The sequence below is a fragment of the Streptomyces sp. GbtcB7 genome (assembly GCF_019091445.1).
GTDB classification, from domain to species: Bacteria; Actinomycetota; Actinomycetes; order Streptomycetales; family Streptomycetaceae; genus Streptomyces; species Streptomyces mirabilis.
Genome location: NZ_JAGXJM010000033.1, coordinates 1 through 56,802, shown reverse-complemented (window position 1 = coordinate 56,802; position 56,802 = coordinate 1). Strand labels below are relative to the sequence as shown.

The window sequence follows — 56,802 nt, the reverse complement described above, 5'->3', positions numbered from 1 at the left end:
GGTGAATCGCTCGTGGTGAGCCATGACATCGAGGAAGTCGTAGACCTGCTCGGGCGTCTGCGGTACGTCGATCGACACGGTGACAGACTTCATGTACCACACGGTACACAGGGCATGTACCAATTGGTACACTCGTGACGTGGTGAATACGAACGGCCCACATCCTGGGGGCGAGGCAGTGCCCGGCACGGACGGGGACCGGCGCGCTCAATTGGTGAACGCGGCCGTCGACTACGTCGCGGCACACGGCATCACAGACCTGAGCCTGCGCGGCCTGGGCGCCGCGATCGGCGTCAGTCACCGCATGCTGATCCACTATTTCGGCTCCAAGGAACACCTGCTCGTCGAGATCGTCCGGACGTCGGAGCGGCGCCAGCGTGATCTGCTGTCCCGGCTCCGCCTGGAACCCGGTCTCTCACCCGCCGATGCTGCGCGGCTCCTCTGGCAGCAGCTGACGGACCCTCGACTGGCCGGTCAGGAGCGGCTCTTCTTCGAAATCTACGGGCACGCGCTGCGGGGCCGCCCCGAGGCTGCCCCGCTCCTCGAAGGGCTCGTGAACGACTGGCTGGAGCCGCTCGTGGCCGCCGAGGTCGCCGCAGGGGCGGACCCTGCCATGGCCCGGAACCGCGCCAGGCTGGGACTCGCCACCGTCCGCGGTCTGCTGCTCGACCTGCTCGCCACCGGTGACCGCGCCGGCGTCAACGCGGCCATGGAGGACTTCCTCCAGCTGTACTACGGCTCGAAGTGACGGAGTCGCCGATGAAGCCGAGCGGCCGGGCCGGACGGCGACCACTGTTCGAACAAGGGTCGCCGAGGTAGACGTACGCCCTGACCTGCTTCGCAGGCTTTTCGAGACGCCTTCGAAGTGTCTGGAGAACCATCGGGTTTCATCTCGTAGTTCCAGTCCGCGCCGGTGGGCAGTTCTGGTACGGACTGGGCGGCGGAGAGGGGCCAGTCCACCCGGCCGGCCTGCGGCGAAGCCGGCGGTGGTGCGCGTCGCTGTGCTCAGACCTGCTGGGGTGCCGGGTGGGCTGGTCACTAATCCTCAACCGGGCGGGGCGGTGAGCCGGCCAGCGGCGAGGAGTCTTCGTATCGGACCTCGTAAACGCGCTCGGCGAACTTCCAGCCGTTGCCGGTGCGCTGGTAACGGTCATGGTAGATGGCGTAGTTCAGCCCTCCGCGGCCGTCGCGGCCACGCCCGACCTCTGACATATACGCGCGGCCTGACGCGGTGTCGCCGTCAAGCTGGATCACGCCCGGGTGCGTATTCTGCACAAGAAAGTCCACAACATCCGGCACCCGCCTGCCCCAGGCGCGGATCGGCTCCTGCCCTTCGAGTTCAACGGGGATGTTGGGCATACGCCATACGCCGTCCGGTGTGAACAGCAAAGCGATACGGTCGTAGTCGCGCATCATCACCGCGTCGGTGAACTCACCGCGCAGCGCCTCGATCTCGACGCGATCCGCGATGGCCTGAAAGTCACTCATCGATTTCCTCCTCATCGCCTTGAAATCGGTGCACGAACGACACCGGTCCGCCCTGAGACGGAAGCCTCCACGTCGGCGGTACAGCCGGTGCCGCCAAGCGTCTCCTGGTCTCCTGCTCGCTGGATGGTGTGTTCGTCTCAGCAGTACGACGACACGGTCCTCCGGAATGTGACACGGCCCCGCTCAGAGGGCACCGCAATGAGGATCTGCCGGCACGAACGAGTGGTGTCTCATTCTCAGACCGGTGTCATTTCCTCACCGGCCGATGGCTCCGAACACCAGGTCTCGCGACGAGGGTTCGGGCCGGCACGACACACGTCGGCTGGTCCAGAGCCAAGGCTTCGGCGACCTCGCTCGGCATGCGCCTGTTCGTATGATGCACGGGCTCAGGGGAGTTCGGGCAGTTGGAGTTCCATCAGTGGGGCGTACTGCTGGCCGGCGTAGCAGTCGCCGTCGTGCTGGTCGCCTTGTACAGAGGGGCGTGGCAGGGAGACTTTGACCGCGAGGGCGCCGGGGTGGTTGACCACCAGGATCTCGTTCTCGCTGGTGTTGAACAGTCCGGCGAACAGGGCCCGGTTGAGGATTCCGGCGTTGGTGAGTGCCTCGTAGGTGTGTTGGTCGTGGCACATGAAGTCGAAGGTGAGGGTGAAGGGTCCGGCGTTCTTGGAGCGGACGAGGGAGCAGTAGTCGAGCAGCGTGGCCATGGTCAGACCTCTTCGGTGGCGGTGCGGAACAGTTCGGTGGGAGTGACGCCGGTGGCGACGTGGTTGAGGGTGAAGCGGTAGAGCGGGCCGCGGTCCATTTCGGGCGGCGAATAGGGGTAGGCGAGGGTGGAGACCAGGCCGTCGTACTCGGGAATGGGCAGGTGCGAGGAGGCGTGGGCGACGAACGTGGAGATCGCGTGGGCGGTGCCCTGATCGGGCGCGGTGATGGTGATCAGCACGCCGAGTTCCTGGGGCTGCAGGGGGGTGGGTTCGGTGCCGGTCAGGACCGTCCCGGTGCCGTAGAGGCGGTAGTTGATGTCGGTGGTGTCCGGGTCGACCCGGCCGTCGAACACGTCGAGGATCTTGGCGTCGAAGTACTTCTTGGCCATGGGCAGGAGCTCGGGGAGGCGCTCGATGACGACCTTGTCGCGGACGCCGCCGACGATGACGGTCTGGTAGCCGACGAGTTCGGCGCCTTCGAGCTTGTTGGTGTAGCCGTCGGCCTCGATGTAGCGGGAGCCGCGGACGCGTACGGTCCGTTCGTCGACGGCCTCGTAGGTGGCGTGGGTGGTGTCGAGGGTGCCGGAGGGCTCGGTGATGTGGAACGGGTCGGCGTTCTCGTACAGCGTGTGGGCGGCGACTGAACGAGGGGTGAGGCGGCTGCCGTCGGCGAGCGTGGTGACGTCGAAGTGGTCGTCGCGCAAGGTCACCAGGAGTCCGTTGGCATCGGGCGGGATCGCGCAGGCGGCGCCGCATTCGATGGTCTTGGCCATGTGCCAGGTGAGGCCGGGGTCGGCGCCGTTCAGGTGGGGCAGGGCGGCGAACAGCGCGGTGTCGCTGGCCCGTCCGGCCAGGATGACGTCGTAGCCGTCGCGCAGGAGCTCTTGGATGGGCTCGACGCCCATCATGGCGACGGTGTGGCTGCGTTCGAACAACTTCCGTTCGATGACAGGGGCGTTGGCGAGCGGCCGGATGCGGCCCTGGTCGTACAGGTGCTGGAGGCGCTCTGCCGGTTGGTCGCTGTAGATGAGGCCGAGTTTGAAGTGCAGGTTGTCCTCGGCGGCGATAGTTCGAGCCAGGCCGGCGACCCAGTCGACGCCATCGTCGCGTCCGCTGGTGCCGCATGAGCCGATGATCAGCGGCACTTGGAGGGTGTCGCGGGCTTGGAGGAGCAGGCGCAGGTCGCGCGTGACGGCCTGGGCGGAGAGCTTGGGGGTCCCGGAGCCGAGCGCCGCGGGGCCGGAGTCGGTGGAGCCGGCATCGCAGGCGATCACGTGCGGGCCGGCGGCTACACCGCGCTCGAGGGCGGCTGTGTCGAAGCCGGCACCGAGGGCTCCGGTCGGGGCGAGGATACGCATGTCCATAAGGGCGACTTTCTTCTGTGCGGGCGAGGGTCAGGAAGCAGTTGCGAGCGGCCGCTCGGCGCGGCGGGCCACGAGGGTGAAGACGGCGAAGGTGACCGCGCCGAACACGGCCGCGTTGAGGAACATGTAGCGCCAGCCGGTGAGGTCGACGGTGGCGCCGAGCAGGGCGGGGCCGAGCGCCATGCCGGAGGCTGCGGCCACCGTGTACAGACCGGTGTAGGCGCCCAGGACACGGTTGTTGGGCGCCAGGCTCCATAGGGCGACCAGGCCGTTGACGGAGAAGACGGCGTAGCCGATCGAGGCGATGGCCACGGAGGCGGCGGTGAACGCCGGCGTGGGTTCGGCGAAGCCGACGAGCAGGCCCGCGACGAACAGGGCGATGCCGTAGCGGATCATGCGGAGCTCGCCGAGCCGGTGCGAGAGGTAGGCCAGCGGGACGACGCAGATGAGGAAGGCGATCGCGCCCGGCAGGGCGATGCCGCCCGCCGCGCCCCGGGTCAGGCCGAGGACCTCGGTGCCGTACGGGGTGGTCAGCGAGCGCAGTGCAGCCCACATGCCGGCGAAGCAGAAAATGCCGACCATGAGCAGCAGCCGGACCCGGCTCGGTTCCCGTACGAGGTCCTTGAGGACCGCCCACGGCGAGGAGAACGGGTCAGCCTGGTCGGTGTTGGTGTCCTCGCGGCGTAGCGCTGCGGGGTGGCGGCGGCCCAGGAAGCGGTAGGACAGAGTCACCATGACGATCATCAGGAACGGCGGGATGGCGAAGGCGGCCTTGAGGCTGTGATCCACCACCAGCAGGCTGATGAGGGCCGAGACGATGATGGTGAGACTGACGCCGGCCTTGATGAACCCCTGGGCCTTGCCGCGCTGTTGGGGTGCGACGTAGTCGGAGACCAGGGTTTCGGTGACGCCCTTGAAGGAGTTGGCGGTCAGGCCGAACGCGAAGATGCAGAGCATGAGCATCGGCAGGCTGGTGGCCCACGGGATCAACGCGAAGGGCACGGCCGCCACGCACGCCCCGGCTACCACGATGGGCCAGCGTCCGGTGCGACGCAGGGCCAGCCGGTCGGAGATCAGGCCCATCCAGGGCTGGATGATGACGCCGAGTCCGGTGTCCAGGCCCATGATCAGGCCGATGACAGTGGCGGAGGACACGAAGTGACGCAGCTGGGCGGGGACTTGGGCGTCGTAGAAGTTCCACACCGACTCCTGGGCGAAGATCGCGAGGGCGACCCACAGGACGGCGCTTCCGCTCATGCGCTCCGGCCGTTTGGCCGCGGGGGCGGTCTCGAGCGCGGTCGGTGCAGCCGCCGAGGCGGGGGGCTGGGGTGGTTCGTCGTGCAACATGGCGGCTCCTATGCCATATGCTATAGCAAAATAGTGGTGTGTCTGTGCGTCGGCGACCTCCCGAGGGGCCGACGGGCAGACAGCTGAAGGAAGGGGGTCAGGTGCTGGACAGCTGGACGAGCGCGGCGCGGTGGTGGGCGGTGGCAAGCTGTTCGGCGCGGTCCTCGTCGCGCTCCAGAAGGGCGTCCAGCAGCTCGCGGTGCTCGCGGTAGCGGCTGCGGAAGCTCTCGGCCCGGCCGGGGGCCAACTTCATGGTCAGGTCGAGGCGTTCCTCATCGCTGAAGGCGCGAGCCTGGGTCAGCAGACCCTCCAGCACCGGATTGGCCACGCACGCCTCGACTTGGTGGTGGAATTCGCGCAGCAGCCGGAACACGGCGGTGACCTGGTCGGCCACCGGAGCGTCGATCCCCTGGTCGGCCAGTGTCTGCTCGATCCCGGCGACCAGGTGGTCGGCGTCGTCCAGCAGGCCGACGAGCTCGGTCAGCTGGGCGGCCGTGGCGTTGCGGGCCGCGAGCCTCGCCATCAGGGCGGACAGGCGGACCTCGGCCTCCACGATCTCGCCACGGGCGGCGGCGGAGTGGTCGGCGATCCGCAGCGAGCGCGGGCCGACCCGCTCGACGACCTTCTCGTGGACCAGCTGGCGGAGCGCCTCCCGGATCGGGGTGGGGCTCACTCCCAGACGAGCCGCGAGGTCCCGCTCGGTGATCTTCTCGCCAGGACGCAAGGCGCCCCCGCGGATCGCGTCACGCAGCCGCCGGTAAGCCTGGTCGGCCAGCGAGGTCGTCTCCATGGGGCCGAGGGTGTCCTTGGTCATGCCGCCCAGACTGACTCCTGCTATAGCAAACAGTCAATGGGTTCATTGCTGATTCCTTTTCGGGAGGTTGCCGCGACGCGTCCCTGGCCACCACGCGCTCCACGTGGTCACCGGGGCGGCAGGGCGGGGAGCGTGACGGTGACGGCGGTCCCTGAGCCGGTGTGCGAGGTGATGCGCACGGTGCCGTGGTGCGCGTGGACGACCGCCTGGCCGATGGCCAGGCCGAGTCCGGAGCCGCCGCGGGCCCGGCTGCGGCTGGCCTCGGCCCGCCAGAACCGGTCGAACACGCGGGAGAGGTCTTGCTGTGTGATCCTGGGCCCCTGGTCGGCCACCCGGATGACGGCCTCGCCGCCGGACGACTCGAGGGAGACGTCGATCGGGGTGCCGGCCGGAGTGTGCTGGACGGCGTTGCCGACGAGGTTGTTGAGGACCTGCTGGAGCCGTGGAGCGTCTCCGCGTACGTGGACGGGCGCGTCGGCGTACAGGTGGATGGTGCGGTCCGGGGCGACGACACGGGCGTCCTCGACCACATCGGTGGCCAGCGCCGCAGGTCGACGCGCTGTGCTTCCAGGGGGCGTCCGGCGTCCAGGCGGGCGAGCGGGGAGAGTTCCTCGACGAGCAGGCGCATGCGGCCGACCTCGCCGTCGACCCGTTCTCTGAATCTTCGCAGGGAATCGGGGCCTTGAGGCCGGGCGGGAATGCGATCCTCGGTCCTGAGGTGCGAAGCGCCGGAGTTCTCTGCGCCTTTGTGGTGACGGTCAGGCTGGCCGCTTCTGGCTGTCGATGTAGTCCTTGACGATGCTCAGCGGTGCGCCGCCGCAGGAGCCCGCGAAGTAGGACGGGGACCAGAACACGGGCCCGTGCCGATCCGGTTGATCCGGCCGCTGTACTCCGCGCGCAGGTAACGGGAGCTGAGCGCCTGCGGTCGATTCGACAAGTCAGACGCTCCCGTAACAGGGCATTCCGACCAACTGCCCGCCGGTGTCGCTCGCACAACGGTTCTAGCGTGGCATCAGCCGGGTCCACCCAGTACGATCTTCCACACTCGGGTCGCCACCTGGAGGTTGAGCCGGTCCTCGACGTTCGCGAGGTCGTTGCCGCTGATGTCGCGGATGCGCTGAAGCCGATAGCGCAGCGTGCTGCGGTGGATCGCGAGGGATTCGGCGGTCTCGTCGTAGTTGCCGCCGCAGTCGAAGTACCGGGACAGGGTCTCCACCATGGCCGTGTGGTGCTGGGAGTCGTAGTTGATGAGCTGCCCGAGCCACTCGTGGACGAACGTCTCTAGTTCCCGGTAATCGTTGCCGGGTCCCAGGATGCGGTAGAGGCCAAGCTCGTCGAAGAACGTCGTGCCGTAGCGCTCGCGGGAGTGGCGGCGCACTTCCAGGGCGCGCTGCGCCTCCTGGTAGCGGTGGGGGATGTCGGCCAGGGAGTCGCAAGGGGCGCTCACTCCGATCGTCCCGGACCGTGTCCCGGTCTCCCGGGCGAGCGCCTCGTACAGTGCGCGGGCGTGCGGCCTGGCGTCGGCGACCAGGACCACGTGGTCGGAACGTTGGGTCAGCAGCGAGCGCATGCCCACGGCAGAGGCCGCCCGGCCCACGGTCTGCGCGAAGGAATCGCCCGCAGTCCGGTTCGACCACTGCACCACGACGATGTAGTGGCTGCGGTGCAGGTCATGTCCGACTGCCTCGGACCGGGCGTAGGCGCTTGCCTCGTCCGTCCCTGCCAGGAGGTCGTCGACCAGCTCGCGGTGCAGCCTCAGCTCCACTTCGGCCAGACTACGCAGGTGCGCCAGCTCCAGGGCGAGCGACGTGGCGGCGTGTTCCAGCGCGAGCACGGTGTGCTCGTCGGCCTCACCCCGGGCATCGACCAGGGCCAGCACGCCCAGGATCTCGCCGTGCGGGCGGACCAGGGTGATCAGCCGGTCCTTTATCCGCACCGGCCCGGCCTCCCGGGCGACGGCGTGCAGCATTTCGTCCTGGCGCACGGGGTCCGGTTCCGGATAGGGGTCGGGGCGGCTGGGGCCGGTCCAAGACCTCAGCCGACCGAAGCGGTCCTCGACCAGCGTGGGGAGTCCAGTGAGCCCGTGCAGTGCGTGGGTGATGGCTCCCTCGCCGCCGCCCGAGGCAGCGACGTCGGCCATGAGCGCGTGAACGGCCTGCTGGAATCCCAGCTCAGCCACGACGGAGATCAGCTGCCTCTGGAGGGCTGTCCGTTCCTCCCTCAGCCGGTACAGCTCCAGCGCGTCCTCGCGTTGGCTGCGGTGTGCGAAGGCGACTGACAGAGCAGCAGCGGTGTGCCGGACGAGCGTGGCGAGCCGGGATCGCTCGGCCTCGGTGGGCCGGGAGCGGGCCGTCACCACGAGGTAGCCGTGGAGTCCCTCAACACCGCGCAGCCCCAGGGCCTGGCCCCAGGACCGGCCGGGTACGGTCACAGGGCCGTCTTGCCCGGCCAGCTCCCGCACCCTCCGGTCCACGGCCAAGGCATGGATCTGCCCGTTCCTCGGGCTGGGGACCAGGTCGCCGTCCACCTTGAGGTATCCGGCCTCGGCGCTGTATGGCCCTGCGGCGGCTATGTGGTCCATGGCCAGGCGCAGGATCTCGCCTTCGTCCGGGGTGTCGAACAGGGCGCGGGAGAGCACCATCAGTTCGTGGAGGGCATGGTCGGCTGGGGTGGGAACGGGGTGGCGGGGCCCTCTCCGCGCGGCCGTGGGGTGCTGCCTGGCGCTGCCCTGCAGCCTGCCCTCCCGGTCGGAGCGGCGGCGGTAGAGGTTGTGTGTCCGGCTGCCGGCCATGGGATCACTCCGTTCTCCCCGAGCCGGCAGTACACGTTCCGGGCCCAGCCGGCCATGGGATTATTCCCATCCCCCGAGCCTGCCGAGAGGTGACAGCGACCCTTCCTTTACACCCCTCCGTCCAACTTACCCGAGATGTTCGGAGTCTTCGTCTCGTGCTCGCGGGGCGACGGGCTCAGTTGTTCTTTGACCCGCCGGGTGCAGGCGTAGAGCTGCTCGGTTCGCGAGTCTGGGGCTGCCGGGGGCCGCCGAGCGTACCGGCAGGAAGGACTGGGCGATGACCGAGCAGCCTCGTAGGCCCGTTGCCACGTACGAGACGTACCAGGAAGCCGAACGCGCCGTCGACCATATCTCGGACCAGGCGTTTCCTGTGCAGAGGGTGGCCATCATCGGCCAGGACGTCCGCCTCGTCGAGCATGTCATCGGCCGTATGGACTACGTCAGGGCCGCCCTGCACGGAGCGGCGAGCGGGGCCCTTCCCGGTGCGCTGATCGGCTGGCTCTTCGGCCTGGTCGACTGGGTGGACCCCCCTCGTCTCCGCCCTGCGCAGCGCCCTCTATGGCCTGATTTTCGGAGCGGTCGTGGGCGCGCCGTTCGGCCTGCTGCTGTACGCCCTGCAGGGCGGCCGCCGAAACTTCGCCTCCGTCCGCTGGGTGCAGCCCAGCCGGTACGACGTCGTCGTGGACAAAGCGGTCGCCGACGAGGCCGTACGGCTGCTCCACTCACCGGTCCCACCGGGCAGCCGCGGCGGTGCGAGGTCGACGTGCCGCCGGGCGTCACCGACGGGCGGCGCATCCGGCTGGCGGGCGAGGGCGGCCGGGGCAGTGGGAACGCCCCCGCGGGCGACCTGTACCTGCGGGTGCGTATCCAGCCCCACCCCCGGTTCCGGCTGGAGGGCCGCGACGTGCACGTCCAGGTCCCGGTCGCCCCCTGGGAGGCGGCCCTGGGTGCGACCGGGCCGGTGCCCGCCCCCGGCGGTGGCACGGCCAAGGTCACGGTGCCTGCGGGCTCATCCAGCGGCCGGCGGCTGCGGCTGCGCGGCGAGGGCATGCCGAACCCGCGCGGCGCGAACGGCGACCTGTACGCCGAACTCCGCATGGTGGCGCCGCCCGCCCTCGGCGACCGGGAGCGCGAACTGTTCGAGGAGTTCGCCGCCACCTCCTCGTTCGACCCCAGGAGGACGCGATGAACGACCGACCCGCGGGAGCGGCAGGCATCGGCCGGGCCGGCGTGGGCGACCGTCCGGTACGGACGGGCGTCGACGTCACCGCCTCGACGGCTGTCCGGTACGAGCTCGTGCCCGCCCCCAGGCTCTCCCTGGACGCTGTGGCCCGTCACTCGGGCCTCCACCCCGATACGGTCCGCCGGTTCGTCGCCCTGGGCCTGGTCGACGCCGAACGCGACGCCGCGGGGCACCTGGTGTTCGACCCCACGGCCCCGGCGGTCCTTGCCCGCATCCAGCGGCTGCGCACCGGACTCTGCCTCAACTACGCATCCATCGGCCTGGTGCTCGACCTGCTCGACCGCATCAGCCTGCTCGAAGCCGCCCTGCGCGGCCGCGGCACGAGGAGTGAAACACCCCCATGGACATGAACCGTCTCACCCAGAAGTCCCAGGAAGCCCTCCAGGAGGCCCAGACCGCGGCCGGCCGCATGGGGCACACCGAGGTCGACGGGGAACACCTGCTGCTCGCACTTCTCGATCAGGCGGACGGTCTGATCCCGCGGTTGCTGCAACAGGCGGGCATCGAGCCGAAGGAACTGCGCGCCGCTGTGCGCGAGGAACTCTCCCGCCGCCCGAAGGTCACCGGCCCCGGCGCGGCACCCGGCCAGGTCTTCGTCACTCAGCGCCTCGCCCGCCTGCTCGACGCCGCCGAACGGGAGGCCAAACGCCTCAAGGACGAGTACGTGTCCGTGGAGCACCTCCTGCTCGCCCTGGCTGAGGAGAGCTCTTCAACCGCCGCCGGGCGACTGCTCAAACAGGCCGGCATCACCAGGGACTCGTTCCTGAGCGCGCTCACCCAGGTTCGCGGCAACCAGCGCGTCACCTCCGCGAACCCCGAAGTGGCCTACGAGGCTCTGGAGAAGTACGGTCGCGATCTCGTCGCCGAGGCCAGGGACGGCAGGCTCGACCCGGTCATCGGCCGGGACGCCGAGATCCGCCGCGTCACCCAGATCCTCAGCCGCAAGTCCAAGAACAACCCCGTCCTCATCGGCGACCCCGGCGTCGGCAAGACCGCCATCGTCGAGGGCCTCGCCCAGCGCATCGTCCGCGGCGACGTGCCCGAAGGGCTCCGCGACAAGATCGTGTTCGCACTCGACATGGGCTCCCTGGTCGCCGGCGCCAAGTACCGCGGTGAGTTCGAGGAACGCCTCAAGGCCGTACTCAGCGAGGTCAAGGCCGCCCAGGGGCGCATCTTGCTCTTCGTCGACGAACTGCACACCGTCGTCGGCGCGGGCGCCGCCGAAGGGGCCATGGACGCGGGCAACATGCTCAAGCCGATGCTCGCCCGCGGCGAACTCCACATGATCGGCGCCACCACCCTCGACGAGTACCGCAAGCACATCGAGAAGGACGCCGCCCTCGAACGCCGCTTCCAGCAGGTCCTGGTCGACGAGCCGAGCGTGGAGGACACCATCTCCATCCTGCGCGGACTGCGCGAACGCCTCGAGGTCTTCCACGGCGTGAAGATCCAGGACACCGCGCTGGTCTCCGCGGCAACCCTAAGCCACCGCTACATCACCGACCGGTTCCTGCCCGACAAGGCCATCGACCTGGTCGACGAGGCGTGCGCCCGGCTGCGTACCGAGATCGACTCGATGCCCGCCGAACTCGACGAGATCACCCGCCGCGTCACCCGCCTGGAGATCGAGGAAGCGGCCCTGTCCAAGGAGACCGACCCCGCCAGCAAAACCCGCCTGGAGGAGCTTCGCAGGGAACTGGCCGACCTGCGCGGCGAGGCCGACGCCAAACGCGCCCAGTGGGAGGCCGAACGGCAGGCGATCCGCCGCGTGCAGGAACTGCGCCAGGAACTGGAGCAGGTCCGCCACGAGGCGGAGGAGGCCGAACGCGCCTACGACCTCAACCGCGCCGCCGAACTCCGCTACGGCCGCCTCCAGGACCTGGAGCGCCGACTCGCCGCAGAGGAGGAGCAACTGGCCGCCAAACAAGGGCAGAACCGGCTGCTGCGCGAGGTCGTCACCGAGGACGAGATCGCCGAGATCGTCGCCGCCTGGACCGGCATCCCCGTCACCCGCCTCCAGGAGGGCGAACGCGAGAAACTGCTGCGCCTCGACGAGATCCTGCGCGAGCGCGTCATCGGCCAGGACGAGGCCGTCAAGCTGGTCACCGACGCCATCATCCGCGCCCGCTCCGGCATCCGCGACCCTCGCCGCCCCATCGGCTCGTTCATCTTCCTCGGCCCCACCGGCGTCGGGAAGACCGAGCTGGCCAAGACCCTCGCCCGGGCCCTGTTCGACTCAGAGGAGAACATGGTCCGCCTCGACATGAGCGAGTACCAGGAGCGGCACACTGTCAGCCGGCTCATGGGCGCACCGCCCGGATACGTCGGCTACGAGGAAGGCGGCCAGCTCACCGAGGCCGTACGCCGCAAGCCGTACTCGGTTGTGCTGTTCGACGAGATCGAGAAGGCGCACACCGATGTCTTCAACACCCTGCTGCAGATCCTCGACGACGGCCGCATCACCGATGCTCAGGGCCGCACCGTCGACTTCCGCAACACCGTGATCATCATGACGTCCAACATCGGCTCCGAGCACCTCCTCGACGGCGCCACCGCCGAGGGTGAGATCAAACCGGACGCCCGCGCCCTTGTGATGGGCGAGCTGCGCGGGCACTTCCGCCCGGAGTTCCTCAACCGCGTCGACGACATCGTGCTGTTCAAACCGCTCGGTGAGCGGCAGATCGAGCGGATCGTGGAGCTGCAGTTCGACGAGCTGCGGCAGCGGCTCGCCGAGCGCCGCATCACCGTCGAACTAACCAACGCTGCCCGGGAGTCGATCGCCCACCAGGGCTACGACCCGGTGTACGGGGCCCGGCCGCTGCGGCGTTACATCTCCCACGAGGTCGAGACGCTGGTCGGGCGCGCCCTGTTGCGCGGCGACGTCCAGGACGGCGCGACGGTGCGCGTCGACGCCGAGCACGGAGAGCTGGTGGTCACCTACGACCAGCCCGAGGATGTGAAGGGAGCGAGGGCGGCATGAGTACCGTGCAAGCCACCAACATCACCTGCCCGCACTGCGGGCGCACCAACCGGGTACCCGTGGCAGCCGAGGGCCGCCCCAGGTGCGGCAACTGCAAGCAGCCTCTGCCGTGGATGGCCGACGCGGGCGACGACTTCACAGAGGTCGTCGAGCAGGCCACCGTGCCCGTCGTCGTCGACCTGTGGGCCACCTGGTGCGGCCCCTGCCGCATGGTGAGCCCCGCGCTGGAGAAGGTCGCCGGTCTCGCGGGAACGATCAAGCTGGTCAAGGTCGACATCGACAAGAACCCGCGCCTGGCGCGGCGGTTCGAGGTCCAGGCGGTACCGACGCTGCTGGTCCTCGACAAAGGACAGACCATCGCCCGGCAGTCGGGTGCCGCACCTGCCCCTGCCCTGCGGCGGTGGGTGGAGCAGTCGATCGCGGTCCGCGAACCGGCCGGGAAAGGGTGATCGGCCATGACCGTACGGACCGACCCCCACCTCGCCCTCGTACGCCCCGTCACCCCGCGCGCCCCGGGGTGCGAGGAATGCCTGGCCACCCGTTCCCCCTGGGTCCACCTCAGGCTCTGCCTGACCTGCGGCCACGTCGGGTGCTGCGATTCCTCGCCAAACCGGCACGCCCGCCGTCACGCCGCCGCCGACGGCCATCCGATCGTGGCGTCGCTGGAGCCCGGCGAGGACTGGCGGTGGTGCTTCGTCCACGAGGCGTTCGTGTGATGCCCGGCGACGAGACGCGGCCGGGCGCAGCGCCCGTGCCAGACGAGGCGGAGGAGAGCGTCCCCTTCGAGACCCCCGACATCTACGGCGCCTATCCCCGCCTGCCGGACGACCAGATGGCCCGCCTGGCGCAGCATGGCCGGAGGCGCCCGGTTGACGCCGGTGACGTGCTGATCCGAGAGGGGGAGCGGTGCGAGACGTTCTACGTCGTCCTCAGTGGCTCGGTCGCCATCGTCGAGGGCTACGGCACACCCGGTGAACGCCTGCTGCGCGTGCATGGCCCTGGCCGCTTCATCGGCGAACTCGGCCTCCTGAACGGACAGGTGGCCTTCTACACCGCCGTGGTCAGGGACCCCGGCGAGATCCTCACCCTGTCCATGGATCAGCTGCGTGACCTGGTGACCCGGGACTCCATCCTTGGTGATGTGGTGCTGCGCGCCTGCCTGGGCCGCCGCGCCCTGCTCGTCGGGCAGGGCGCCGGTTTCCGCATCATCGGCTCGCGCTATTCGCCCGACACCCGGCGGCTGCGCGAGTTCGCCGCCCGCAACCGGCTGCCGCACCGCTGGATCGACCTGGAGACGGACGAGGAGGCCGAGGCGCTGCTGCGCCGCTTCGCGGTCGGTCCGGAGCAGACGCCGCTGGTGATCTGGCGGGACACGACCTTGCTGCGCAATCCGAGCAACGCCGAACTGGCCCGGTTCATCGGCCTGCCGCCCCTGCCGTCGGGCAACGGCCGCGGCGATCTCCTGATCGTCGGCTCCGGTCCAGCCGGTCTCGCCGCCGCGGTGAACGCCGCCTCGGAAGGCCTCGGCACGACCGTGGTCGAGGCGATGGCCACCGGCGGCCAGGCCGGGACGTCCTCCCGCATCGACAACTGCTTCGGCTTCCCCTCCGGCATCTCCGGCGCCGAACTCACCGAGCGCGGGGTGCTCCAGGCGGGCAAGTTCGGCGCCCGGATCAGCGTCCCGGCGGAGGCGGCCCGGCTCGAACCGCGGGACGGCCACTACGCTGTCAGGTTCGCCGACGGCAGCGAGATCACCGCCCGTACCGTCGTCCTGGCCACCGGCGCCCGCTACCGCCGCCTCCATGTGCCAGGCATCGAACCGTTGGAGGGCGCGAGCGTCCACTACTCGGCGACCGTCTACGAGGCCCAGCAGTGCCGTACCGACCCGGTGGCGGTGGTCGGCGGCGGCAACTCCGCGGGCCAGGCCGTGCTCTTCCTGGCCGGGTACGCACCGCAGGTGTATCTGCTCGTCCGTGGGCCGAGCCTCGAGGCGCACATGTCCCGCTACCTGACCGATCAGATCGAGCGCCACCCGCGGGTGCGCGTGCTGCTGCACACCGAGATGACCGAGGCACTCGGCGACAAGGCGCTGGAGGCGGTCACCGTGGTCGACCACCGTACGGGCGAGCGTCGCCACCTCGCGGTGCGGGCCCTGTTCGTCTTCACCGGCGCCGACCCTCACACCGAGTGGCTGTCCGGCGCGCTCGCCCTCGACGCGCGCGGCTACGTGCTCACCGGCGCGGAGGCGCAGGCGTGCTCCGTTCCCGAACTGTGGCAGAGCCAGGGCCGCGACTGCCTGACGTTGGAGACCAGCCTGCCTGGCGTCTTCGCCGCCGGCGACGTCCGCAGCGGCTCGGTGAAGCGTGTGGCCTCCGCGGTCGGCGAAGGCGCGATGAGCATCCACTTCGTGCACCGCTACCTGGGCCACACGGCCGCGCACGGCGGCACCGACAGCTCACCGCACACCCGTCCGAAGGAGTCCGCTTGGCTCGCATGACACCCAGCGGGCGACGAGATCACGAGAAGGAGGCGACGGGAATGACCATGCCCGTCCGGCGCCAGACTGAGCGACGCTCGGCATCCACCGACGTCAGCGTCTGCGTCCTCGGAGTACCGGCGCCACGGCTGCACTCTCCGGCTCTTGCGGTCACGGATCAGGGGGCTGCCACTCGAACATCAAGATCGTGGCGTCGTCGCTGAGTTTGTTGTGCCGATGCTCGAGGATGGCATGGATGAGCAGGCGCAGCACTTCCGGGGCGCTCTGCCCCGCTGCGGTCGACCGGATGATGTAGTCGGTGAAGCGCTCCAGGCCGAACTCTTCGCCTGCATCATCGCGTGACTCCACGACGCCGTCTGAGTAGAGCAGTATTCGGTCACCGGGTTCGAGGCTGACGTCGTGCACCTGACGGGCGGTCCCGGCGAGACTGGCGGGCAGACCCAAAGGAGGCTCAGGTGGCCGCTCCAAGGCCTTATGGAGCAGGCGGTGGCGACGGATGAGCAACGGAGGCGGGTGGCCGCAGTTGCACCAGCGCAGCACACCGGTGGGCATGTGCAACTGGGCGAAGACACCCGTGCAGAACTGCTCCGGAAGCCACTTCGCCAGCGCCTCGTCCACGGTGCCCACGAGTTTGTACAGGTCTGCCCCGCTGCGCCGGGCGTTACGGCAGCCTGCCATGGCGACAGAGGTGGCAAGTCCGGACGCCAGGTCGTGCCCCATGCCGTCAAGGATTGTGGCGTGCAGAACGTCCTCGGTGAACGCATGGTCGAAAGCATCGCCGCCCAGTTCGTACGCAGGCTCCAGAACCGCCGTCGAAACGACCCGCCCGGTGCCGATCGACCGGGGAGGGAGAAAAGCCCTCACCATCTCCGTGGGCAGGTGCATCGGCCTGGTACGCATGCGCTGCGCGATGGTGTCGCTGTAGGTGCGCTTGGATGTGATGATCAGTGCGAGGAGCAGCGCCGTCGTTCGACAGCGCCGTAGCTTGAGCCCGTCCAGGGTACTCATGTTCAGCTCCACGACGCCCAGCCGCTCCGCCCCGTCGGCGAGGGGTAGCCATAGGTTCAGCCCGCCGGAGGGGCCTTCTTCCACTCGGAGAGAGTCGGTGCGGTAGGCCCATCCGGCCAGCGAAGTGTCGAGCTCCAGTTCCGGCTCGCCTTCGACAAGTGGCACCAGCAGTCTTTGCTGGATGTCGACCAGATAGATATCGGCCCTGCCCAGACCCATGGCCTCGGCATACCGGTTCAGGACCACGGGCAGTTCCGCAGGTGATGCCCGCTGGGCTGCTCTGACCAGTTCCTCCAGCAGCCGCTCCCCGGACCCGACGGACACGTTCCTGTCCATGCCTTCGATGATCCCTGCGAGGTCGAGCCGCCACAATCTGAGCTCTCCGAACCCGAGATGTGGGCCGATCAGCCTGGGGTGCTGGGGCTTGCCCTTGCGGATTGGTCGGGCTTCGGGATCGGCTTACGACATCAGCCGGTCGGGATCGTGCGGATCCCCGCAAGCCGCACAGCGGTCTGCTCCAGCAGCCGGCGGGTGCCCGCCGCGGTCTCGGCCAGCTCGCCGACCAGGTGCGTCAGCCGCCCCAAGGGCTGTTTGCCCAGCGCGCGTCGGGGGTTGCGCTCCACCGCAGGACGAGTTCGACGTGGATGCGGCGCTGCAGCGCGGGCTCTGGACCGCCTGGCGCTGCTGGCGGAGGTCACGACCGCTCTTGGCAGCACCCTGGACGTGGACGAGGCCCTGCGGCGGCCAGCAGGATTGTTGCGGCAGCCGAGGAAGCAGAGCGCGCTGACGCTGTTTGGCCGTGGCCTGCACCGCCTGGTCCGGTCGCCACTCACAGCAGGAGGTCGAAGACGGCTCGGGCGTCGTCCCAGTGCTGAGTCTGGGGGTTCTTCAGGTCGGGGTGGAGGATCTTGAAGCTCTGGGCAAGGGCCAGGCTGAGTCCGCCGATGCTCCTGCAGGCCTTTCGTGATCGGTAGGTCACAGGTCCGGATGATGTCGCGCCCGTTGGCCTTGGCAGTGGCCTGGGCGACGGTCAGCAGATCGTAGAGCTTGGCGTCGACGAAGTCGCTGTAGCGTTTGAGATCGTTCTTGTCGACGTCCAGCCCCGCGGCCGCGCGGAAGAACCTTTCGAACCTGGCGATGGACATCACGGTCATGACGGCAACCTCCGGCTGCGGGCGCCGGGGTGGCTCCCGGCCCCTGGGCTTCCCATTCAGCCTGGCCGACGGGACGCGGGAACGCATGCGCATGTCGGGCCCAATTAGCCTCCCTGTATTGCCCTGCCAGGCCCAGGTGTCCGACTGCCCGGGTAGTCGGACGGGCGTGCGGATCGACAGCAGGGTGAACACCGCGTCGCGGAGCGGCCCCACGTAAAGGGTGACCCTCCGGATGTCGCTGCCCATGAGGCCGAACGCCGCAGTGGCGAACACGCCAGGGAGCGCTCGGGAGAGGCCGGTGAACAGCAGCCAGGGCCGGTTGACGCGGACCAGCCTGCCTAGCAGCCGCAACCGACCGCGGACGCCGGGCAGGACGTAGTGCGGTGCCTCGCTGGTGTACTGGATCCTCCCGGGTGGCAGGGCGTTGCCGGACTCCGGGATCGGCGCTCCGATCACGCCGAGGGCCGCTCCCCTCAGCCGGTGGGCGACGCGCATCAGGCTGAGCACGGGCAGCGACAGCAGCGCGATGTGCTCCGGCGGGCTGATCATGGCGATTGCCCTGTACGCGAGGGTGCCTGTTTGTGGGTGTAGGTCGGCCCGGGGGCGCGCGGCCGACGCGACCCGGCAGGGCGTTCCGGCTAGGCTCACACCCGTGACGTGGCTGCGGGCCTTCGGGGAGGTCGTGCGATCCGGGCTCACGATCGAGGAGACGCGGCTGGAGCCCCTGCTCGCGCTGCGCACGGCCGCTGGGGTGGCAATCGTCATCGGGCCGGCGCTGTGGCTGGTCTCCCCTGCGTATGCCGCGTCCGCCGCCCTCGGTGCCTACTCCGCGGGTGGGGCCACCTTCCAGCGCACCTGGCGTCCACGCAAGGTGATCGCGCTCGGCGCGGGCGCGGGCCTGGCGCTCAGCACCTTCGTGGGCTACCTGGCGGCGGGACGACTCGTGACGTTCCTCCCACTGCTGGCCGTATGGGCCTTTGTCGCGGGGATGGCGTGGGCCGTCGGATCGACCGCTGGGATCGTCGCAGCGACGACGGTCGGCAGCATGCTGGTGACCATCACCCTGCCCACGAGCGTCGGGCGAGCCCTGGAGCACGCCGGGGTCATCGCGCTCGGAGGCGTGGTGCAGGCCGTGCTGATCTTGCTGTTCCCGATCCGCCGTTGGGGGGCGCATCGTGACGCGCTCGCCGACGCCCTGGCCGCCGTGGCGGACTACGCCCGCCGGCTGCGGCACGACCCGGCGGCCCCGTTCGACCCGGAGCCGTTGATGACGGCCCGGGACGCGGCCGCCGTGACGCCATCACAGGCCCGCACCCGTCCCCCCGTCCTCCACGGCCCCCGGGGACTCGCCGAGCGCATTCGGCCGGTCGTCGCCGCGCTCGCCGACCCGGACGTCGGCGCCCCGGCGGAGGGACCCGGGCGGGACCGCGCGCGGGAGTTACTCGACGCGGCCGCCGATGTCCTGGATGCGGCCGCCCGTTCGATCCGCCGCGGCACTCCCGCCGAGGTGCCGCCCAGGAGCACGGACGTGCTGCGCGTCGACGAGGAGCACGAGGTGCTGGAGGGGCCCGCGCGGCAGGCCGCCGGCTCGTGGAACTGCTCGGCGAGGCGTTGGAGATCGCCGGGAGCGGCGGCGCGCGCGGGAGGACGCCCACGCCGCCCGGCCCCGCGGACGCCCAGTTCCTGGTGCGCCCGACTATGTTCCGGCTGGTCCCGGTCGTCGTCCGGGCGGTACGCCGTGAGCTCCGCCGGGACTCGCCCGTGTTCCGGCATGCCGTCCGCCTGGCGGCGGTGGCCACGCTAGGCTATCTGATCGCCGCCCGGCTCCCCCTGGGCCACGGCTACTGGGCGCCCATCGCCTCGGTGATGGTGATGCGGCCGGACTTCCACCGGACGTACGCGCGTGCGGTGGCCCGTCTCGCCGGGACCCTGGCGGGGGTCGCGCTCGCCACCGGGATGGTGCGGGCCCTGGGCCCGGACGCCCATGTGTTCGGCGCGCTGGCGGTGGTCTCGGCGTGCCTGTCGTACACGCTGATCCGTACCGGCTACGCCTACTCCCAGTGCTTCACTGCCGCGTACGTCGTCTTCCTGCTCGGCATGGGCGGCCAGGCATGGGAGCAGACGGTCCCGGAGCGGGTGGTGCTCACCCTGCTCGGCGGGGCCCTGGCAATGCTGGCGTACGTGGTGTTCCCCGCATGGGAGACGCCCCGGCTGGCGGGCCGGCTTGCGGACTGGCTCGCCGCCAACGGCCGCTACGCCGCCGCGGTGCTCCGCAGCTACGCCGAACCGACCCGGGAGCATCGCGCCGACATGCGCAGGGCACTGCTGGCGAGCAGGGAGGCACGTGCCGCCTGGCAGGAGGCATACGACCGGGCAAGGCAGGAACCGGTCCGCCCCAGGGGGCTGACGTCGCGCGAGGCGGAGGAGGCGCAGGAGGCGCTCAAGGGTTTCGGCCGGGCGGCGATGCTCATGGAGAGCCACGTCCCGCGGGCCGACAGCCGTTTCGTCCCCGAGGCAGAGCGGTTCGCCGAGGCCCTGGAGGCGGACACCGCGCAGGCGGCAGTCGATGTGCGCGAGCACAGGAATCCGGACTGGGGGCGCGTGGAGGAGGCGCTCCACGCGTGGGAGGGCTCCGCCGCCGGGGACCGGAGCCCGGTGGTGCGGCGCGGGGCGGAACTGCAGAAGCAAGCCTTGGAGGACCTCGCGACGGCCGTGAGCCGCACACCCCTGGAACGGGACGTCGGCTCCGTTCGCGAGGAGCAGCGGGTGCGGGCGGCGGCGGAAGGTGACGGATCAGGACCCGCGCCCCGGGGTGGGTGACGGCTCCGGCGACGGGGAGCGCCGCGCCTCCTGGAGCGGGAAGTAATCTCCCGGCCGCGTCGAGCGCCGCCACACGTATGTCGCTGTCGCCATCACGAGGATCAGCCCCGCCAGGATGAGCAGTTCGATCCCCTCGACGTTCCACCGGAAGGACTTCTCCGCCTCGGCCGTCACGATGAGCACCTTGCGGATGCCGGCAATCAGGCCGACGACGAGGAACGGCTCCGCGTCGAGGGTCTGGTTCCTGATGGTGAGGCGGACGGTGTGGAGCAGCTCGGCCACGATGAACAGCACAAGGCCGTTGTCCAGGGCGGAGAGAACGACCGTCTCCTCGCGGTACGGCCCCTGGATCGACCTGATGACGTCGTGGACGACCCCAACGGTCAGGAGCCCCGCGAGCAGCACGAGGAGCGCCGCGACGACGAGGTGGATGCCGTCCTCGATGAGCTGCAGGAGGCCCTGTACCCGGCCGCCCTCGATCTTCGGGAGAATGGGTCGCACAGTCAGCATGCTAGGGGTGCCCCGGCCCGCAGGCGCGGCGTGCTGCCGAACGGGTGGACGAGCGGATCCCTCCCTGTCGTGGCAGCCTGGGGAAGCGGCTGGGCGCGACATCACCAAGGCCTACCCGGCGGCAGGACGAGGGTGTACGAGGCAGCCCGAAGCGGACACGAACGGCAGGAACCTTCGGTTCGTCCTGGTCGCCGGCCCGGGCCTGCCCTGCGAGATGGCCCGGGACCTCGCCCGCCGCCTGCCGGAGGATCTGGGCCGCCGCATCGCCAGGGGCATCCGCTGGCAGGCGGACACCGTGACGGCGCCCCGGGTGGCGGACGAGCAGGTCGACGTGGCCCACGTGGCCGAAATCGTCGGTACCCGTCTGAAGGACGGCGACACAACGGCGTCTTCCTCACCGACCTGCCGAGCCGGATGGAGCGCAACCCGGTCAGCACCGAGAATCTGAGCACAGGGTCGCACTGATCTCACTGCCCGCCCTCGGCTCCCGGCGTCTGCGGCGCCGGGTGCGGCAGGCGGTGGTCGGCGTCGTCAGGCAACAGGCCGCGCAGGACGAAGAGCCGCTGGCCCGTCGTCGGCGTCGGGCACCCGGGGAGGACGAGGTCTCGCGTGGGGTGGGCTTCGTGGACGCGCTCGATGCGCAGGGTCTGTGATGCGTGGATCGCGTGGGTGGTGTCGTTGGACCAGGTGCGTTCCCTGTCAGGTTCAGCGTATTGAAGGCCGACCTTCACCGAACTCGGTCTGAGGTGGGAGACGGACGGCCGTCTCGTACCGGGCCGGCCAGATGAGGAGGAGTGGGCGATCCTTGCCCGCCGTCATCCCTGGCCTGGTCGCTGACCGCGCGGTGCGGGCGCCGCGCTCCTGGGCCGCCGGCCCGGCAGTCCGTCACGTCCACACCCGCCGCGCCCCGCCCCCAGCGTCTCCCAGCGCGCGGGGGCAGCACGAAGCCCTGGTCCCGAGCGGACCAGGGCTTCGATCGACGGCCAGGAAGGGGGAACGGGTATCTGCGGCCCCGGCGCCCGCGGCACGAGTCCCGTGGGGTCTTTGCAACCCTGTGTACGCGTCACCGTGACCAACGCGCCCGGCGCCGGACGGACACGGCGCGCTCAGGCGGCGGGGGTGAGTTCGGCGCGGCCGAACAGCAGCGCGAACCCGGAAGGGAGCTGGCGCAGGATGCGGGTGAGGAGGTCGGGGCCGGCCAGGGCGGCGACGGCGGCGAAGACGGCTCCGGTGTCCCAGCGGGTGGTGGCCAAGGAGGTTTCGGCGCGGGCGGCGAGGTCCTTGACGAAGACCCAGCCGGTCAGGGGCTGGGTGTCGGGGATCTGAGCGGCGAGGAGGCGTGCGGCTTCGAAGGGGAGACGGGCGGCGAGCTCGACGCGCTCGTCGCCCGTCAGTTGGCGCCCCAGTCCCGCGACGATCAGACGGATGGCCTCCTCGGCCCGCTCGCGGGTCGGGTAGGCGCCTTCGTAGCGGACCTTCTCCAGCATCTGCTCGTACGACATCGCGGGCACAGGCTGCAGCGGGACGCGCGGGTCGGAGAACACTTGCTGTGATTGCCTTTCTGTCGCCGGGATGGTGGTCACCGGGTGAGTGGGTGGGTGATCAGGCGGGCTGGGGGCGTCCGAAGAGGAGGTCGTAGCCCGCGGGGAGCTGGAGCAGGATCTGCCCCAGCAGTTCGTCACCGGCCGCATCGGCGGCGGTGGAGAGGACGGCGCTGACGTCCCAGGCCGCGGTCTGCTCGGTGGCCCCCTCGATCCAGGCCGCCGTCGCCCGAACGAACCGCTCCGGTGGCAGCGGCTCGGCGCTCTGCAGCGGGTTGAGGAGGATCAGGGCGAAGTCTTCCGGCAGGCGCGCCGCGAGCTGGGCGCGCACCTCGCCGACCAGGTGCGCTCCCAGCAGGGCGAGCACCACACGGGCCGCGTGTTCTGCTTCCTGCAGGCTGTTGTACTCACCGCGTTCCTTCACCCGGTCGAGGAACGCCTCGCGTCGCAGAGTCACCGCCGCCACCTTCTTCGGTCGATGGGGTGCGGAGGACGGGAGAGGGGGGAGACCAGTGACCCGTCCTCCGCCGCTGTTCGGCCCTTGTCGCCCTTGGGTCAGCCGGAGATCTCCCTGCGGCCGGATCCGCCGCCGATAGCGATCTTGCGGGGCTTGGCACGTTCGGCGATCGGGATCCGCAGGGTGAGCACGCCGGCGTCGTAGTCCGCCTCGATGTGCTCGCTGTCCAGCGTGTCGGCCAGCACGATCTGGCGGGAGAAGACACCCAGCGGCCGCTCCGACAGTTCCATCTGCACGTCGTCGGCCTTCGCCACGGGCCGGCGCTCGGCCTTGACGGTCAGCATGTTCCGCTCGACGTCGATGTCGATCGCGTCCGCGCTGACGCCGGGGATGTCGAAGGCCACCACGTACCGGTCGCCCTCGCGGTAGGCGTCCATCGGCATCGGGGACGGCCGCGACCAGGTGCCCGGGCCCATCAGCTGCTGAGCCAGCCGGTCCAGTTCACGGAAGGGGTCAGTGCGCATCAACATCGTGAAAACACCTCCAGCAGGTTCGGGCAGTTGCTGCCAATGCGCTTCACTGAAACCGTTGTAGCATGTCATCCAATGGATGACAAGCACGGTGTCGTCCAGTCGATGACAAGCCCGAGGGGGTGCCCCGTGACAGCAGCCGACCAGCCGGCCCCGTCCAGCGCCGACGGCCGAAGCCCGGCCTCGTTCCTCGCCGCCGCGGCGGCCCTGCACGCCATAGACGACGCCCTGCACGCCGCCCGGCAGGAGACCTCCGGCACCCCCGCCGCCAGCCCCGGCGCGGAGCAGGCCCTGGCCTCCCTGCTGCTGCTGCGGCAGGTCCGCGAGCAGCTCGCCGGATGGGAGACCGGCCTGATCGAAACGGCCCGGCACGCGGGAGCCAGCTGGGCCGACCTCGCCCACCCCCTTGGCGTCGCCAGCCGCCAGGCCGCCGAACGCCGCTACCTACGAGGCCGCCCCGGTCCCGCCGGAACCACCGGCGAACAACGCGTCCAGGCCACCCGCCAGGCCCGCGCCGCCGAACGCACCACCGCCACCTGGGCCCGCCGCAACGCAGCCGACCTGCGCCGCCTCGCCGGCCAGATCACCGCCCTCACCGACCTCCCCGCCGCCGCCCGCCACCCGCTCGACCAACTCCACGCGGCCCTCGCCCACAACGACCCCGCTGACCTCATCCACCCCCTCAACGCCACCCGCCCCCACCTGACCACCACCCACCCCGACCTCGCCGCCCGACTCGACACCCTCACCGGTCCCGCCACGGCCCCGCCCCCACCCGACTGACCGAACACCCGCGTCGGAGCAGGCGACCGTTCCGGCATCGGGTATCCCGCGTACTTCCTGGTCCTGGCACGATGATCCTCATGCAGCCGCTGCCCACACCGTGTCCGTCCGGCCTGGTCCCGGACGCCACCGACGTCGACGCCTTCAACGCCGCCTACCGGCGGGCCAAGCAGCAGCACCGGGTGTTCGTCGCCGTCGAGGAGCAGGGCCGGCGGTGGACGGTGAAGGCCGACACACTCACCGCGGGACCGGACCACACCATCGTCGACAGCACGTACGACGCGATCCGCGCGGCCGTCATCCGTCTCATCCGCTCCCGCCAGATCCGCGCCGACTCCTCGGCCGGCCCGATCTACTTCGTGCTGTACGACGTGGAGAGCGAGCAGCGGGCCCGTGACCTGGCCACCGCGCTGCACTCCGCCCTGTACGGAGACCTCGATCCCCTGACGCGCGCCGTACCCGAAACATCCTGACCACGGCCGGACCGGTGCAGCCCTGCCCCGGCACCGCAAGATCAATCTCGTCGACGACCATGGCTCCATCGATCCATAGGACCGACCTCCTGGTGATGCTGGGCGGGGAGTACGGACCCCCTCCTGACTGCCCTGAGGGAACGCTCCCTGTCCCCGCCTGCGGCCGCATGTTTCAGCCGCTCCTTCTCCCCACAGCCCCGGGCCACGAGAAACGTTCCGGACGGCCCCAGATCCACGGTCGCACAGGAGACGGGGAGCCCGTGTCCTGCACCGCCCCGCGGCGGTCGCCGAGGTGCTGGGAAGGCGGGAGTTCGGTATCCGGCTGCGCCTCGCCACCCACCAACTCGCCTCCTGCCACGCCGATCTACGCAACCCCGACCAGGACGAACTCGCCGATGCTCTGGAAGTCACGGTCCACCAGGCCGAGGAGACGAGCCGGCGTATCGACGGGGCCATCGGCGTGGTTCTGGAGCGCTGCTGGCCCTTCCTCGTCCACCTACTTGGCGCGGAGACGGCGAACGCGCTCGTCCTGCCGCCACCGGGCGACACCCGGGAGCTCCAGGCTCACCTTGAGGAGTACGCCGCTGAACTCCCGCTTCTCGCATCCGAGTTCATAGCCAGAGCCCGTGCGGCCCACAGCACGGACAAGCTGTGGCGCGACCTGGGCATTGGCTCCGCCGAGCTGAACGACACCCTCCGCTCCATGACACCGCTCCTTGAGCCGATCAGCCACGCGGACGAGCACGAGGATGCGCTCCACACCCACCTGGACCTGCATAGGAAGGAGCTCGTGAACCGGTGCGCTGGGCGGCGATGAACGATTTCGACGCGCAGCGCCCGATGCCCAGCTGGTCCTCGCTGCGCGCCCTGGACTGGAGCACCGCACCGCCGGCGTGGGCCTACACCGTGGGCACGGCCGACACCGAGCGCCTGGAGACGCACGTCGAGGAGCAGCTGACTCGGCGGTTGGGCCGCCCGGCTCCCGCGCAGGCGCACGCCTGCCCGCCATCGACCAGGTCCGCAGCGCGAACCTCCGTACGATCACGGGCCTGGCCGCCGACCTCGCGATCCTGGTCAAGGCCACCAGGCACCCGCTGCCACCGGCCTGCTGACCGACGGGCACTGGCTTTGGTACTCGGACCTGGCCCACTACGTCGAGCACTACCACGTGACGCTCGACCCGCAGTTCATCGCGCACGCGCAAGCCAACGGCTGGACGGTTCCACAGCTCGATGACGCGGACCTGCTCGCATTGCAGGCGGTCCTCCTCGGTGACGATGTGGACTGAGCCGGTTGCCTACGAGCCAGGCGTCTGTCCCGCTGCCGGGACCCGGGTGAGCGGTCGGGGACCCGGTCTCGCGGCAGGACCTGTGCGCGTGAGCCGCCGCACCATGATGCCGATCATTGCCCAACGAATCATGGTCTCCGAGTGGGCCGGGCTGGCTTCGTAGTCGCGGGCCAGGCGCCGGTGGGCGGTGAGCCACGAAAAGGTGCGTTCCACCGCCCACCGCTTCGGCTGTACCTGGAACCCTCGCTGATCGGGATCCTTGCGGACGACCTCCACCTCGCGGCCGAGGATTTGCGTGGCCCAGTCGACCAGGCGGCCGGCGAAGCACTGGTCGGCCCAAATCTTCCGGACGCTCGGATGGTCAAGGCGAGTCCACAGCAACGGGCGCCTGCCCCCATCGCGGTCCTGAACGTTCGCCGCGACGACATGGACGGCCAAGAGCAGACCGAGGGTGTCGGTGACGATGAACCGCTTACGACCCTTGACCTTCTTACCCGCGTCAAAGCCTCTCGTGGCGGCCGGCACGGTATCGGCGGTGCGGACTGACTGTGAGTCGATCAACCCCGCACTCGGCCCAGGGTTGCGGCCATCGGCCTCGCGGACCTGGTCGCGCAGGGCGTCGTGGATCCGCTCGACCGCGCCGTCGTCGTGCCACCAGGTGAAGTACCAGTACACAGTGGGCCAGGGCGCGAAGTCGTTGGGCAACTGACGCCAAGAACATCCAGTTCGTACGACATACAAGATCGCGTCCACGATCCGACGTCGCGGATGCTTCTCCCGTCGGCCGCCCTTCGGCCCCCCTCTGGCTGGCGGGAGCAACGGCTCCACCAGCGCCCACTGCTCGTCCTTCAGATCAGACGGCTACCCACCCCAATCGTGCCCCACAGACGGCTCAACGACCGCAGCCGCACCAGGAAACGACAGATCTCAAACACGGTCTTAAGGTTGGGTGAAGTCGGCCGGAGGGGGCGGGCGTTGGGGTGATCCGTGCGTGCAAGTTCCTCATGGGGCCCACCGTCCGGCAGGCTCAGGCGCTGTCCGAGATGTTGCGGGATCACTGTTCCCTCTACAACGGGGCGTTGCAGGAACGCCGTGACGCCTACCGGCATGTCTCGAAGACCACCGTCAGGTACGGGATGCAGTCCGCGCAGCTCAAGGGGATCAGGGCGTTCGCCCCGGAGCGTCAGGGCCGCTGGTCGTTCTCCTCGCAGCGGGCGACGCTGCGCCGTCTCGACAAGGCGATGCAGGCGTTTTTCCGCCGGGTCAAGTCCGGTGAGGCGCCTGGCTATCCGCGTTTCCGTGGGGTGACCTGGTTCGACAAGGTGGACTTCCCGAAGGACGGGGATGGCTGCCGGTGGGACTCCGCCCCGCACGACCCCGTTACCCGCGTCCGCTTCCAGGGTGTCGGTCAGGTCAGGGTCAACCGGCACCGCGCCGTGGCCGGCCGGGTCAAGACCGTGTCGGTCAAGCGTGAGGGCCGTAAGTGGTTCGTCGTGCTGAGTGCCGAGCAGGACCAGCCGGAGCCGTTGCCCGCGACCGGCAGCGTGGTCGGGATCGACCTGGGCATCGCGAACTTCCTCGCCGACTCGAACGGCGGGTTCGTGTCCAACCCGCGCCACGGCCGACGGGCAGCCCAGAAGCTCCAGGCAGCGCAGCGGGCACTGTCCCGGTTCCCGCGCCGCAAGGCGAAGGGCCGCACCGCCAGCCATCAGCGCGCGGTGGAGAAGGTCGCTCAGTTCCACGGCAAGGTGCGTCGCCGGCGGCTCGACCACGCACACAAGACCGCGCTCGGTCTGGTCCGCGCGCATGACTTCATCGCGCACGAAGCCTTCAGGATCCGCAGCATGGGCAAGGCCCCCGCGCCGAAGCCCGGCCCCGGCCGGCCGGGCGCCTTCTTGTCCAACGGGGGCTGCCGTCAAGGCCGGGCTCAACATGTCGATCGGCGATGCCGGTTGGGGGTGTTCCTGACGATCCTGCACGCCAGGGCTGAAAGCGCCGGACGGGAAGTGATCGCCGTGGACCCCCGCAACACCTCCCGCACCTGCCCCGCATGCGGGCACATGGCGAAGGAGAACCGGCCCACACAGGAGAAATTCCACTGCGTCGCCTGCGGCCACAACGCGCACGCCGACACAGTGGGAGCCACCAACGTTCTACGGGCCGGGCTGGTCCGTCGCAACGCCAACCCGGCATAGCGAGAAGCCCCCGGCTTCAGCCGGGGGAGGAGTCACTTCCGTAAGAGGCGTCAGCGAAGCCCTCAGCAAAGCTCTGCCGCTTGACGGTTTTGCCAGGCACAACCTGACGGTTCCTTGACGGTTCCGGCTTCCCTAATCACTTCGCGTTCTCGCTCGTCGGGCTGCTGCACCCCGCGGCAGTCATGATGGTTGGGCCGCGACGATCGCTCAGGCCCTTGCTCCCCGAGGGCCACTTCCTTCGGGGGCGGCCCGGACTGGACCCGGCGGGACGGAGTGGGACGTCGTTCTTGAGCAGAGCCGGTCGCACGGTGGCGAGGCTCGCTCTTTCCCGGTCCGCGATGCCCTGGAGCGACAGGTGGTCTTGTTCGTACCAGATTCGCCATGGCCCGATGAGGGTGGCCGTGTGCTGGGTACGACGAAACCGAGGCGCGGCAGCGAAGAAGTCGGCCGGCGGCAGCGGGGCGCCCAGGCCGGAGTCCCGTGCAGGAAGCGGGAGTAGAGACGCAGTGTCGGTTGTGGCTGGTCAGTCAGGACTGGGCCATCTGGCGGTGCATCCTGATCAGCGCCGCGTTTGCCGTGTCTTACCCGAGCCTGATTCCCGCCATTGGCATAGGCATCGGCATGGGCAATGCGGGCTGCCTTTCCTGGGGCCTTCGGGCATGCGCCAGACTCTCGTCATGAGTACCACGCGACGCCGACTCGGCACGGGCCCGACCGCCATCAGCAGCACACAGTCCGCGGAGGAATCCCCACGGCTTCTGCCCGCCGAACGAGTTGACCTCGGGGGACTCTTCAAGGCTCCCGAGCAGAGCGATCCGGAGCGCACGCGGTCGCGCCGGCGGCCGCTTCGCTCTCCTGTGGTGGGGGACTGATCAACAACTGCCTCGGACTCCTTGGTCCACGCCTACGAGTTGAGGCGGAGATTGGAATCCGTGACGGGCGAGCAGCACCCGCCCGTCCGCGATGCACACGGCGTACGTTGTGGCTGCGCTGCTGGTCTGCTTTGAGCAGCCCACCATCTCGGCAATGGCCCTCTCGTCCGCAGGTCAGTGGCCCGCACCTCGTGCACCAGCTCCGGAAGCCATGAACAGGCACAGGCCGCGGGAACACGGGCGCGTCAGCCGCCGACCGCGCGGTGCCTGATGCATCCGTACGGTCGCGATGCGAGGAAGATGGGTGGTGAGCTCCCGTCCCGCGTTTCCCCCGAGCCGGGACGGGAGCTCGCGAGCCTGTCCAGTCGGGGCGGGAATGCCTGCGGGGGCGGAGTGGTTGTGGAGAGCGTGATCGTGGAGGGGACAGTGTCCCCGGGCCTCACCTATTGCCTGCTGGGACGATCGTTCGGCTGAAGCCCTGCAGAGCCCTTCGCCGCGTAGGCGACCGCCCTTCACGACCACACTCTTCGTGTGCGGCCCCGGCCGGCGCCCTCGCCGGCCGGGGCCGCACACGTTCTCCACGCCGTGACCTGACGACGGCCAGTGACGTTTCCCGCGTGAGGTGTGACAGTCCGGTTTCGGCGGGCAGTTGTCGTTCGGCTGCCTGCTGGGCTGGGCGGCCCGATTCAGTCCTGGGGTGCCAGGAAGGCCTTCACGAAGGCGGTATGTCTCCGACACGAGCGACCGGGGGAGGTCTTGACCGGTGGGCGACGCTGCCGTTCTCACCGTCGTCGGCGCAGGCGTGGGATCGGTTCTCCTCTGGGGTGTCTCACGCCCGCTCTGCTGAGAGTTCGCTTTTGAAGCGAGCGTGACCGCGCTCTGGGAAGGAGTTCCAGCGCATGGGCCCCAACGCGCAGAGGAGCACTGCTGGAAGGAATCAGCTGCGCGTGCGCCCGCACACTGACCGCGTGGGCTTCGGTCCCATCCCTGCGGGGGGTTTAACCAGGTGAGCGGATCAGGTGCTTTCGCAACCCCATAGCCTGAGTGTCGGCGCGACACAGGCTCAGGTGTCCGGTGGGCCCATCACGTACTCGATCGTGTTCTCCAACCCCCGGGAGAGCGACGACAACGACCTGCCCGAGCCCTACGGTGAAGTCGTGGTGAGGGCCCCGTGGGGTCAGCAGACCGCCCTGTAGGAACACCTGGACCGGGACATCAACACCCCCACCCTGCCCCGCTATCCGCTGTTCGGCGGCGCCGAACACCGGTTCGTTCCCCACCCGGTCACCGAGGTGTGCGCCTTCGTGGGCGAGGATGACACCGGCATCAACGACGACGACATCCTCGCCGACGGCTGCGTGCCGTACACAGGCCCCGGCGAGTACACCATCAGCGCCGAAGGCGGATCCGTGACCGCCACCGTGTACAACTTCGGCTGACGTTCCGGCACACCGCTGCTTTGGTGCCCCGGGGAGACGCGTCTGCCCCGGGGCACCAAGCCCGTCGGGCGACGAATCCGGCCGACGGCCGGGAGGCCGCGCCCCTGGCCCAGGGCGCGGCCGAATCTCACGCTCCCTGCAGGGCTGACTGTGGGCGCGCATGGCCCCCGCCCAACTCCGCTCCAAGCACAACCCCACCATGCCCAACGGACTTCAGACGCTACGCGACCTTCTCACGGAGGCCCCGGACATCCAGTACGACATGCACGCGGTCCTCGCCGACGGTGATCTCGTCGCTGTCACGGCCGTGTCACCGGCTGGGGGCCGAATCCAGTCATCGCCGAGGACATCTTCCGGGTCGACCGGGGCAAGATCGCCGAGCACCGGGACGTCGTACAGGACGAAGTGCCCGCCTCCGAGACCGTCAGTGGCAACCCAATGATCTAGCGGCACGAGAAAGCTGGCCAGTACGCGCAGGCCGCACACGGTTTCGGCGATGCGTGGGACCGCGGACGTGCGGCGCGCCGTCAATTCCGTTGCCGCCCGACGCCGCGTACGCAACCGCGTCCGGCGAAGCCGGGGCCCATCATGAGGTCTACCCGTCCGTCCGTCGGTCAGTCCGGCTGCTTCTCCATGTGCTCCAGCACGCGGTTCGAGATCTGGGCGAGCGTGCTGAGCTCCTTTGGCGTCAAGGCGTCGATGAAGAGTCGGCGGACATGCTCGACATGGACGGGAGCGGCGGCTTCGATCGCCGCGTATCCGGCCGGGGTGGCGACGATGAACGCTCCGCGTCCGTCGTCGGGGCAGTCCTCCCTGGCCACCAGTCCGCGCTTGGCCATCCGTGTGACCTGGTGGGACATCCGGCTCTTCTCCCACTCCACCAGATTGGCCAGTTCAAGGAAGCGCAGCCGTCCGCCGGCTTCGGTGAGCTTGACGAGCACGATGTAGTCGGCGGCGGACATCTTGGAGTCGGTCTGCACCCGGCGAGACAGTCGGCCGATGAGCTTCTCCTGCATGCGGATGAAACTGTCCCAGGCAGCCTTCTGCTCGGGGTCGAGCCAGCGCGGTGTCTCCTTCATGGACCGAGTGTAACGAAATTGTTGACAACTCACCTATTCGTCTCGCTCGGAAGTCGGCGTCGTCGACGTGGCCGAAGAGGAGCGAGCCGGCGTCGATCGCGAGGGCCGGGACGGAGGTGCGGGCGGTCGACATGTCGGCCGTGAGGCGGATGGACACCGCACCGCGCAGGAGAGCTTCCCCCCAGGGCGTCGACGGGATCTCGACGCCGCCGACACCGGCATCCGGATCCACGTGAGTGTGCCGGGAGAGGCCCTGCTGCCCGTGATCGCCAGTGAGCACCTGCATCAGGGCTCCGGCGGCTACGGCCTGCTGCTGGCGGCGCTCGGGGCAGGCGCGGTCGGCGGAGCGCTGGGCATGGGGCGGTTGCGCAAGGCGCTGACGGCTAATCAACTCCTGCTGTTCTCGGGCTGCTCTACGGCGGTGGCGTCCTGGTCACCGCCCCGTCCGAGAGCCTGCCCGTCGTCGCCGACGTGTCCGTCGCGACCGGGGCGGGCTGGCTGGTCACCCTGTCGACACTCAACACCCCCATGCAACTGACCCTTCCCGCTTGGGTCCGGGCCCGCGCCCTCGCGGCCTACCTGATCGTCTTCCTCGACGGCCAGGGCCTCGGCTCACTGCTCTGGGGCCTGGTCGCGCGCCCGCTGGGCACCCAGGGAATGCTGGTGCCGGCCGCCTCTCTGCTGGTGGTGGGTGTGGCGAGCCTCCCGCTGCTGCCCGACACCGGCAAGCTCGACCGGACCGTCTCGGCCCACTGGCCGGAGCCGGCCCTGGTCTTCGACACCGTCGGCGACACGGGACCCGTCCTGGTGGAGATCGCCTACGAGGTCTTCGAAGTGCCCACCTGGGACGAGCACCTCAGGCGGCATTGTGAGCGCAGCACCGGCTTCGACCAGCAGGTTCTGGACCGGGTGTGAGCCCTGTCGCGCACCGAGCCTCGGTCGCGCCATCTGCTTCCGGCCTGCTCGGCGGCGGCTCGCGGCTGACCCCGGCCGGGACGCCGGGGTCGCCAGCGATCCCCTGTCAGAGCCCCTGTCATCGGACAGCCAGGGAGACCGCACCATCCCGAAACGCTGTCCCACTTTCGGCAATTCAAAAGATCATTTGGCGATGATGCGTCAATAAGCTCCTCCATTCTGGCTCATTTGCGCCATTCGAAATACAACGAGACCAGAACGCCGACGAAAGTAGCCGACGAAGCAGGGTGGATGCAGGACCAGCCGTACCGCAGGGTCCGTCAAACCGCCGGCTGATCCGCGTGCCGCGGAAAGCGGCATCACAACGAAAGCGCGGCGGGACGTACCAGGCCTGTGCGCTTGACGCCGGTGAGAATGGGCGTCACCTCGATGTCGGAGATATGCGGCAAGGCCCCCACCGTGCCGGTCAGGAATGCATAGAGCGCGCTCAGATCGGCGGCGGCCACCGCCACCAACAGGCTGCTGGAGCCCGTTGTGGCGGCGGTGAAGCGCACCTGTGGATGCCGGCTGAGGATCTGCCCGGTCTCCTGCAACGCCCCTGGCATCGCCTTGATCCACAGCAGTGCCTCGGCGTGCACCCCCAGGAGAGCGAGATCGACTTCGGTGGCCAGCCGGACGGCATGCGCCTCCACCAGGGCGTCCAGGCGGCGGCGTACGGTCCGCGGAGTCTTGCCGGTGCGGCCGGCGAGGTCCTCGTAAGTCATCCGGGAGTCCTCGATCAGCGCATCGATGAGTACGTCATCTTCCGGCAGCGGAGAGAGGGGCTCGGGGGAGGCGTCGAAGCCGGGCGACAGCTGCGTGGACTCCTCCTGGGCCAGCAGTCCCGCGCTCCAGGCGAACCCCGCGGGAAAGACTCTCAGTAGGTCGTACGACGTCCAGGACTGCACGGCCGTGGTCGCAGGCAGGTCGCGCAGCACGAGCTCGTTGCGGGCATCGGGTCCGTTCAGGAAGAGCACGGCGCAGATCTCGTCCCCTCCGCCCAGGATGTCGACCCAGACGGTGTCGCGGCGCCGAGCGAGGGTGGCGGCGATGGCGATGATCCGATTGGGGCGGCAGCGGATACGCAACACGATGGGGAGGAGTTGGGGATAGAGGGCGGGGTTGCGCACCGCCGTCGCCCGGAGGGTCTGGTCGTGGAACAGGGGTGCGGCGCGGCGCACGACCGTGCGCTCCGAAACACCCAGCACGTCGGCGACATGCCGCCAGGAGGCGCGGGGGGACGCCAGCAGCACGGCCGTGATCCGCCGATCCACAGCATCGAGATCCTGGCGTACTTTCGGCACCCCAACCCCTCAGTGATCTTCTTCCTCTGGAGACGAGCGTATCCGGGGACCGAGATGGTCGGCGACGCGCTACGTGCTCCAGCCCCGCCGGATTGCGGCTCGACTCGGTGCTTCGGACCTCTCGTCATCGTCCTGGAAGGCAGCCACCGCGGAACGCCGTCCTCGGTGTGCGCCGTGATCAGCGCGGTGTCGATGCCGAGGGGCTGGGGAGGCGCTGTCGGTGGCGCCGGGTCGCGGACGACCGTCGCGCGCGATGTGCCTTCGGCGTACAGCGGTGCCGTGCGGCGTACGGCGGTGCGCTCGGACAGGCCCAGGCGGCGCGGCTACCTCGCGCCAGGAGGCGCGCGGCGAGGCGAGAAGGGCAGCTGCGATCCGAGGGTCCGTCTTGTCGAGTGTTTGGCGCATGATCGGCATGCTAGGCCGCAGGTGTGGCGTAGTTTCTGTGTTTCTGGGCTTGGAATGTATGTGAATCGGCGGAGAGTCCGTAGAACGGTCTCGCCAGCGGACGTGGTGGACGACCCCTCGGCCGGGCGCGGACCCGGCCCCCTGCGGCCCCTGACACGGCCTCAACGACGACTTTCAGATGTGGGGAGAAGACCATGACTGATCACGGAGCCGATCTGGTGATCCGGGCCGACGCGGTGCACACACTGGTGCCCGGCCCGGCCCCGCAGCGGGCGCTGGCCGTACGGGGCGACCGCATCGCGGCTCTGTCCCCGGACCCGAACGGACTCGACCACTGGGTGACCGCCCGCACCACGGTCCACGACCTGCCCGGTGCCACGGTGCTGCCCGCGTTCGACGACACCCACACCCACCTGATCTACGCCGCGCTCGGCACGCACGACGTTCCCGTGCACCAGGCGCGCACGATCCCCGAGTTCCTGGACCTGATCCGCCAGCGGGCCAAGGTCACCCCGGAGGGCGAGTGGATCCGCACCACCACGAACTGGCAGGAACTCAACCTGGCCGAGCGCCGCATGCCCACCGCGGCCGAACTCGACCGGGCCACCGACCGGCACCCGGTCCTGGTCAAGCGCGGCGGCCACAACGACGTCGTCAACACCTACGCGCTGCGGCTGGCGGGCATCACCGAGGACACCCCCGTACCGCCCGGCGGTGTGATCGGCCGCGACGCGGACGGCAGGCTCGACGGTCGGCTGATCGACAACGCCCTGGGTCTGGTGGAGCGCCTGGTTCCGGCGCCGGACCGGTCCCAGCGTATCGACGGGTTGCGCCTGGCCACCAGCCAGTACGCCGCCACCGGCATCGGCAGCGTGCGCGACTGCGCGGTCACCCCCGAGGACTACAGGGTGCTGCTCGCGGCCCGGGAGGCGGGGGCGCTGAGCACCCGGGTGCGGACGCTGATCTCGGCACTCGGCCTGACCAGCGCGGCCCAGGTGGAGGACCTGCTCGACGTCATGGAGGACTGGCGCTACGGCTCCGACCCGTGGCTTCGGGTGTGGGGAGTGAAGTTCGGGCTCGATGGCGGGCTGGAGGCCGGGGCCACCGAAGAGCCGTACGCCTGCGACCACTCCTTCTCCGGCACGCTGACCTGGGAGCCCGACGCGCTGGTCGAGGCGGTCGAGGCCGTGGTCCGCCGCGGCTGGCGCGTCGGCACGCACGCCTACGGCGACCGCGCGGTCCGCATCCTTCTGGACGTCTACGAACGCGTCCTGGCCCGCAACCCCGGCCTGCCTGCCGGCACGCTGGTGATGGAGCACGGCGGTCTGGCCGGCCCCGAACAGCGCGCCCGCGCCGTCGAGTTGGGCATCCCCGTCACCATCCAGCAGCCGCTGCTGCACGACACCGCCGAGGTGGAGGAGGGCTTCTGGGGCCCGGAACGCGTCGCCCGACTCTTCCCCGCCCGCGGCTGGGTCGACCTGGGCGCACAGGTCAGCGCGGGCTCCGACTTCCCCGTCGGCCAGTTCGGCGCCATGCGCTCCGTCTGGGGCATGACCACCCGCCAGACCGTCATCGGCGTCAAGGGCCCCGAGCACGCCATCACCTACCAGGAAGCCCTCGCCCTGCACACCACCAACGCCGCCCGCCTGTGCGGCGAGGAGAACCTGCGCGGCACCCTCACCCCGGGCCGCTTCGCCGACCTCACCGTATGGGACCGGGACCCCGCCCACTGCCCCAGCGACGCCCTGCGCGATCTCAACCCCACCCACACCATCGTCGGCGGCCTCCTCGTCACCGCGTCCCCCTGCCGGGGGTCGGGCGGAACCTGCAAGACCATTTGATGGCTCCCGTCGTGTGGGACACCCGGAACTCCACTGACATCGTCCGGGACCTGCTCACACCGGACAACCTCGAACGGTGGCGCGCCCACGGCGACGGGCCCTTCGCCTCCAACTACGGCGAGGTCGGCGCGTTCCTCAACGTCACGGACGGCAACAGCCGACCTGACGTCCAGCTGGTGGGAGGGGCCACGGCGCTCGTTCTCAGCGGTGAGGAAGTACCTGACCGGGCGGTGTTCACGATGAACTGCTGCCCCCTGAACCCGCGGACTCGCGGCACCGTCCGTCTCGCGTCGGCTGATCCGCAGGCTCCACCGCTGATCGATCCCCGGTACTTCGACGTACCCGCGGATGTGTCGGTCATGGTCGCCGGACTCAGAGCGGTCATGGGCATCGCCCACTGCGCACCGTTCGCCGCGTACCTGGCGCGGGCGCACCGGCCGGCCAGTGACGACCTGGACTGTCTGGACGGCATGGACGACGCGGCTCTCGAAGAGCACGTCCGCAGGTGGAGTGCCACGTCGTATCACCCAGTGGGCACCTGTGCCATGGGAACCGGAGACGACTCTGTGGTCAATTCGGACCTGGAGGTCTACGGAGTCGAGCGACTCCGTGTCGTCGACGCCTCGGTCATGCCGACTGCCATCAGCGGAAACACCAACGCACCCACGATCATGATCGCCGAAAAGGCGGCCGAGCGGATCGGGGAGCAGCGGCGCCGTCAAAGTGGCGAACCACACCGGGTGGCCGGAGCCAAAGCAACTGATCATGGGCATCCAGTGGACGGTGGAGCAGGCCAAGGCATCCGGACGGCCGTCCATCGTCCTGATCGGCGCCTGCCCGGGAGAGAACGATGATCTCTAGGTGGCGGTCGACGCCGCCGCGAGCTAAGGGCTGTTCGGTGTCGTTCCGGGCGGTGGCGGTGGCGGTGGCGGTGGCGGTGGCGGCGACGAGAACATGGACGCGCTCGAGGAGGCCGTCCGCCGTGGGCGTGCAGGTCTCGGCGTCGAGGGCCTCGGTCAGCCGCTCGCGGCGGGCGGCGCCGGCCCGGGGATGGCGACCTGGGCCCCGTCGGCGGGCCTGCTGTCGGCGATCTTCCGGAGGGCCTCGACCAGGGGCAGGTTGCGGTCGAGGTTCTCGCTCCGGAACCGGGGGCTGATGCCCTGGAGTCCTGGGCGTCGAAGAGGAGCCGATCACCTCCGGACGATGCGGGCGACGACGCTGGCGAGTGCGCTCACGACGGCGACTCCTACGCCCAGAGATGCGGCGGCCGTCTACGTGGCCCGCATGTGTGATCAACAGTCCCACCAGCAGGGCGAGGAGGAGCCCAGGCGCAGTTCCTGGTGGTCGCGGTCCTGAAGGCGGGGTCATCAGAGGTGCGTTCCTTTGCCGGTGCGGGCGTGCAGCAGTGATGCCCGGGAGGGGGCTCTGCTCTGCAGCGGTTCAAGTGCTTTCCAACGCCGCTGGTCGGCGACGGCAGGGGCGGCCGCTACCAGTTCAACGTCCAGGCGAGCGGCCCCGGTCAGGGCCTGCGCCCCTTCCGGGACCGGAGGCCGTCGAGGACGAAGAGTGACGCTCGCGGTGGAAGCTCCGACTCGGGGTGTTCCGCTGGTGGGTCGTCACGGAACACCACCGGACCCGTGTGAGATACGACTGCCACTCGACGAGGACGGCGTCCTGCCCCCGAAACGGCTCCAAACGCCCCAACGCGGCTGTGAGCCAGGGCCTGTCCGGCGGATCCTGCCGGACAGGCCCGTGGTCCCGAGGAGGGCTCAGCGCTTGAGCGTGAAGGTGAAGTCGCCGGAGAGCTTGCCGCTCAGCCGGACTGCCGAAACGAGTTTCCCCTCCGTGATCAGTCTCTCGACCTCGGCCCGCGAAAGACCGCACCCTTCAGCGATCAGTCGCACCGGCCGGACAGGGATCCGCGCCGTAAAGCGGACCGAGACGTCGATCACCTCGCGGTCCAGGTGACCCGATCCGCCGGTGTCGAGGCGCCAGGCGTTGTCCCAGTCGAGGGCGATGCGATTACGGCGCCGCACGACCGGATCCTTGAGCAACTCAGCTGCCAGGCCAGGGTCGTTGTCATGCAGCCGGTCCAGCAGCTCAGGTCGTACGGTGCGCACATTCATCCGCTCCAGGACCGTGAGCTTTGCCGTTTCCCCGCAAGCGGTACAGAGTGCGAGGAGCCAGGCGTCGATGAGCTTGTGGTTGGCGTTGACGCGAAATTTACCGTTTGTCCGGAAGCGCTCGGACGCGCACGCGTGGCAACGGCGGCGAACGAGCGGCAGGCAGGTGGGCACGACCACCCAGTTTTCGAGCACAGAAGTACACCGGTTTCAGTGAGAAGTCCGCAGCAAAAAGGAGCGCGGCGCACATACGCGACGCGCGACAGATCAGCGCTCGGGAGGTCTCACTTGGTGTACAACGGCACGTCCTTGACCAGACGACTCGGTTCGGCAGCACGGTAATGGCGCACAGCGGCGCTGTTCCACTGGTTTTCGAGCGCCTCACCGCCAGGTTCCATCCGGCGGATCACGGACGAAGCCAGAGCCAGATCGCGCTGACGGTGACGGTGCCGTGAAGGATCCTGTCGATCACCCTGCGGTGGCTCTTCCAACGCCCGCCCAACTGGCCCGTCTTGGGTAAATGTGGCTTCAGCCGGGCCCACTCGTCGTTCGTCAGATCCCCCCGTCCCACGACGGGCGCAACGACCCCGGCCCGAACCAGTCACATGACCCGCCGGACAGGCTCTAGGCGGCCTTCAACCGCGGCATGATCCAGTTCCTCACGCGCATGATGCCGGCGGAATTCGATGAATGCCCGCTTGGCGAGGCGCCACTCCAGCATCGCAGGCACGAACTGGGCGGCCCAGCCGCCCGGAAGCGTGGGGAGATTCTTCTCCCAGAAGAAGACCGGGAAGCCGAGCAGCAACAGGACAAGGCCCGAGCCCAGCAGCCAGAGGATCACCTTGCTGCGACGGGCCGCGTGCCGTGGACCGCTGAGCGACTGTCCCGCCCAGCCAAGCACCAGCAGCACGATCAGCCCGCACACGAGCAGGAACCACAGCGGCAGGAAGATGGCGTCCGGGCTCTCGGCCAGCATGGCCTGTACGGAGAACTGCAGATCCTCGGGGATCACCCCGAGTGTGGTGTAGTACGCGCGCTGGTAGACGTTGCCAAAGTAGTACAGCAGCCCGATGGCCACAGTCCCGGGCGCCGCGATGTATGCCGCCTTGTCCAGAAACCCGGACTTCGGCGGCCGCGGGGGAGGCTCGGTTGCCGACCTGGGCGGCGGCTCCTCGGGCGCGGGCATGGCACCAGTCTGTTCATCGGTTGCCCTGCCCGCACGTGAGGCGAGTCCGCTCGAATGACCATGCGCGTCAGCCGTGCCGCTGGAGGCAGCGCGTACGTTCGGCATCGCTATCGGGTAGGACGGGACCGCACCCAGCGTGACGGAGGTGCTCGTGTCATGGCAGTTCCGGTGCGGGAAGGCCGCGCCGGGCGAGACGGTCGGGCAGATTGCCGTTCGGGAAGTGTCGGGGGAGGGGGAGGCGGGCGTGGTCGTGGAGCAGCTCTGATTCCTTCAGGCCTGGGCTCCACCCGGACCCTGCGCGTCCGGCCAACCCATCCGGATGTACGGACGCACCCCTGCGTACCCTGTCTCCGTGTCAGCCTCCCGCCTGCGTCGCGTCGCCGTTCTTGTGCTCGAGGGTGCGAAGCCGCTCGATGTCGGAATCCCCGCGCAGGTGTTCACCACGCGCGCGAGCATGCCGTACGAGGTGCGGCTGTGCGGCGCGGCACCTGGTCTCGTGACCGGTGGCGACGGCCTTTCGTACCACGTCGCCCATGGCCTTGACGCACTTGCGTGGGCCGACATCGTCTTCATCCCCGGCTATCGGTTCCCGGACCGTGACGATCCGCCGCAGGCCGTCGTCGACGCGCTGATCGCTGCCCACGACCGGGGCGCGCGGCTCGCCGCCATCTCGACGGGCGCCTTCGCGCTCGCCGCGACGGGCCTGCTCGACGGCAGGCGTGCCACGACGCACTGGCACTACACACGGGCGCTGGTGGCGAGCCATCCGCTCGTCGAGGTCGACGAGAACGTTCTGTTCGTCGACGAGGGCAGCGTGCTGACGTCGGCCGGCGCCGCCTCGGGCATCGACCTGTGCCTGCACATTCTGCGCGGCGACCTCGGGGTGGCCGCATCGAACCACGCGGCCCGGCGATTGGTCGCAGCCCCCTACCGCAGTGGCGGTCAGGCGCAGTACGTGCCGCGCAGCGTGCCTGAGCCGCTCGGTGAGCGGTTCGCCGACACCCGCGAGTGGGCGCTGCACCGGCTCGACGAGCCCCTCACCCTCGAGGTACTGGCGCGGCAGGCAGCGGTCTCGCCGCGCACGTTCTCGCGGCGCTTCGTAGCGGAGACCGGGTACACGCCGATGCAGTGGGTCATGCGAGCCCGCATCGACTTGGCCCGCGAGCTGCTCGAGCGTTCGCAGCGCAGCGTCGAGCAGATCGCCACCGACGTCGGTCTCGGCACCGGTGCGAATCTGCGACTGCACTTCCATCGCATCCTCGGCACCACGCCGAGCGAGTACCGGCGCACCTTCGCCCAGGGCGAGTAGCCCCGCCACCGGCGTCCTTGGCGCGATCCTTTTGAACCGTGGCTATCCCGCCACTGTCACCGGTGAGTGCCGCGAGCGAGCCTTGGTGGCGAACCGAAGGGACAGCACTTATGACTCGCATCGCCATCAACGGATTCGGCCGCATCGGACGCAACGTGCTCCGCGCACTGCTCGAACGCGACAGCACCCTCGACGTCGTCGCCGTCAACGACCTCACGGAGCCCGACGCTCTCGCGCGACTGCTCGCCTACGACACTACGGCCGGCCGACTCGGTCGCCCGGTGACCGTCGACGGGGACGCCCTCGTCGTCGACAGCCGGCGCATCAAGGTGCTCGCCGAGCGTGAACCGGCGCAGCTGCCGTGGGCCGAACTCGGTGTCGACATCGTCCTCGAAGCGACCGGCCGCTTCACGTCGGCCGAGGCTGCCCGCGCCCACCTCGCTGCGGGCGCGAAGAAGGTGCTGGTCAGCGCGCCGTCGGACGGCGCTGATGTCACGCTGGCGTTCGGGGTCAACAGCGACACGTACGACCCGACCGTGCACACGATCGTCTCGAACGCCTCGTGCACGACCAACGCGCTCGCACCGCTGGCCGCGGTGCTCGACGAGCTCGCCGGCATTGAGCACGGCTTCATGACGACGGTGCACGCCTACACGCAGGAGCAGAACCTGCTGGACGGTCCGCACCGCGACGCCCGTCGCGCCCGAGCTGCCGCCGTCAACATCGTGCCGACCACGACGGGCGCCGCCAAGGCGATCGGCCTCGTGCTGCCGAATCTGGCCGGCAAGCTGTCGGGCGACTCGATCCGTGTGCCGGTTCCGGTGGGCTCGATTGTCGAGCTCAACACGAGCGTCGCTCGCGACGTGACGCGCGACGACGTGCTGACTGCGTACCGCGCGGCGGCGGATGGGCCGCTCGCCGGCATCCTCGAGTACTCGGACTTCCCGCTCGTGTCCTCCGACATCACGGGCAATCCGGCCTCGTCGATCTTCGACTCGGCCCTCACCCGGGTCGACGGCCGGCACGTGAAGGTGGTCGCCTGGTACGACAACGAGTGGGGCTTCTCGAACCGCGTGATCGACACACTCGAGCTCCTCGCGACCCGCTGACCCGAGTGCGTCCGGCCACCGCGGGACAGGAGCGCGTCGGTACCCGACCGGTCAAGACGCGCTCCGCACGCGGACCTGCACAGTGCCGGACCGCCCTGGGGCCGACTCCCATCGGCGATGGGCAAGACCGGCCGACTGGACTCAAGGGGTGTGATGACGGCACTCATGCCACTAACTAACTAGTAGGACTCCGTTTGGTCTGTCTCGATCTTGGAGTCGGGGACTTTTGGGGACAGGCGTTGTTCGGTGAGAAGGGCGTGGGCGGCGGTCACGAGGGTGACGTGGTGGTGCCGGCCGGGCCAGGAACGCCCCTCGACGTGGTCCAGGCCCAGGCCGTGTTTGAGTTCGCGGTAGTCGTGCTCGATGCGCCGGCGGACCTTGGTCAGACGGACCAGGTCAGCCATCGCAGTACCCACCGGCAGGTTGGACAACCAGTAATCGGTGGGCGTCTCGGCGCCTTCGGGCTATTCGGCAAGCAGCCGGCAGTCGGGCAGGATGCCGTCCCACCAGCCCTGTTCGGCTGAGGCAGCGCTCCGGATCGGACGCTCGACGGCTTTGCCGGCGGGCCGGACACGCACGGCGGCAAAGCGGGAGCGTAACTCCCCTTGTGAGCCCTGCCGCCAGGTGAGGGTGGTGAAGGCCTCCTGTCCGAGGCCGGCGGCAAGGGCTGCCACCGACGGTGCGGGATTCCGGTAGCGGGGCTGGTGTTGGCAGCCGATGGCCCCGTTGCGGTTGGGGGCCACGGGTTTCGCGTCGAACGGGTGGGCGGTCACATCCGGGCGGACGGCCAGCACGTAGGCGATTGCGCGGTCGGCCAGTGCGGTCCGCAGATGCGTGTTGGTGCCGTAAGCGGGGTCGCGTCCCATGAAGTGGTGTAGCCGGGCAGGGCCCGGAACGCGCGGGTGTCTGCTCGGGGCGTGCATCCGCCGGCGTTGCATGCTCCCTGAACAAGGGCAGGCCATCGCGCAAGTCTCCCTGGTGAACGGGCAGTTCAACCGGAGGAGCGCACGATGGCCTTGTCCCAGTCTGAGCTGATGCGGCTGCTTGAGTCACTACGTCGGGCCGATGGAGTTGAAGCAATCAGGGTGGTGTGCGAGCGCATCCTGCAGGAGCTGATCGAGGCCGAGGCCACCGATGTGATCGGTGCCGCGCCGCGCGAGCACTCCGAGACGCGCACGACCTGGCGCAATGGACACCGGGACAGGCTGCTGACCACGCAGGCCGGCGACCTGGACCTGAAGATCCCGAAGGTGCGGAGCGGGTCGTTCTTCCCGTCGCTGCTGGACGCCCGCCGGTCGACCGGGGCAAACAGGGCCTCAAACGCTCGGGGATGACTGACGGGTACGGCATTCCGCTGGGCCGCGTCCTGGCCGGGGCGAACTGCCACGACTCGCCGCTGCTCGCCCCGACCCTGGACCTTCTTGACGGCCTGGGCCCTCTGCCCGACGACATCACCGTGCACCTGGACGCCGGCTACGACTCGGGCAAGACCCGCATCACCCTCGACGAACGCGGACTGCGCTGCCGGATCGCACACAGGGGCGAGAAGGCTCCCGTCCAGGCCACCGGGCGCTGGCACGTAGAGCGCACCCGTGCCTGGCAGAACGCCTTCCATCGACTCGCACGCTGCTACGAACACCGGATCGACGTCATCAACGCCTTCTTCGGCCTCACGGATGCCGTCATCACCGTGCGCAGCCTCGTTCGCCGCGCCTGGACCACTCACCGCTGGGACGACCGCCCCACCCGGCGACCATGACCCCGCACCCATCTGCGCGAGTTCTCACCAGCTCCAGCGAAGCACCAAAGGAGAACGGGCTCTGTCCCTTGAGCTATGAGGGCCTCTTGCCCGAGAGCCTGGCGGCCGCCGGCGGCGGTGAGTTACGGCATTGCCGCGAATCTCTCCCGGTGGTCGCGTGCCCACTGCTCGAACGTGCGCGCCGGTCGGCCGAGCACCCGCGGCACGTGGTCGGTGACGTAGGCCGCACAGCCGGCGCGCGCCCAGCCGATGCCAGTGATCATCCCAGTCGGCAACTGGTCGAGCGCATTCGTGTCGGTGATCTTGACCGGCCGTTCCAGCACGCGCTCCAGGATCGCCGCCTGGTCTGCGAACTTCAGCAGCTCTGGCCCGGTCAGGTCGTACCGCTGCCCGTCGTGCGCATCGCTGGTCATGGCGGCGACGGCGACCGCAGCAACGTCCCTCGGGTCCACGATGGCCTGCTGGGAGTCGCCGACCAGGTTCGGGATCGGCTCTCCGGCCTGGATCAGCGCCCGGTACCACAAGAAGTTCGAGGCGAAGCTCGGCGGGCGGAGCATCGTCCACACCAGCCCGCTGGCCTCGATCGCCTCCTCCGCGGCGAGGTGCCACGCGCCAACGGTCGCCCCGTCGAACCGCTCGCCGCTGCCGATGGCGGACAGCTTGACGACCTTACGGACGCCCGCCGCCCGCGCGGCCGTGACCAGGGCGATGTCGTGGTCCGCGGTCGGCACGGGGGGCACGGTTACGAGGAAGACCGTGTCGACGTCGGCCACCGCGCGCGCCAGCGACGCCGGGTCGTCGAAGTCGGCCCGCACCCCTCCGGGCCGCTCGCGGCGGGACATCGCCCGAAACGGCACGCCCCGTTCGGTGAGCAGACGGACGACGTGACTACCGATGGTGCCGGTGGCACCGGTAACAAGGATCATGTCCCGACGATCGCATCGCTCTCACGCCGCGTGATAGGAAGTTTCGGCACTATCGTGGGCCGCGTGAGCTCTCTCGTCGTGCCGCCTGCCCTGCTGCGCTGGGTGGCCGGGATCGATGTCGCTACGGCGGCTGGTTCGGCGGCGGTCGACGTGCCCGATCACGCCACCACACTTGTCCTGCGCAGCGACAAGCGTGAGCTGATCGTCATGGGTCCCCGCACCCGGGCCGCCTATCACGCCGGCGCGCCCGGGCATTCGTGCGTGCGGGTTCGCATGCGGCCGGGTCGTGCCCAAGCCCTGCTCGGCCGTCCGCTGCGTGATCTCGCCGACCGGGCCCTGCCGCTCCGCGAACTACCGGGCCTGGACGTCGACCAGCTCGCCGCCGATCCGATCGCCGCTCTCGAAGAAGCATTGGCCGATTGGCCGGAGCCGCCGGAGCGGCTCGAAGAGGCGGCACACCTACTGGCCGGTGCCACTGTCGCCACGACCGCGGCCCGGTTGCACATCAGTGAGCGCCGCCTGCACACCTTGTTCACCGCCGGCACCGGCTTGTCCCCGAAGCACTTCGCACGCATCGACCGCGTTCGCACCGTGCTCGCGGCCGATGCCGGCCGGTGGTCGGACATCGCCGCGACGGCGGGTTACTACGACCAGTCCCACATGACGGCCGAGTTCCGCCACTTCATGGGTGTCCCGCCCGCCGCGTTCACCGCGGGGCGGCGTCCCGCCGCGACTCCGTGCACTGCCTGAGTTCCAAGACTGGCAAAGGAGGAGTTGCAGCAGCTTGTCGAAGATGGTCCGATCGCTGATCCGCGTGCGGTGGCAGCCCAGCGGGGTGAGTTGGATCGTAGGCGGGCCGCTGTGGCAGCAGCGCCGCGAATTGGTCCCACAGGGGTTCGGTCAGCCATGATGGCAAGGCAGGCACAGGTCTCCTGGTGATCACAGAGCGTCGCAACTCCACAATCACCAGGGCCTGTTCCTCTTCTACTTCCGAGGTGCCCCATCGAGCCTATCTGCGCGAGTTCTAATCATGGAGCGGGTGACGAGAATCGAACTCGCACCGTCAGCTTGGGAAGCGACGGCGCTTGGGCGAGCCGTATGGCCCTGACCAGCACAGGTGCCGGGTTCTTGGCGTGGTCGTGTGGGTCGGATCGCACTGCTGTTGACCGTGGGTTTCCGTCCTTACGGGCACGCGGTGGGCATGGAACCCCGGAAGGGGAGAGGCCGGTGCCGCTGACGGTGCTTGCTGCGCAGGGGCGACTCGTGCGGAGATCAGCTGTTGAAGCGGCGTTGCGGTTGCGTACGTGTGGTCCCGGCAGGAGCGTCGCGGACGCGCGCTGTCGGAGAACGAAGTACGTCCCGGCGTCGAGTGATCAGTCCGTACGCCGCACGGCCCAGGTCTTCACTGCCGCCAGCGCCGCGGTGATCGCGGCCATCAGGGGCACGGCCGCGGAGGTCCAGGCCGCGGCCAGCACCAGAACCGCGGCAACGGGCGAGGCCGCGACGGCGGGACCGCGCAGCGGCGGGCCTACGCGCAGCCACCAGACCGTCGCGATCCAGGCGGCGAGGGGTATGCCGACAGCCAAGCCCTGCTGCAGGTGTGTGAGGTGCGCATGGCCGATGAGGGCGTCGACGGCGACGGCGAGTCCGGCGCCGATCGCCGCGGTCGAGGCGAAGACGAGGTAGTGGCCGTAGCCCCAGATGATCGTCGTGGACATGGAGCGCAGCATGCGCTGGGTGGTCCGGTCGAAGTAGAGCCACCACAGGCTGAAGACGAGCAGCAGACCGCTGCCGGCCAGGACCAGCAGGTCGACGTCGGTGCCGTCGCGCGAGTCGGCCGCGGTCTGCACGGCGCTGGTCGCGGCCAGTACCGCCTCGCCGAGCACGATCATGGTGAACAGCCCGAACCGCTCGGTGATGTGCTCCGGGTGAAAGGTCGTCACCTGCGCCCGCTCGGCCCAGATCGGGACCAGCAACTCGCCCGCGGCCACCGCCAGCCCGACATAGAGGTACGTCGGCTGGTCGAAGGCGAGGCGAGCGACCCATCCGGCCTGTACCAGAGCGTAGCCGACGGCGTACCGCAGGGCGGTCGTGCGCCGTTCCGGATCGGCCCTGGCCGCCCGCAGCCACTGCATGACCATGGCCATCCGCAGGATCACGTAGCCGAGGGTGATGACGAGATAGTCGCCGGACTCGAAGGCCCGGGGTACGCCGGCGGCCAAGGTCAGCGCCCCGGCGATCTGCACCATGGTCAGCAGGCGATAGGGGTCGTCGTCGTTGTCGTACGCGGAGGCGAACCAGGTGAAGTTCCCCCAGGCCCACCAGATCGCGAAGAACACCCAGAGGTAGTTGCCCACGGCATGGCCGAGGTGCCCGCCGCTCAGGTCGTGATGCAGATGGGAGGCGGCCTGCGCGACGGCGGCGACGAAACAGAGGTCGAAGAAGAGTTCCAGCGGGGTGGAGGACCGGTAAGCCTCGTCGGTCCGGCGGGCCGTCATTCTGCGTAGGTTCAGCACCCGCGTGCCGTGGCCTTCCGCGGCCGGTTCCAGGCCGGCTGCTTCTCTGGTCTCCCCTCTGGTCTCCCCGGGCATGGTTCGGCGATCCGTTCTGGCTGTCCGTGCTGTCCGTGTCAGGTTTTGGTGCCGAGCAGGTCGTGGGCCGCGACCCACAGTGTGTAGGGGTTCGCCAGCTCGGGATGGGCGGCCGTCATCCGGTCGATGAGCTCGCCCGGTGTGGAGCTGCGTTCCAGCGCCGTCTCGAAATCGGCCAGGTAGCGGCGGCTTTCGTCGATCTGGCGGCGGGCGTCGTCGTCGGCGGCCCGTGGGTCGCGGTGGCCGGCGATCAGGGTGTCGGCTTCCAGCGCCGCCACGGCGTCCAGCGCCCGCGTCCAGTCGGCCCGGGAGTCCGATGTCGATCCCATTAGCCACATGTGCGTCCGGTTGTAGACGACGTCACCGGAGACGACCAGGCTCAGGTCCGGTACATGGACGACGCTGGAATGCCCGGTGTCGGTGGTCCCGACCGGGATCACCGTGGCCGATGAGCCTCCGATCGGGATCGTGCTGCCGGTCAGCGGCCCGGGCGGGACGGGCTTGCCGGTCAACTGGCCGGGGAAGAACCCGCCCCAGATCTGCATGTACCCCGCTGAGATCTGCTCCTGCATCGCGGAGATGGACTCGGCCAGGGCCACCGGCCTCGCCTGCGGGAACGCCGCCAGGATCTCCGGCAGCCCGAGGAGGTGGTCGGCGTGCGGATGGGTGATGTACACGTACTCGGGCTCGCAGTCGTGGGACTTCACCCACGCCGCCAGCTCCCGGGCCTCTCGCACGGTGATGAGGCAGTCGACCAGCACGGCACCGTCGTCATCGCTGATCAGCGTCGACGTGGACGGCGGCCAGGTCGCCGGGCCCACCGCCTCCTCGAATCCCGGTACCGCACTCGGGATCGGCTTGGGATCCACCACGAACACGTCAAAGTCAAGGCTCATCGTCTTCTCCGGCATCGCTGACTCAGCTGGACCTCATGGTCACCCTGGGGGCCGGCGGCGGAGTATCAGCATGTTGACTGCACTGCGAGCCGCGGCCGGGTGCAGTCATGTTGCTGATACCACCCCACGGTGCGTTGCCGGATGCTGGTGCTCATGAACCTGAACGCAGCCACATCCGGGGGCGGCGCGCGCCTGCTGGCGGACGGGAACCAGGTGCCGGTGCTCGGCCTCGGCGTCTGGCAGGTGCCGGCCGGGCGTGAGTGCGTCAACGCCGTGCGCTGGGCGCTCGACGCCGGCTACCGGCATATCGACACGGCTCAGGCATACGGCAACGAGGAAAGCGTCGGCCGCGCCCTCCGCGGCAGCGGCGTACCGCGCGACCAGGTGTTCATCACCACGAAGTTCCATCCACGGGCCAACGATCCGGTCGCCCAGGCAGAAGGCAGCCTTCGTCGTCTCGGCCTGGAGCAGATCGATCTCTACCTGGTCCACTGGCCCGAGGGCGGCCCGACCCGGGCCTGGGCCGGGATGGAACGTGCCCAGGAGCTGGGACTGGCCCGTTCCATCGGGGTCTCCAACTACGACGCGGCCGAACTCGAGGCCGTGATCGCCGCGGGAACGGTTCCGCCAGCCGTCAACCAGATCCTGTTCAACCCGCGGCACCGTCGGCGGGCGCTCCTGGACGCCTGCGGCCGGTTCGACGTCGCTGTCGAGGCCTACAGCCCGCTGGGCACCGGCCGGTACGTCGACGACACCACCGTGGCCGGGATCGCCCGACGGACGGGCCGGACACCGGCACAGGTGCTGCTGCGCTGGGGCCTGCAGCACGGACTCGTGGTCGTGGCGAAATCAACGCACCGCGACCGCATCCACGAGAACGCGCAGATCCACGACTTCACCCTGTCGGCCGAGGACATGGCCGAACTCGACGCACTCGACCGGACCGGCGGCACCGACCGCGCGCTCGAAGCCAAGTGGTGGTCGCACCCAAGGAGTACGCAATGCCCATGATCGACGTGTACGCCACAGCGGGCACCTTCACGGACGGGCACCAGCTCGCCAAGGACCTCGCTGCCACCCTGATGGCCATCGAGGAGGTTCCGGACATCCCGATGTTCCGCCAGAACACCGCGGCCTTCATCCACGAGTTGCCGGCAGGCGACCTGTCGAACGTCGACGGCGCGTCCAACTACGTACGCGTGCAGGTGCTGACCAACGCGGGTGCTCTCGACCGCGACAAACAGATCGCGGTGGTGAGCCGGTTCACCGGCATGGTCGCGGAGGCTGCCGGCGACCCGACGCTCGCGGATCGCACCTGGGTGTTGCTGACCGAGGCCGTGCCCGGTGGGTGGGGGCTGGGCGGTCATGCCAACACCAACGACGAACTCGTCGCCGCGGCGCGCAAGCAGATCGCGGAGCTGCAGGCGATGGCCGGGGAGCAGTGAGGTAGGCGCCGGGGACCAGTGATGCAGGCGACGGTCACGCCTGTTCGTGGATCCAGGCTTCCGCCAGCGTGGTCCATATCGCGGCCTCGCCGGCGTTCCGGGCGAGGCCGAGGCTGTGCGGGCCGTGGGCGAACACGTGCACGGCGTGGGGGACTTGGCCGGCCGCGAGCGCCGCGGCAAGGCGGTAGGTGTGTTCGGCGGGGACATAGGGGTCCTCCGCGGTGTGCCAGACGAAGAACGGCGGCGACTGGGGCGTGACCAGCGAATCCAGCGATGTCGACCGGCGCAGCTCGGGGCCGGCGTCCTCGCCGAGAAGGATCACCCGGGCCGGACGGTAGGTCTCGGTCTCCATCGAGGTGATGGCGTAACCGAGCACGGCGAAGTCCACCGCCTCATCGGGCGGGGCGCCCGGCGCGAGGGCGGCCAGCCCGGCCAGATGACCTCCCGCGGAGAACCCGATGAGACCGATGCGCTGTGCGCCGGCTCCCCGCCGGCGGCGGATCTCGGCGCGCAGCGCGTTGAGCGGCTCCGGGTGCCGGGCGCGGAGCGGATAGCGGAACACGCTCGCCCGCACGCCTATGTCGCCGAGCCAGTCCACCACCGGCTCGGCCTCGTGCGCAGCGTGTTCGGCGTACCCGCCGCCGGGCAGGACGATCATGTGGGTGCCGGTCATCGAGGGCCGCCGAGGAAGGCGTCGACGTCCGCGGCGAATTCCGCGTGGTGCTGGAACAGGAACCCGTGCGCCGAGTCGGGATAGATCTTCACGCGGGCCTGCGGGATGAGACCCGCGAGCAGGTGGGAGTAGTGCGGCAGGATCATCGGGTCGCTGTCGCCGTTCGCCACGAACACGGGCATCCTCAGGCAGCTGAGCCGCTGGAGCTTCGCGTGATCGGGGATCCCCCACGTGCACACCGCGTCGTACTGCGCCTCGCGGGTCGCCCAGTCGGTCGCCGTGTCCCGGTCTTCGCTCCGGGCGCCGTAGATCCGCTGCAGGGTTTGCCGGCCGGCCCGCAGGCTTGCCGGGGATCCGGTGAAGAAGACGCTCAAGTATTCCTCGGGGCTGGTCTCAGGGTTGCCGACAGCGTAGATGACCTCGGGGGCCCAGCCGTGCATGCCGTCGGCGCCCTGCGGTGCCGACGAGGCGAGGACCAGCCTTCTGACGAGCGCCGGCCTGGTCAGGGCGATCTGCTGCGCGACGAAGCTGCCGAGGGAGAATCCCAGGACATCGACCTGGCCGAGGCCCAGGGCCCCGATCGCCTCGATGAAGGCGATGGCGTCGTGTGCCATCTGGTCCGCGGTGTTCGGAGTCGTCCCGGTGGAGCCGCCGACTCCGGCGTTGTCGAAGGCGATGACACGCCGGGCCGGTGCCAGCGCGTCGATCAGCGCCGGATCCCAGTTGTCGAGGTTTCCACGGAAGTGCTGGAGAAGGACCAGCGGCACACCAGCGCCGTCGTCCGTCGGGCCGGTGTCGCGGTACGCGTAGTCGATGCCGTTCGCGGCCTTGACCCGCTCGTTCGGCAGACCTGAGTACGAGTTGAGCTCCATGACCCGAGCGAATCAGCCGCGGCGCGGCGGCGGAATCCGCATGTTGACTGCACCGGGCCGCCGCGGGGGAGGTGCAGTCGGGTTGCGGATACCGGCCGCCGGGTACCGGGTGATCCGCTACGACCGGCGGGGGTTCGGCCCGTCGAGCAAGCCCGCGACCGGCTACGACCGGCGCGGTGCTCGGCGGGTTCTCGATGGGCACCGGGTACGTACGGCTCGGGCTGGGTGGACAAGGCGGTGCTGATCGGGACGGTCCCGCCGTTTCTGCTGAAGGCGGCCGACAATCCCGAGGGCGTCGACGGCCAGGCGTTCGAGGCCACGGCGGGACGACTGCCCGCCTTGGTCGCGGATCTCAGGCTGGTCAGGGTCGAGGGCGGCCGGCACGACATCTGCTGGACGCACCACGAAGAGGTCACCCAGGCTCCGCTGGAGTTCCTCGCCGCCTGACGTACGCGTCACAGGGCTTGCAGAAAGCCGACGAGCAGTTGGTTGACCTGGGCGGCGTGCGTCCAGATGATCGCGTGCCCGCCGTCCGGTATCACCGCGAGGCGGGCGTCGGCCAGCATCACGGCCAGGCGGTTCCCGGTCGCGCCGGGCGGCATGACCCTGTCCTGAGCGCCCTGCACGATCAGGACGGGGATCGTGATGCGGGCGACGTCGTCGCGGAAGTCCTCTCGCCAGGCGACCGCGCAGCCCAGGGCCGCGATCGCGGACACCCGGAGCGCGACGTGGAAGCTGTTCTGCCAGGCCTGGTCGCTCACCCGGCTCCCGCCGAGCAGGTCGGTGTTGCGGTAGTCGGTGTTGTAGTAGTCGATGTTGTAGTACCGGTCCAGGTAGGCCTTGATCGCCGCCGGGCGGTCGGCGGACAGCTCGCCGAGGAAGGCGTCGAGGACGCCCGGGGCGATGCCCTCCGGGTTGGCGTCGGACCGGGGCAGGAACGGCGGCAGAGGCGCCAGCAGCGCCGCGCCGCGGACCCGCCGCTGCCCGTACGTTCCCAGGTACCGGGTCAGTTCCCCGGTGCCGGAGCAGCAGCCGACGAGCACCGCGTCCAGCACATCCAGGACTTCCAGCAGTATGTTCAGGTCCGCGGCCAGCGTGTCGTAGTCGTAGCCCACCGCCGGCCGGCCCGAGTCGCCGCCGCCGCGCCGGTCGTAGCTGATGACGCGGTACCCGGCCGTGAGCAGAGCCGCCTCCTGCTTCTCCCACGAGCGCCCGTCGGCGAGGTAGCCGTGGACCAGGACGACGGGCGGGCCCGCGCCGTGGTCCTCGTAGTGGATCCGGATGTCACCGGTGTTCTCCCGGCCGACCATGACATACGGCATCACGAACCCGCGTTCCATCGCGCGCAGGGGACAGCATCCATACACTCAACCCTGTGCCGCGCAGCGGCCGTCCGGTATCCGCAACCTGACTGCACACGGCCTCGCGTGACCGGATCACCTTGGCTGTGTGCGGGCCTGTATTCGGCCGGGTGGGGGTGGCGTTTCCGCGATGACCCGCAAGGACACCAACGTGATCGGGCGGCGGGAGGAGCTGTCCCTGCTGCGGGAACTGATCACCCCGCCCCACAAGGAATGCCACGTTCTGCTGCTCCTGGGCGATCCGGGTCTGGGCAAGACCGTCCTGCTGGCCGAAGCAGCGCGCGAGGCCAAGGCGGCGGGGATGCGGGTGCTGGCGACCACCGGCAGGGAGTCGGAGCAGGACCTGGCGTTCGCCGGGCTGCACCAGCTGCTGCGCCCGGTGCTGGACCGTGTGGCCCGCCTGCCGACCCGTCAGGCCGAGGCGCTGCGCGGTGCGTTCGGGCTCTCCGACGACCCCGCGCCGCCCGACGCCCTGCTCACCGGGATCGCCGTACTCACTCTGCTGTCCGAGCTGTCCGACGAGCAGCCGCTGCTGGTGGCAGCCGACGACACGCAATGGCTGGACCGTGCCTCCCTCGACGCGCTCGCCTTCGCCGCCCACCGCCTGGAATCGGAGCAGCTCGTGCTGCTGGCCGGCGCCCGCGGGAACGTACCTCCCGCCGGTTTCGAGCGGGACCTGCCGCAGCTCCTGCTGCGACCACTCACCCGGCCGGACGCGGGCCTGCTCCTGGACGCGCAACCGCGCCCGCCGCACGGTCGGCTGCGTGAACAGGTGCTGGCCCAGGCGGTCGGCAACCCACTGGCACTGATCGAGCTGGCCAGGGTGATCGCCACGGATCCCGACGCGGGGCGCCGATGGACCGCCGAGCCGCTGCCGTTGACCGGGCAACTGACCGCCCTCATGGCCGCCCAGTACGTCACTCTGCCCCCGGCGGCCCGATCCGCGCTGCTGCTCGCCGCGGCCGCCGACAGCCCGGACCTGACCACGGCGATACCAGGGCTTTCCACCGACGCGCTCGCCCCGGCGGAAGCGGCGGGCCTGATCCGGCTGGACACGCCGGGCCCGCGGTTCGCCCATCCGCTCACCCGGTCGGCCGTCTACCATGCCGCGCCCTTCGCCGAGCGGGCCGCGGCGCATCGACAGGTCGCCGACGCGCTCCGCGACCAGCCCGACCGCCACGCCTGGCACCTGGCGGCCGCCGCGCTGGAACCCGACGAGCACCTGGCCGCACTGCTCGAAGACAGCGCGGCCCAGGCACAGCGCCGCGGCGGCGCCGCCGCGGCGGCACGCGCCCTCGAACGCGCCGCCGAGCTCAGCCCCGGCGAACCCGACAAGGCCCGGCGACTGCTGGCCGCCGCCGAACTCGCCCTGCCCGCCGGACAGGCCGACTGGGTACGCGAACTGGCGGGCAAGGTACTCACGCTGACCTCCGCCCCGGACCTGCGCATCGCCGCCCGGCTGGACATCGGCTGGTCGCTGCTGTGGTCCAACCGCAACGCCGACGCGTTCGACACACTCCTGTCCGTCGCCGCCGAGGCATCCCCGAGGCTGCCGGCCATCGCCTGGCAGGCCGCCTGGATGGCCGCCACGGTCGCCCACCAGACCGGACTCCCCGAAGTCTGCGCCAAGGCACGTGCCGCCCTCGACCTGCTCGATTCCCGGGACGGGCCACCGCCGCCGGCCGAGGACTGGCCCGCCGGCCGTGCCGACGAGTACCGGCTCTGGATCCGGGCCTGCACGGACCCGTTCGGCGAAAGAGCCGACATCGTCCCCCGCCTGCGGCGCACAGCGGGAGGATCCCTCTCGGACCCGGGTACGTTCGGCGCGGCAGCCTGGGTCCTGGACGAAACCGAACTGGCGGTCAGGGTGCTGCGCGAAGCCCTCAGCCGGCTGCGCGCCCCGGGCGTCCGCGGTGCCAGCGGCGGCGTGCTGTCGGCACTGGAATGGGCATGCGTCGACAGCGGGCGCTGGGACGACGCACTCGCCGCCGCCCGAGAGGCGGGCGACATCGCCGCCGCCTACAAGATGGAAACCGTCGCGGGCTCGGCCGACCTCACCACGGCCATCGTGGCGGCCATGCGCGGCGAACACGACCAGGTGGCACCGCTGCTGGCCCGCGTGCGCGCCGCCGTGGACACCTCCGAATACCGCGGGTTCGCCGCCAGGATCTGGCAGACGGCAGGTCTCGCCGCGCTGGCCCAGGGCAACTACGTGACCGCGTACGCGCAGCTCAGCCAGCTCTTCGCCGCCGACGGCACACCCCTGCACCATCACTTCTCGTACCTCGCCGTCGCTGACCTCGCCGCCGCGGCGGTGCGCGCCGAACGGCACCTCGAAGCGCGTACGTTGCTGGAGCGCGCGCTGGCTCGCGTGGACCCCGCGCCCGGGCCGCGCCTGGAACAACTCACGGCCCGGGCCCGCGGACTGCTCGCCGAGCCCGGCAGCGCCGAAGCCCACTTCGCCGCGCCCCTGGCCGATCCCGCCGGAGACACATGGCCGTTCGAACAGGCCCAGCTTCAGCTGGACTACGGGGAATGGCTGCGCCGGCAGCGACGGATCAACGACGCCAAGCCCATCCTCGTGACCGCCCTGGAAACGTTCCGCCGTCTGGGCGCGGCACCGTGGACACGGCGCGCGGAATCCGAGCTGCGTGCCTGCGGCGTAACGGTGCAAGCCCCGCAGGGCGCCCCGGGCGCGCTGGACGGCCTCACCGCTCAACAGCGCGAGATAGTCGTCCTCGCCGGACACGGCCTGACCAACGGCGAGATCGCCGACCGTCTGTTCCTGTCCCCCCGTACCGTCGCCTCACACCTGTATCGCTCCTACCCCAAGCTCGGCATCGCCGGCCGCCACCAACTCCGCGACATCATCGACCAACAGATCACACCACGGGCCGGCCGCTAGTGCGCCGACGACGCCGCCGATCCTGCAGCCGTCGGGGAGCGTGCCCGCCGTGAGGTACTGCGCGCAGCCTTGCCCTGCACAACAAACAACCCCAGGCCAATGACCTGGGGTGTCGTATGGAGCGGGTGACGAGAATCGAACTCGCACTCTCAGCTTGGGAAGCGACGGAGCTTCGGTGGGGAAACGGCTTCTGACCTGGTCATACGCGCTCGAAGGCGGACCTCAATGAGGCGGGGGCGAGCCGCTGTTGACCGTGGTTGTCCGCTCTTGAAGGGCCCTAACAAAGCCGTTGGACGTGGCGGTGATTGATCAGGCAGACGGCGAGGCCGAGGAACGCTTCGTGGATGTCGTCGCGGCGTTCCCAGCGGATGCGTAGGCGGCGGATGCCGTGCAGCCAGGAGATCGTGCGCTCGTCGTGCGCTCGACGACGTAGCGGAAGATGCCCAGGCCGGTGCCATGGGGCTGGCCTCGCTCCGCGATCACTGGTCGGATCCCGCGCTGCCGGAGCGGGCGGCGGTACTTGTCGTGGTCGTAGCCGCGGTCGGCCGGCAGCGCGTCCGGCCGTCGGCGCGGCCTGCCGACCCGTCCGGCGACGGCCGGGATCTTGTCGAGCAACGGCAGGAGTTGGGTGACGTGGCCCACGGTTTCCGCCGGTCGGCGACACCGCGAGCGGGATGCCCTGCCCGTCGACGATGAGGTGGTGCTTGCTGCCCGACCGTGCGCGGTCGACCGTGCTGGGACCGCTTTGGGGCCCCGCCGGGCCGCGCGGACGTGCGAGGAATCGATCATCGCCCGGGACCGGTCCAGCTTGTCCTTCGACCGCAGCTTCTCCGGCAGCACCACGTGGAGCTGGTCCCGGGCGCCGGCCTCGCCCCATGCGGCCGGCCGCCGCCGGCAGGTCATGCCCGAGCCGAAGCCCAGCTCCTGCGGCAGGTACTCCCACTGGATGCCGGTGTGCAGGACGAACAGGATCCCGCACAGGGCCTGCCGGTCCGGCACCCGCGGCCGTCCCTCGACCAGCTTTGGCACCGGCTCGGGCAACAACGGCTCGATCAGCGACCACAGTTCATCCGACACGATCCACGGCCGCGACTGACGATTCCCCACGACCAGACCAGCGAGCAGACAAGCCAACCGTCACACGATCAACGGCTTTTGTTAGAGCCAGTAAGTGGGCGCCCAGGCTGACGTCTCTACGAGCACGAAGAGGGACGTGTGGCTCAAAAGCTACGCAACCTATCGACTCCAAATCTTACTTAACGGCGCAATGCATACCTAAACGGCCACTAAGGCGCTTACGGCGCGGGCCGCAAGTGGGGGGCCCGACTAACCAAGCTGGCGAGACGTCGTTCGGTCTCAGAATCGGCCGGCGCAAAGACCTGTAGGCGGTGGCCCGACCGTGGTGCCAGCCAGGTGTTGGACACCTCGAAGTGGAGCTCACCGACGATGGCGTTGCGAATCGTCCGAACTCCGGAGTCCTCGACCTGCGCAATCGTGTGACGGTCCCATAGTTCGGCGAACTCCGGGGACACTGCCCGAAGCCGGGACACGAGGTTCCGCCACAGGGGGTCACCGACATGGTCGGCCATGGCGACTCGTAGGTTGGCGACCATGCGCGCGGCGGTGGCTTCCCAGTTGACGATGCTCTTCCGCCAAGCCGGGTGGGTGAATGTCAACCACACGCAGTTGGGGTCTGCTGCAGGTTTGGGTGACAGGTTCGGTCACACGACCTGGAGGGCCGGTGTGGTCATGACGGTCTCGAATTC

At 69.8% G+C, this 56,802-nt stretch carries 49 protein-coding genes and 12 pseudogenes (1 of these 61 only partly in view); 28 read left to right on the top strand and 33 right to left on the bottom strand.

Going from position 1 to position 56,802, the window contains the following annotated elements; all coding sequences use genetic code 11:
• Positions 1-93: the 5' portion of an SRPBCC family protein gene (locus KVT44_RS40740; protein ID WP_217572882.1), read on the bottom strand. 372 nt of this gene lie to the left of the window's left edge; the window shows 93 of its 465 coding nt (coding positions 1-93); its start codon is at positions 91-93; its stop codon lies beyond the left edge, outside the window.
• 46 nt (positions 94-139) lie between these two features.
• On the opposite strand from KVT44_RS40740, the gene KVT44_RS40735 reads away from it, so the two are divergent.
• Positions 140-748, top strand: a complete 609-nt coding sequence (locus KVT44_RS40735) for a TetR/AcrR family transcriptional regulator (RefSeq protein WP_308314242.1) — start codon at positions 140-142, stop codon at positions 746-748.
• Between the two features lie 290 nt (positions 749-1,038).
• On the opposite strand, the gene KVT44_RS40730 is transcribed toward KVT44_RS40735, so the two are convergent.
• From KVT44_RS40730 to KVT44_RS40695, 8 genes and pseudogenes are all read right to left on the bottom strand, one after another.
• A complete protein-coding gene (locus KVT44_RS40730; RefSeq protein WP_217572878.1) occupies positions 1,039-1,488 on the bottom strand; it encodes a nuclear transport factor 2 family protein in 450 nt (149 codons plus the stop codon).
• 386 nt (positions 1,489-1,874) lie between these two features.
• A complete protein-coding gene (locus KVT44_RS40725) occupies positions 1,875-2,192 on the bottom strand; it encodes a DUF4387 domain-containing protein (RefSeq protein ID WP_217572876.1) in 318 nt (105 codons plus the stop codon).
• Positions 2,193-2,194: 2 nt separating this feature from the next.
• A complete protein-coding gene (locus KVT44_RS40720) occupies positions 2,195-3,556 on the bottom strand; it encodes an acyclic terpene utilization AtuA family protein (RefSeq protein WP_217572874.1) in 1,362 nt (453 codons plus the stop codon).
• 30 nt (positions 3,557-3,586) lie between these two features.
• Entirely contained in the window at positions 3,587-4,915 is a 1,329-nt protein-coding gene (locus tag KVT44_RS40715; protein WP_368857604.1) for an MFS transporter, read from the bottom strand.
• An 85-nt stretch (positions 4,916-5,000) separates the two neighbouring features.
• Positions 5,001-5,717, bottom strand: a complete 717-nt coding sequence (locus tag KVT44_RS40710) for a GntR family transcriptional regulator (protein WP_217572870.1) — start codon at positions 5,715-5,717, stop codon at positions 5,001-5,003.
• A gap of 107 nt (positions 5,718-5,824) precedes the next feature.
• Complete coding sequence (locus KVT44_RS40705; protein ID WP_217572868.1) at positions 5,825-6,247, bottom strand: cell wall metabolism sensor histidine kinase WalK; 423 nt, start codon at positions 6,245-6,247, stop codon at positions 5,825-5,827.
• 228 nt (positions 6,248-6,475) lie between these two features.
• Positions 6,476-6,571: pseudogene (locus tag KVT44_RS40700) on the bottom strand (transposase); the annotation flags it as partial.
• 158 nt (positions 6,572-6,729) lie between these two features.
• Positions 6,730-8,508, bottom strand: a complete 1,779-nt coding sequence (locus tag KVT44_RS40695) for a CdaR family transcriptional regulator (RefSeq protein WP_217572866.1) — start codon at positions 8,506-8,508, stop codon at positions 6,730-6,732.
• A 277-nt stretch (positions 8,509-8,785) separates the two neighbouring features.
• On the opposite strand from KVT44_RS40695, the pseudogene KVT44_RS60735 reads away from it, so the two are divergent.
• The 7 genes and pseudogenes from KVT44_RS60735 to KVT44_RS40665 form a co-directional block, all read left to right on the top strand.
• Positions 8,786-8,950, top strand: a pseudogene (locus KVT44_RS60735) (general stress protein); the annotation flags it as partial.
• Between the two features lie 285 nt (positions 8,951-9,235).
• Positions 9,236-9,697 (top strand): annotated as a pseudogene (locus KVT44_RS40690) (DnaJ C-terminal domain-containing protein); the annotation flags it as partial.
• Entirely contained in the window at positions 9,694-10,101 is a 408-nt protein-coding gene (locus tag KVT44_RS40685) for a chaperone modulator CbpM (RefSeq protein ID WP_217572864.1), read from the top strand. The pseudogene KVT44_RS40690 and the gene KVT44_RS40685, both read left to right, overlap by 4 nt.
• On the top strand, positions 10,092-12,731 hold the full coding sequence (gene clpB, locus KVT44_RS40680) for an ATP-dependent chaperone ClpB (protein WP_217572862.1): 2,640 nt from the start codon (positions 10,092-10,094) through the stop codon (positions 12,729-12,731). Before KVT44_RS40685 ends, clpB begins: the two co-directional genes overlap by 10 nt.
• Positions 12,728-13,180, top strand: coding sequence for a thioredoxin (trxA, locus tag KVT44_RS40675; protein ID WP_217572860.1), 453 nt, complete (start codon positions 12,728-12,730; stop codon positions 13,178-13,180). Before clpB ends, trxA begins: the two co-directional genes overlap by 4 nt.
• Positions 13,181-13,186: 6 nt before the next feature.
• Positions 13,187-13,447 carry a UBP-type zinc finger domain-containing protein gene (locus tag KVT44_RS40670; RefSeq protein WP_075033266.1) on the top strand — a complete coding sequence of 87 codons (261 nt, stop codon included), beginning with the start codon at positions 13,187-13,189 and terminating at the stop codon, positions 13,445-13,447.
• Entirely contained in the window at positions 13,447-15,228 is a 1,782-nt protein-coding gene (locus tag KVT44_RS40665) for an FAD-dependent oxidoreductase (protein ID WP_217572858.1), read from the top strand. The genes KVT44_RS40670 and KVT44_RS40665 overlap by 1 nt, the downstream gene beginning before the upstream one ends.
• A 150-nt stretch (positions 15,229-15,378) precedes the next feature.
• Here the strand turns inward: KVT44_RS40665 and KVT44_RS40660 are convergent, their stop codons facing one another.
• From KVT44_RS40660 to KVT44_RS40650, 3 genes and pseudogenes are all read right to left on the bottom strand, one after another.
• On the bottom strand, positions 15,379-16,572 hold the full coding sequence (locus KVT44_RS40660) for a PP2C family protein-serine/threonine phosphatase (RefSeq protein WP_217572856.1): 1,194 nt from the start codon (positions 16,570-16,572) through the stop codon (positions 15,379-15,381).
• A 126-nt stretch (positions 16,573-16,698) separates the two neighbouring features.
• Positions 16,699-16,862, bottom strand: a pseudogene (locus tag KVT44_RS40655) (ISNCY family transposase); the annotation flags it as partial.
• 203 nt (positions 16,863-17,065) lie between these two features.
• Positions 17,066-17,381 (bottom strand): annotated as a pseudogene (locus tag KVT44_RS40650) (DUF1931 family protein).
• Between the two features lie 661 nt (positions 17,382-18,042).
• On the opposite strand from KVT44_RS40650, the pseudogene KVT44_RS40645 reads away from it, so the two are divergent.
• Positions 18,043-20,210: pseudogene (locus KVT44_RS40645) on the top strand (FUSC family protein).
• On the opposite strand, the gene KVT44_RS40640 reads toward KVT44_RS40645, so the two are convergent.
• The 5 genes from KVT44_RS40640 to KVT44_RS40620 form a co-directional block, all read right to left on the bottom strand.
• A complete protein-coding gene (locus KVT44_RS40640) occupies positions 20,184-20,720 on the bottom strand; it encodes a phosphate-starvation-inducible PsiE family protein (protein ID WP_217572854.1) in 537 nt (178 codons plus the stop codon). The pseudogene KVT44_RS40645 and the gene KVT44_RS40640 overlap by 27 nt on opposite strands.
• Positions 20,721-21,187: 467 nt before the next feature.
• Positions 21,188-21,451: a hypothetical protein gene (locus KVT44_RS40635; RefSeq protein ID WP_217572852.1), complete on the bottom strand. Its 264-nt coding sequence runs from the start codon at positions 21,449-21,451 to the stop codon at positions 21,188-21,190.
• Between the two features lie 375 nt (positions 21,452-21,826).
• Complete coding sequence (locus tag KVT44_RS40630) at positions 21,827-22,264, bottom strand: DUF2267 domain-containing protein (protein ID WP_308314241.1); 438 nt, start codon at positions 22,262-22,264, stop codon at positions 21,827-21,829.
• Positions 22,265-22,322: 58 nt separating this feature from the next.
• Positions 22,323-22,718 carry a DUF2267 domain-containing protein gene (locus tag KVT44_RS40625; protein WP_217572850.1) on the bottom strand — a complete coding sequence of 132 codons (396 nt, stop codon included), beginning with the start codon at positions 22,716-22,718 and terminating at the stop codon, positions 22,323-22,325.
• 98 nt (positions 22,719-22,816) lie between these two features.
• Positions 22,817-23,248, bottom strand: a complete 432-nt coding sequence (locus KVT44_RS40620; RefSeq protein WP_217572848.1) for an Hsp20/alpha crystallin family protein — start codon at positions 23,246-23,248, stop codon at positions 22,817-22,819.
• Positions 23,249-23,377: 129 nt separating this feature from the next.
• Between KVT44_RS40620 and KVT44_RS40615 the strand changes: the two genes are divergently transcribed.
• From KVT44_RS40615 to KVT44_RS40605, 3 genes are all read left to right on the top strand, one after another.
• Complete coding sequence (locus KVT44_RS40615) at positions 23,378-24,031, top strand: type III effector protein (RefSeq protein ID WP_217572846.1); 654 nt, start codon at positions 23,378-23,380, stop codon at positions 24,029-24,031.
• Between the two features lie 80 nt (positions 24,032-24,111).
• Entirely contained in the window at positions 24,112-24,504 is a 393-nt protein-coding gene (locus KVT44_RS40610; protein ID WP_217572844.1) for a hypothetical protein, read from the top strand.
• Positions 24,505-24,796: 292 nt separating this feature from the next.
• Entirely contained in the window at positions 24,797-25,321 is a 525-nt protein-coding gene (locus tag KVT44_RS40605; protein WP_217572842.1) for a hypothetical protein, read from the top strand.
• Positions 25,322-25,801: 480 nt separating this feature from the next.
• Here KVT44_RS40605 and KVT44_RS40600 read toward each other — a convergent pair whose 3' ends face one another.
• Positions 25,802-26,644, bottom strand: coding sequence for an IS5 family transposase (locus KVT44_RS40600; protein ID WP_217572976.1), 843 nt, complete (start codon positions 26,642-26,644; stop codon positions 25,802-25,804).
• A gap of 152 nt (positions 26,645-26,796) precedes the next feature.
• Here KVT44_RS40600 and KVT44_RS40595 point away from each other — a divergent pair, with 152 nt between their 5' ends.
• From KVT44_RS40595 to KVT44_RS60240, 3 genes are all read left to right on the top strand, one after another.
• Positions 26,797-27,987: a transposase gene (locus KVT44_RS40595; RefSeq protein WP_254650586.1), complete on the top strand. Its 1,191-nt coding sequence runs from the start codon at positions 26,797-26,799 to the stop codon at positions 27,985-27,987.
• Positions 27,988-29,926: 1,939 nt separating this feature from the next.
• Positions 29,927-30,055, top strand: a complete 129-nt coding sequence (locus tag KVT44_RS60245; protein ID WP_302832170.1) for a hypothetical protein — start codon at positions 29,927-29,929, stop codon at positions 30,053-30,055.
• Positions 30,056-30,163: 108 nt separating this feature from the next.
• A complete protein-coding gene (locus KVT44_RS60240; protein ID WP_302832169.1) occupies positions 30,164-30,298 on the top strand; it encodes a hypothetical protein in 135 nt (44 codons plus the stop codon).
• Between the two features lie 614 nt (positions 30,299-30,912).
• Here KVT44_RS60240 and KVT44_RS40590 read toward each other — a convergent pair.
• A complete protein-coding gene (locus tag KVT44_RS40590) occupies positions 30,913-31,377 on the bottom strand; it encodes a MarR family winged helix-turn-helix transcriptional regulator (protein ID WP_190174060.1) in 465 nt (154 codons plus the stop codon).
• A 67-nt stretch (positions 31,378-31,444) separates the two neighbouring features.
• On the opposite strand from KVT44_RS40590, the gene KVT44_RS61185 reads away from it, so the two are divergent.
• Positions 31,445-31,915: an MFS transporter gene (locus KVT44_RS61185; RefSeq protein WP_368857602.1), complete on the top strand. Its 471-nt coding sequence runs from the start codon at positions 31,445-31,447 to the stop codon at positions 31,913-31,915.
• Complete coding sequence (locus KVT44_RS40580; RefSeq protein WP_302832172.1) at positions 31,807-32,292, top strand: MFS transporter; 486 nt, start codon at positions 31,807-31,809, stop codon at positions 32,290-32,292. The genes KVT44_RS61185 and KVT44_RS40580 overlap by 109 nt, the downstream gene beginning before the upstream one ends.
• 359 nt (positions 32,293-32,651) lie before the next feature.
• Here the strand turns inward: KVT44_RS40580 and KVT44_RS40575 are convergent, their stop codons facing one another.
• On the bottom strand, positions 32,652-33,605 hold the full coding sequence (locus tag KVT44_RS40575) for an AsnC family transcriptional regulator (protein ID WP_308314240.1): 954 nt from the start codon (positions 33,603-33,605) through the stop codon (positions 32,652-32,654).
• A gap of 629 nt (positions 33,606-34,234) precedes the next feature.
• On the opposite strand from KVT44_RS40575, the gene KVT44_RS40570 reads away from it, so the two are divergent.
• Together KVT44_RS40570 and KVT44_RS40565 are read left to right on the top strand one after the other, a co-directional pair.
• Positions 34,235-35,881 (top strand): amidohydrolase, encoded by a 1,647-nt coding sequence (locus KVT44_RS40570; RefSeq protein WP_217572838.1) that lies wholly within the window; start codon positions 34,235-34,237, stop codon positions 35,879-35,881.
• The gene (locus tag KVT44_RS40565) at positions 35,881-36,735 is read left to right on the top strand and encodes a GMC family oxidoreductase (RefSeq protein WP_217572837.1); all 855 of its coding nucleotides are present in this window, start codon (positions 35,881-35,883) and stop codon (positions 36,733-36,735) included. Before KVT44_RS40570 ends, KVT44_RS40565 begins: the two co-directional genes overlap by 1 nt.
• A gap of 915 nt (positions 36,736-37,650) precedes the next feature.
• Here KVT44_RS40565 and KVT44_RS40560 read toward each other — a convergent pair.
• From KVT44_RS40560 to KVT44_RS40555, 3 genes and pseudogenes are all read right to left on the bottom strand, one after another.
• A complete protein-coding gene (locus KVT44_RS40560; protein WP_217572836.1) occupies positions 37,651-38,199 on the bottom strand; it encodes a DUF1062 domain-containing protein in 549 nt (182 codons plus the stop codon).
• Positions 38,200-38,458: 259 nt separating this feature from the next.
• Positions 38,459-38,575, bottom strand: a pseudogene (locus tag KVT44_RS60730) (transposase); the annotation flags it as partial.
• 30 nt (positions 38,576-38,605) lie between these two features.
• A complete protein-coding gene (locus tag KVT44_RS40555; RefSeq protein ID WP_217572835.1) occupies positions 38,606-39,190 on the bottom strand; it encodes a hypothetical protein in 585 nt (194 codons plus the stop codon).
• Between the two features lie 352 nt (positions 39,191-39,542).
• Between KVT44_RS40555 and KVT44_RS40550 the strand changes: the two genes are divergently transcribed.
• The gene (locus KVT44_RS40550) at positions 39,543-40,499 is read left to right on the top strand and encodes a GlxA family transcriptional regulator (RefSeq protein WP_217572833.1); all 957 of its coding nucleotides are present in this window, start codon (positions 39,543-39,545) and stop codon (positions 40,497-40,499) included.
• 110 nt (positions 40,500-40,609) lie between these two features.
• On the top strand, positions 40,610-41,608 hold the full coding sequence (gap, locus tag KVT44_RS40545) for a type I glyceraldehyde-3-phosphate dehydrogenase (RefSeq protein ID WP_217572831.1): 999 nt from the start codon (positions 40,610-40,612) through the stop codon (positions 41,606-41,608).
• A 179-nt stretch (positions 41,609-41,787) separates the two neighbouring features.
• Here gap and KVT44_RS40540 read toward each other — a convergent pair.
• Positions 41,788-42,465 (bottom strand): annotated as a pseudogene (locus KVT44_RS40540) (transposase); the annotation flags it as partial.
• 153 nt (positions 42,466-42,618) lie between these two features.
• Here KVT44_RS40540 and KVT44_RS40535 point away from each other — a divergent pair.
• Positions 42,619-42,903: pseudogene (locus KVT44_RS40535) on the top strand (transposase); the annotation flags it as partial.
• Positions 42,885-43,367, top strand: a pseudogene (locus KVT44_RS40530) (transposase); the annotation flags it as partial. The pseudogenes KVT44_RS40535 and KVT44_RS40530, both read left to right, overlap by 19 nt.
• Positions 43,368-43,489: 122 nt before the next feature.
• On the opposite strand, the gene KVT44_RS40525 reads toward KVT44_RS40530, so the two are convergent.
• The gene (locus KVT44_RS40525; RefSeq protein ID WP_217572829.1) at positions 43,490-44,293 is read right to left on the bottom strand and encodes an NAD(P)H-binding protein; all 804 of its coding nucleotides are present in this window, start codon (positions 44,291-44,293) and stop codon (positions 43,490-43,492) included.
• A gap of 63 nt (positions 44,294-44,356) precedes the next feature.
• On the opposite strand from KVT44_RS40525, the gene KVT44_RS40520 reads away from it, so the two are divergent.
• A complete protein-coding gene (locus KVT44_RS40520; protein WP_229889546.1) occupies positions 44,357-45,043 on the top strand; it encodes an AraC family transcriptional regulator in 687 nt (228 codons plus the stop codon).
• An 18-nt stretch (positions 45,044-45,061) separates the two neighbouring features.
• Here KVT44_RS40520 and KVT44_RS40515 read toward each other — a convergent pair.
• From KVT44_RS40515 to KVT44_RS40505, 3 genes and pseudogenes are all read right to left on the bottom strand, one after another.
• A pseudogene (locus KVT44_RS40515) lies at positions 45,062-45,218 on the bottom strand (IS5/IS1182 family transposase); the annotation flags it as partial.
• Between the two features lie 448 nt (positions 45,219-45,666).
• The gene (locus KVT44_RS40510; RefSeq protein WP_254650585.1) at positions 45,667-46,791 is read right to left on the bottom strand and encodes a low temperature requirement protein A; all 1,125 of its coding nucleotides are present in this window, start codon (positions 46,789-46,791) and stop codon (positions 45,667-45,669) included.
• A 131-nt stretch (positions 46,792-46,922) separates the two neighbouring features.
• Complete coding sequence (locus tag KVT44_RS40505; protein ID WP_217572823.1) at positions 46,923-47,780, bottom strand: MBL fold metallo-hydrolase; 858 nt, start codon at positions 47,778-47,780, stop codon at positions 46,923-46,925.
• Positions 47,781-47,933: 153 nt separating this feature from the next.
• Here KVT44_RS40505 and KVT44_RS40500 point away from each other — a divergent pair, with 153 nt between their 5' ends.
• Together KVT44_RS40500 and KVT44_RS40495 are read left to right on the top strand one after the other, a co-directional pair.
• A complete protein-coding gene (locus tag KVT44_RS40500; protein ID WP_217572821.1) occupies positions 47,934-48,791 on the top strand; it encodes an aldo/keto reductase in 858 nt (285 codons plus the stop codon).
• Positions 48,782-49,225: a hypothetical protein gene (locus KVT44_RS40495; protein ID WP_217572819.1), complete on the top strand. Its 444-nt coding sequence runs from the start codon at positions 48,782-48,784 to the stop codon at positions 49,223-49,225. The genes KVT44_RS40500 and KVT44_RS40495 overlap by 10 nt, the downstream gene beginning before the upstream one ends.
• 34 nt (positions 49,226-49,259) lie before the next feature.
• Here KVT44_RS40495 and KVT44_RS40490 read toward each other — a convergent pair whose 3' ends face one another.
• Both KVT44_RS40490 and KVT44_RS40485 read right to left on the bottom strand, forming a co-directional pair.
• Complete coding sequence (locus tag KVT44_RS40490; RefSeq protein WP_217572817.1) at positions 49,260-49,898, bottom strand: prolyl oligopeptidase family serine peptidase; 639 nt, start codon at positions 49,896-49,898, stop codon at positions 49,260-49,262.
• A complete protein-coding gene (locus KVT44_RS40485) occupies positions 49,895-50,770 on the bottom strand; it encodes an alpha/beta fold hydrolase (RefSeq protein WP_217572815.1) in 876 nt (291 codons plus the stop codon). The genes KVT44_RS40490 and KVT44_RS40485 overlap by 4 nt, the downstream gene beginning before the upstream one ends.
• Positions 50,771-50,867: 97 nt before the next feature.
• On the opposite strand from KVT44_RS40485, the pseudogene KVT44_RS58800 reads away from it, so the two are divergent.
• Positions 50,868-51,067 (top strand): annotated as a pseudogene (locus KVT44_RS58800) (alpha/beta fold hydrolase); the annotation flags it as partial.
• 158 nt (positions 51,068-51,225) lie between these two features.
• Here KVT44_RS58800 and KVT44_RS40475 read toward each other — a convergent pair.
• On the bottom strand, positions 51,226-52,110 hold the full coding sequence (locus KVT44_RS40475; RefSeq protein WP_308314239.1) for an alpha/beta hydrolase: 885 nt from the start codon (positions 52,108-52,110) through the stop codon (positions 51,226-51,228).
• 151 nt (positions 52,111-52,261) lie between these two features.
• Between KVT44_RS40475 and KVT44_RS40470 the strand changes: the two genes are divergently transcribed.
• Positions 52,262-55,036, top strand: coding sequence for a LuxR family transcriptional regulator (locus KVT44_RS40470; RefSeq protein ID WP_217572811.1), 2,775 nt, complete (start codon positions 52,262-52,264; stop codon positions 55,034-55,036).
• Between the two features lie 309 nt (positions 55,037-55,345).
• Here KVT44_RS40470 and KVT44_RS40465 read toward each other — a convergent pair whose 3' ends face one another.
• Both KVT44_RS40465 and KVT44_RS61180 read right to left on the bottom strand, forming a co-directional pair.
• Complete coding sequence (locus KVT44_RS40465) at positions 55,346-56,113, bottom strand: IS5 family transposase (RefSeq protein WP_308314238.1); 768 nt, start codon at positions 56,111-56,113, stop codon at positions 55,346-55,348.
• A gap of 218 nt (positions 56,114-56,331) precedes the next feature.
• Positions 56,332-56,751, bottom strand: coding sequence for a hypothetical protein (locus tag KVT44_RS61180; protein WP_368857603.1), 420 nt, complete (start codon positions 56,749-56,751; stop codon positions 56,332-56,334).
• Positions 56,752-56,802: the final 51 nt, after the last annotated feature.

Excerpts from the sequence above, each read along its gene's own strand:
- KVT44_RS40730 (WP_217572878.1), bottom strand. The coding sequence starts at position 1,488 with ATGAGTGACTTTCAGGCCATCGCGGATCGCGTCGAGATCGAGGCGCTG.
- KVT44_RS40725 (WP_217572876.1), bottom strand. The coding sequence starts at position 2,192 with ATGGCCACGCTGCTCGACTACTGCTCCCTCGTCCGCTCCAAGAACGCC.
- KVT44_RS40720 (WP_217572874.1), bottom strand. The coding sequence starts at position 3,556 with ATGGACATGCGTATCCTCGCCCCGACCGGAGCCCTCGGTGCCGGCTTC.
- KVT44_RS40710 (WP_217572870.1), bottom strand. The coding sequence starts at position 5,717 with ATGACCAAGGACACCCTCGGCCCCATGGAGACGACCTCGCTGGCCGAC.
- KVT44_RS40695 (WP_217572866.1), bottom strand. The coding sequence starts at position 8,508 with ATGGCCGGCAGCCGGACACACAACCTCTACCGCCGCCGCTCCGACCGG.
- KVT44_RS40685 (WP_217572864.1), top strand. The coding sequence starts at position 9,694 with ATGAACGACCGACCCGCGGGAGCGGCAGGCATCGGCCGGGCCGGCGTG.
- clpB (WP_217572862.1), top strand. The coding sequence starts at position 10,092 with ATGGACATGAACCGTCTCACCCAGAAGTCCCAGGAAGCCCTCCAGGAG.
- trxA (WP_217572860.1), top strand. The coding sequence starts at position 12,728 with ATGAGTACCGTGCAAGCCACCAACATCACCTGCCCGCACTGCGGGCGC.
- KVT44_RS40670 (WP_075033266.1), top strand. The coding sequence starts at position 13,187 with ATGACCGTACGGACCGACCCCCACCTCGCCCTCGTACGCCCCGTCACC.
- KVT44_RS40665 (WP_217572858.1), top strand. The coding sequence starts at position 13,447 with ATGCCCGGCGACGAGACGCGGCCGGGCGCAGCGCCCGTGCCAGACGAG.
- KVT44_RS40660 (WP_217572856.1), bottom strand. The coding sequence starts at position 16,572 with ATGGACAGGAACGTGTCCGTCGGGTCCGGGGAGCGGCTGCTGGAGGAA.
- KVT44_RS40640 (WP_217572854.1), bottom strand. The coding sequence starts at position 20,720 with ATGCTGACTGTGCGACCCATTCTCCCGAAGATCGAGGGCGGCCGGGTA.
- KVT44_RS40620 (WP_217572848.1), bottom strand. The coding sequence starts at position 23,248 with ATGTTGATGCGCACTGACCCCTTCCGTGAACTGGACCGGCTGGCTCAG.
- KVT44_RS40610 (WP_217572844.1), top strand. The coding sequence starts at position 24,112 with ATGCAGCCGCTGCCCACACCGTGTCCGTCCGGCCTGGTCCCGGACGCC.
- KVT44_RS40595 (WP_254650586.1), top strand. The coding sequence starts at position 26,797 with ATGGGGCCCACCGTCCGGCAGGCTCAGGCGCTGTCCGAGATGTTGCGG.
- KVT44_RS40590 (WP_190174060.1), bottom strand. The coding sequence starts at position 31,377 with ATGAAGGAGACACCGCGCTGGCTCGACCCCGAGCAGAAGGCTGCCTGG.
- KVT44_RS40570 (WP_217572838.1), top strand. The coding sequence starts at position 34,235 with ATGACTGATCACGGAGCCGATCTGGTGATCCGGGCCGACGCGGTGCAC.
- KVT44_RS40565 (WP_217572837.1), top strand. The coding sequence starts at position 35,881 with ATGGCTCCCGTCGTGTGGGACACCCGGAACTCCACTGACATCGTCCGG.
- KVT44_RS40555 (WP_217572835.1), bottom strand. The coding sequence starts at position 39,190 with ATGCCCGCGCCCGAGGAGCCGCCGCCCAGGTCGGCAACCGAGCCTCCC.
- gap (WP_217572831.1), top strand. The coding sequence starts at position 40,610 with ATGACTCGCATCGCCATCAACGGATTCGGCCGCATCGGACGCAACGTG.
- KVT44_RS40525 (WP_217572829.1), bottom strand. The coding sequence starts at position 44,293 with ATGATCCTTGTTACCGGTGCCACCGGCACCATCGGTAGTCACGTCGTC.
- KVT44_RS40510 (WP_254650585.1), bottom strand. The coding sequence starts at position 46,791 with ATGACGGCCCGCCGGACCGACGAGGCTTACCGGTCCTCCACCCCGCTG.
- KVT44_RS40505 (WP_217572823.1), bottom strand. The coding sequence starts at position 47,780 with ATGAGCCTTGACTTTGACGTGTTCGTGGTGGATCCCAAGCCGATCCCG.
- KVT44_RS40500 (WP_217572821.1), top strand. The coding sequence starts at position 47,934 with ATGAACCTGAACGCAGCCACATCCGGGGGCGGCGCGCGCCTGCTGGCG.
- KVT44_RS40495 (WP_217572819.1), top strand. The coding sequence starts at position 48,782 with ATGCCCATGATCGACGTGTACGCCACAGCGGGCACCTTCACGGACGGG.
- KVT44_RS40490 (WP_217572817.1), bottom strand. The coding sequence starts at position 49,898 with ATGACCGGCACCCACATGATCGTCCTGCCCGGCGGCGGGTACGCCGAA.
- KVT44_RS40485 (WP_217572815.1), bottom strand. The coding sequence starts at position 50,770 with ATGGAGCTCAACTCGTACTCAGGTCTGCCGAACGAGCGGGTCAAGGCC.
- KVT44_RS40475 (WP_308314239.1), bottom strand. The coding sequence starts at position 52,110 with ATGGAACGCGGGTTCGTGATGCCGTATGTCATGGTCGGCCGGGAGAAC.
- KVT44_RS40470 (WP_217572811.1), top strand. The coding sequence starts at position 52,262 with ATGACCCGCAAGGACACCAACGTGATCGGGCGGCGGGAGGAGCTGTCC.